Origin of the sequence: Streptomyces coerulescens (assembly GCF_042657965.1) — a bacterium.
In the GTDB taxonomy this organism is placed as follows: Bacteria; Actinomycetota; Actinomycetes; order Streptomycetales; family Streptomycetaceae; genus Streptomyces; species Streptomyces coerulescens.
Genome location: NZ_JBHSKM010000050.1, coordinates 1 through 57,671 on the forward strand (window position 1 = coordinate 1; position 57,671 = coordinate 57,671).

A 57,671-nucleotide genomic window follows, 5' to 3' on the forward strand; every position below is an offset into this window, starting at 1 on the left:
TCAACCCCCCACGCCACCCCAGCCGCAACCCCCTCTTCCAAGTCATGCTCGCCCAGCAGTACCACACCCAACTCACCCCCCATATCGGAACAACCCGGGCGTCCTATTTCCCCGTCGCCACCGAAGACGCGGTCTTCGACCTGGCTTTCGCCTTCAGCGAGGAGCTCGACGGGCAGGGCATGATCCTCAACACGCAGTTCACGGCCAGCCTGTTCGAGCGCGCCACGGTGGAGCGGCTGCTGGACCGCATGGAAGAACTCCTCGACCGCACGGCCGACGGCGACCCACCCGTCATCCACCCCACCGGCGGCCCCCGCACACCCACCGCTCAACCCACCACTCCCACCGCACCCGCCGCCTCCGACCGCACCCTCGCGACCGTCCGCGGCATCTTCGAGGAAGTACTCCACCGACGCGACATCACCGACGACGACAACTTCTTCGACCTCGGCGGCCACTCCCTCACCGCCATGCGACTGATCAACACCATCCGCGACCGACTCGACGTTCGTGTCCCCGTGCGGGTCCTGATGCGGCAGTCGACGGTGGCCGGCCTCGCGGGCGTGGTCGAGGAACGCATGCGGACGGCGGAGTCCGAGGACGCGTCGGCCTCCCCCGTCGGTTGACGGGCAAGGGGGGCGGCGGCAGGCCCGGGACCTATGGGACCAGGCTGTCGTCCGCCCCCGCCGGCACGTTGGCGGTGGCCCAGGAGGACCACAGGTCGGCGTAGAGCCCTCCCGCCGAGAGCAGTTCCTCGTGGGTGCCCTGCTCGACCACACGGCCGGCGTCGAGCACCACGATCCGGTCAGCGGCCCTGGCCTCGGTGAGGTGATGGGCGATGACGATGCCGGTACGGCCCCGCAGGGCGGCGTCGATCGCGGCGTTCATGGCGGACCGGTCGCCGCCGTAGCTCTCGGCGGCCGGTTCGTCGAGCACGGCCACCAGGGGGTCCGCGAGGACGAGGCGTGCCAGCGCGAGCTGCTGTGCCCGGCCGGTGGACAGGGCGTGTCCGCCGGCTCCCACCGGCGTCCGGAGCCCTGAGGGCAGCGCCGTGGCCCAGGTGAGGGCGCCGACCCGGGACAGGGCGTCGGTGAGTGCGGACTCGGAGGCGTCGGGACGGGCGAGCAGGAGGTTGTCCATGAGCGTCCCCGAGAAGACGTGGTTCTCCTGGGTGACGAGGCCGGTGCTCCGCCGGTCGAGCGAGGAGGCCGGCACTCCGCCGACGGTGATCGCCCCGCGGCCGGGGACACGGATGCCGGTGACGAGGCCGGCCACCGTCGACTTGCCCGCTCCGCTCGGGCCGACGACGGCGACCCGTGCTCCGGGCGGGACGGTGAACTCCACGTCGTGCAGGACGTCCTGTCCGGTGTACCCGAAGCCGACGCCCCGGAGGGTGATTCCGCCGTCGCGCGGTGGCTTCGGCACACCGCGGTCGGCGGGCTCCGCCAGGGCCACGACACCGGCCAGCCGCGACAGCGCGGCCATCGCGGCCTGGACCTCGTCCAGCAGGTACAGCAGGGTGCTGACGGGTTCGAAGAGCCGGAGGAGGAGCAGGACGGCGGCTGACGCGGCACCGAGCGACACGGCCTGCGTCCGCACCAGGTGGGAGGCCATGCCGAAGACGGCGAGCAGGCCCAGGAGTTCGGCGGCGTTCAGCCGGAGTGAGAAACGGACCCGTGTCACGCAGGCCGTCAGCGCCGCCGTCGCCCAGCCTCGGGACCGGCGGTCGATGTCGTCGCCGTGCGGGCCCTCGAGGCGCAGGGAACGGATGGTCCGGGCGCCGGAGACCCCGGCCAGGAGCGACTGGGTCAGCTCCTCCTCCGCCGTCCGTTCGTCCGCATACTGAGGTGCCGACCGGCGCAGGTAACTCCTCGTCGCCAGTAGCCAGACGGGCAGTGGGAGCATCCCCGCCAGGGCGAGCCGCCAGTCCAGTGCGAGCAGTCCCACCGCGGTCAGCAGGATGGTCAGGACCGAGGAGACGAAGGCGGGCAGGGCGCCCCGGGCCACGTGCGACGCGACAGCGACGTCTCCGACGGTGCGCTGCAGCAGCACACCGCGTCCGGCTCGCTCCACCTGTTCCAGGGAGAGTGCGGCGACCCGTTCGACCAGTCGCCCGCGCAGGGACCCGAGTACGGACTCGCACAGCACCGCGGTACGGCCGGCTCCCACGGCGGTCATGGCGGCGCCGAGCCCGGTGGCGGCGGCGGCCGCGAGGGCGGCGACGCCCAGCTGTCCCGGTGTGCCGCCGGCCGTGACGATGTCGACGATGCGTCCGACGAGCAGCGGCGTCACCGTGGCCGCCGTCGCACCGGCGACCAGACCGACGACAGCCCACGCGAGGGTCTTCCCCCTGCCGCGCAGTTGGGTCCGTACGGTCCGCCAGGTCTGTCCCGGTGTCGCCACCGGGAGGGTGGGCGTGCTCATGAGAACACCACGCGCGCATAGCGCGGGTCCTTCGCGAGCTGGGCGTGTGTTCCGGTGCCCGCCACGGTTCCCCCTTCGAGCAGAACGACCCGGTCGCACATGGAGAGCAGCGCCGGACTGCTGGTCAGCAGGAGCGTCGTGCGTCCCGCGCGGACCTGCCGGATGCCCCGTGCCACCCGGTGCTCGGTCACCGCGTCCGTGGCGCTGAGCGGATCCGCGAGCACCAGGACGGGTGCCCCGGTCGCCAGGGCACGCGCGAGGACGACCCGCTGGCGCTGGCCGCCGGACAGCGAACGCCCCCGCTCGGTCACGGCCGTGTCCAGACCGGAGGGCAGGGCGCTGACGACGTCGTCCACCGCGGCCGCGGTGACGACGGTGTCCACGGTCTCCGCCGCATCCGGGCCGGGCGCGATGTTGGCCCGTACGGTGCCGGGGAACAGTTCCGCGTCGTGCCGGCTGACCGCCACCGCGCGGCGCACGGAGGCGATGCTCGCGTCCATGAGGTCCATCCCGTCGACGGCGACGGTCCCGGTGTACGGGCCTTCTCGTGCCAGGAGGGACAGGAGGGCGCCGCTGTCCTGCTCGTCGGTGGCCACGATCCCGACGCAGGCGCCCGCCGGTATCCACAGGCTGACGTCCCGGAGCGAACCGGCGCGCACGTGGGTCAGGCGCAGGTCTCCGGCGGGCGCGGGCAGGGCACGGTCGGTCGTCTCGCGCACGGCCGGGGGTGCGTCGTGCAGTGCGGCGAGGCGCCGGTGGGAGGACGCGGCGCGGGTCGCCGTCGACGCCATCGTCGCCACCCGGTCCAGTGCGACGGCGATGCCCTGCGCCAGTCCGAAGGCGCCCACGAGCTGTCCCACGGTCATGTGGCCCGACAGCGCGGCGCTGCCGCTGATCCAGATGACCGCCACCAGCACCAGCCCGGATGCGGCCGAGTTGGCGGCGCGCAGCCGGCTCTCCCAGTGAACGGCCGCGACCCTGGACCGGACGGCCCGTTCGTTCAGCTTGCGGTAGCGCTCGACGGCAGCGGTCTCGGCATTGATGCCCTTGAGGGTACGGAGCCCGGAGAGCATGTCCTCGATGTGGGCTCCGGCGTCCAGCGCGCCGTCGCGTTCGTCGTCGACCCGGTCGCCGAGTCTGCGGGCCAGCTCCCGGGAGAGAGCGAGGGTGAGCAGGGCGCCGACGGCCATGACCGCGGCCAACGGCAGGGAGACCAGCGCCAGGGCGACGAAGCCGATGAGCATCGACAGCAGGGCGGGAACGACGATGCCGGCCACCGTCCATACCGCGGCCGCCTGCTGAGTGTCCATGAGGGCGAGTGCGGCGAGCTCTCCCGGGCGGGGCGCGGGTTCCGCGAACCCGTAGGGGGACAGCACGCGGCGGACCACATTGGTCCGGCCCGAGTGGGTGGTCGTCAGTTCGGCGGCATAGCTCATCCGGCTGCCCATCGCGCCGGAGACCGCCATGACGGCGAAGACGAGGCAGATGACGGCGGACCAGCGCGCGACCTCTTCCCAGGCGCCGCCCATGCCCGAGTCGAGGGCCTTGCCCACCGTCAGCGGGATGAGGATCCCGGATGCCTGGTGGAGCGTCATCAGCAGGGTACTGGCGAGGAGAGCACGTGAGCGGCCCTCGAAGCCGGCGCGCAGGACGCCACGGAAGCCGGACCCGGCGCGAGCCAACGCGGGGCTCCTAAACCTCGGCCGAGTGGAGCGCTTCGCTCTCCCGGTGCCGGGGTGTCGCGGTCCCGGTGCCGGTGTCACCGGGACGGTCGCCTATGTACAGGGCGGCTTTCTTGTGGGGCAGTTCGACGATCTTGAACTGCCGCAGGCCGACCCGTTCGAGCATCTTGCGGCAGGGGTGGTTGGTCACCTCCGGCTCGCCGGCCAGGTGGCGCATGCCCGGGTACTGGCGAAAGAGCGCCTCTCTCATGTGCTTCACGAACGTGACACCCAGCCCTCGGCCCGTGAGACCGGGGTTGAGGACGGCGATGTGGAATCCGAGGTCGTCAGGGGTCCACCGGTAGAAGGGGGCGATCGGTGAGTCGAGCAGCCGGTACACCTCGATGTAGGCGAATTCCCGCCGCTCGTGGCGGATGAGGAAGGGGTGGGTGTGTCCCTGCGCCCGGTGCCGGCGCAGCTCCGCCGTCCAGCGCTCGGGCGGCCACCCCTGGTCCCAGGTTTCTCTGAGATACGGCTGGTTCATCCAGTGGGACAGGGAGGCTCCTTCGTCCGGACTCCCCGTCAGACGGTGGGCGGACCACGGAGCGGGTAATTCGAGCGTGGGGGGTTTCATGGCCTGTCCGTCTCCTCGTCGAATCTGCCCGATCACATGCGTCGCGCGAAGGCTTCAGACGCCCTTCCTGAGAAACTGGATGATGCGTTCGTTCACCTGGTCCGGGGCCTCCAGGTATCCGTAGTGACCACAGTCCTCGATCACTTCGAACTCCGCTCGCGGAATGGATTTGGCGACCTCGCGGCCGAGATGGGGCGGGTTGATCCGGTCGTCCGCGAAAGCGATGACGAGGCAGGGCCGTTGAATGTCCCGGTAGGCGGGGAGCCTGTCCGGCATTTCGGCGAACTCCATATGCGTGCGGGCCCCGCGCCCCGGGGGCGCTCCCATGGCGAGAATGTCCAGCCAGTCGCTCGCCGGACCGGGCTGGGCGAGTGTGGCGGGAGACAGGTTCTGCAGTGCCCTGACCATGGCGGCGTATCGGGGCGGTGGCCGCATCCCGGAGTCGTGGAGTTCCTTCTCGGCGGCCGCCATGGCCAGGCCCATCACGTCGGCCCGGCCCCGGGTGGCCATCAGGACCGCGCCGCTCACCAGGTCGGGCCGGGTGAGCATCAGTTCCTGGCAGATCCGGGCACCCAGTGAGGTGCCCACGAGGCGCACGGGGCCCAGGCCCAGTTCTTCGACGAGCGACACGGTGTCCCGGACCAGGTCGTCGAAGGTGAAGCCCTCGACGCACTCATCGGTCGGCGGCAGTCCGCGGTGGTCGAAGGTGACGGCCCGGAATCCGTTCTCGGTCAGTGCGGGGATTTGGTACTCGTTCCACACGTGGCCTTTGGCCGCGCTTCCCATCACCATGACGACGGGATCCCCGGTGCCGTGCACGTCGTAGTGCAGACGTATTCCGTTCGCATGCATCCACGCCATGTGATCCACCCCGTATGCCGTGCCGAACCCCGCCGATATTCCGGGCGTCCTGTCGATCTGCGGCCACTTCTTCACTGACAAGATCGCCGGAATGCTAACAGCGTGACCGGTCCCGAAGATCGGATGACGGCACGCCCTTCGGTCATGTGGCCGAAAACCAAAGGCATTTGGCCGACCTGGTGCAGCCCGCGGGACGCACATGACGGTCGGCCGCTTGCAGGTCATCCGTCAGTGCGGGCGGCGTCCGCGGGCTCGTGCCGCCCGTCGGCGCCCCGCCCGATCGCGGCCCGTGTCCGGGGCCGCCGGGCCCGCCGGAGCACCGCCGTGTCCCGCCAGGCCGTCGAGGAACACGGCGAGCGAGGCCACGGTCGGATGGCGGAAGAGGTCGATCATGGAGAACTCCTGCCGCAACGCCTCCTCCAGCAGGCTGTGCACGCGGGCCATCTGCAGGGAGTGGCCCCCCAGTTCGAAGAAGTTCTCGTCGGGAGCGACCCGGTCCAGGGCCAGCACCTCCCGCCACACCCGGGTGACCAGACGCTGGGTCTCGCCGGCCGGCTGCTCGCCGCCGCGAGGACGGTCGGCCCGGCGGAGCACGGCTCGGTCCACCTCGCCGGCCTCCGTGCGCGGCAGGACGTCCAGCCGGACCTGCCGGCAGCCCGCCGGAGTGCCGTAGCGGTCGGGCAGTGTGGCCGGCGCGGATCCCGGTGAGGTGCCGGAGCCGGACTCCAGATAGGCCGTCAGCCGCTCCACCGGGCGGGCCGGGGCGTCGAGGAGACCACGGATCCACGGCTTGGCCGGGTCGAGGCCGATGAGGACGTGGGGCCGGTCGTGGCGCAGGGCGTGGAGGAAGGACCGCACTCCCTCCGAGCAGCCGGCCGGACGGTATCCGCGGGCCCTGCTGGACGCGTCGAGTCCCGGCCCGCGGCTCATGCCCGTGTCCTCCCACTGGCTCCAGGCGAGGCTGCGGACGTGTCCTCGCCGTTCCCGGTACCGGTCGCGCACCAGGGCGTCGAGCTGGGCGTTGGCCGCCGCGTAGGCGCCGGCCATCGCGCCGCTGAACGTGCCGTTGACGGAGGAGAAGCCGATGAAGGCCGTCTCCGGCGCGTCGTCGAGGCAGTCGAGCAGTATCCGGGTCCCGGTGGTCTTGGGCGCCATCACTTCGGCCAGTTCGGTCACCGTCTGGTCGAGGAACGCCGTCTGGCGGAACGCCCCGGCCAGGTGGAGTACGACCGCCGGGGCGAGGCCGAAGCGATCGCGGGCCTGCCCCAGCGCCGCCCGTACCTGCTTCTCGTCGCAGACGTCCGCGGCGGCGTACAGGACGTGCTCGCTGCGGCCGCGCAGCGAACGGTAGGTACGCAGACGGTCGGTGGCGGGGCCGCCGGCCGCGACGTGGGCGTCCCACTCCTCCTCGGGGGGCAGTTCGGTGCGTCCGAGGACGAGCAGGCGGGCGTCGAAGGCGTCCAGCAGGTGCGCGCAGATCTCCGCCCCGATGCCGCCGAGACCGCCGGTGACGACGTACAGGGCCTCCCGTGGGAGCGGCGCGGCCGCCCGGGGGGCGGCCGGCAGCAGGGCGAGCCGGGGCACCAGTCTCCGGCCCTCGCGTACGGCGGCCTCCGGTTCCCCCCGGCGGGCACCGAACTCGGCGAGGACGTGGGGCAGTTGCTCGTCGACCGGCGCGTCCGGGAGGTCCAGATGGGAGAAGTGCAGCCAGGGGACTTCCTGGGCCAGGCCGATCAGCAGTGCCAGTCGCGCGGCGCGCCCGCGGTCGACGGTTTCGTCGTCGGTGATCTGCTGGGTGTGCCGGCCGAACACCCGGAGTGTCAGCCGCTGTTCGGCTCCGCGCCGGGCGGCGACGGCCTGCATGAGGTGGACCAGGGCGGCGGTCTCGGCCGTGACCGGGTCGGGGTCCGGGCCGGCCGGGGGCGCGCAGGTGGTGAGGTCGACGATCTCTTCCACCGTGACGCCTTCGTCGGCCAGGGCGTCGAGGAGCCGCTCGTGATCCTCGCGGCGGTCCCCGCCCATCGTGTAGTGGCCGTCTGCCACGCGCGCGTACCGCTCACCCGGATCCACCCGAACGCAGCGCCGGCCCTGTGCGGTCAGCCGGGACAGCACGGCGTCGGCGAGTCCGAGCCCGTCGGACAGGACGAGGACGGGGCTGCCGGCCCGGACGGCGGGAGCAGGCATGGGCAGGGCGGGCCGCCAGACACGTTCGTGGAACCAGTTGGGCAGGGTCCGCTCGTTGCCCAGGAGCAGGTCCGTGCGCGCCACCAGGTCGTCGAAGTCGCCCGCGTGGAAACGCTCTCGGAGCCGAGCGCGCTGGATCTTGCCGATCTCGGTCTTGGGGATGTCGTCGCGCCGCACGGGCAGCACATGGCGGGGGTTGAGGCCGGTACGGCCGACGATCCGGGCCCTGATCTGCCGCAGGGTGCCCGCCAGGTCCGCCTCCGGCCGCAGGTGCACGAACAGGGCCAGGGCCTCGCCCGAGCCCCCGGGCTCCCGTACGGCACAGGCGGCGGTGAAGGAGTTCTCCACGGCGGGCAGTTCCTCGGCCACCGACTCGATCTCGTGGCAGTAGTGATTGACGCCGTTGACGATCAGCACGTCCTTGGCCCGGCCCGTGATGGTGAGCGAGCCGTCGTTCAGAACGCCGAGGTCCCCGGTCTCGAACCAGCCCTCGTCGGTGAACGAGGCGCGGTTCTCCGCGTCGTTCGCGTGGTAGCCGGAGATGACGGTGGGCCCCTTGACCTGCAGCCGGCCCACGACCCCTTCGGGCACGGTCCGGCCGGCGTCGTCCGCGATGCGCAGCGTGGTTCCCGGGAGCGGGCGCCCCACGTCGGTGAACGGGTCGGTGTCGCCGGTCGTCGCGAGGGTGAAGGCGTCCGAGTAGGTGACCGCCGAGGACGTCTCCGACATGCCCCAGGACGGGCGCATGGCGGTCTCCGGCAGGCCGAGCGGACGCAGGGACTGGAGGAAGCGGCGGGCCACCCGGGGCATGATCGCCTCCCCCGCGTTCTGGATGAACCGCAGGCAGGAGAGGTCCCAGCCGCGTTCCAGGGCCTCGGCGGCACGGTCGTTCACCAGTCCGAAGGCGAAGTTGGGCGCCCAGGTGAGGGTGACCCGGTGCCGGTGGACGGCCTCCAGCCAGCGCAGCGGGTCCTCCAGGATCCACTGGGTGGGAGCATGTATCTGATGGCACATCAGATACACGTCGCGCACATGGAACATGACGACACCACCGACGTGATCGAGCGGCATCCAGTTGAAGGTGACGTCCTGGGAGCCGAAGCCGTTGGCCCGGGCGGTGGCCGCGCATCGGGCCAGGATGTTGCGGTGGCGCAGCGGCACCATCTTGGGCGTTCCGGTGCTGCCGGAGGTGAGGAGCAGCAGCGCGGTGTCGTCGGGTTCGGCGGTGTGCGGGGCGAGGTCCGGTTCGCCTCGGCGCAGTTCGTCCAGGATCCCGAGCCGCAGCGACTCGTGCAGGCCGCGGCGTTCGCCGAGGGCGCGCAGGTGCCCGGCGGTGACCGCGTCGGTCAGCACCGGTGGCCGTCCGAGCAACTCGAAGGCGGTGACCACGCGGTCGACGGCGGCGTCGTCCTGGGTGTAGTCGGGGGCGGGTGCCAGCGGAACGGGCACGAAACCGCCGAGGAGCGCGGCCCAGAAGGCGACGAGGAAGTCGTGGTTGTCGGGGCACTGCAGGAGCAGCCGGTCCCCGGGCGCGAGGCCGAGGGCGCGCAGTCCGCGCAGGACTCTCGCGGCCTCGGTGGCGAGTTCGGCGTAGCCCGAGGAGCGCGGTTCGCCGTGGCGACCGACCAGGAGCACACCGCCGCCGGTGCTCGTGGCCGCGCGCCGCAGCGCCTCCGGCAGGGTGCGCACGGTCGGTTCCGGGGCGGGCGCGCCACCGGAGAGCGCCGGGACGCGGTCGGCTGGGCCGGCCGGTTCCGGGTGGGTGCCGGTGGTGGTGTCCCGTGCGGGGCGGTCCGCCGCCGCGGCGGTGTTCACATGGACGCGTTCCTCTTCCTGTTCCGGGCCGTCGTCCTCGACGATCACCGCGGCGCCGGGCAGTTCCCGCTCCCAGCGACGGGCCAGGTCCTCGTCCGGTACGGGCAGTGCGGCGAGGCCGGCGACGTGGAGCCGGCCGGTGCGGTCGTGCGGCAGGGTGGTCACCGCGCTGAAGGTGCGGGGCACCAGCGGCGCGGGCAGTGCCGCCGCCGCCCGTTCCCTGACCCGCCGCAGGTTGACGGCACCGGCGGGCACGACGTACGCGACGAGTTCCTCGACGCCGTCCGAGGTGGTGCGGGGCAGGACCGCGCAGGCGTGCACGGAGTCGTCCGTGAGGACGGCGCACTCGACGTCGGCCCTGCTGACGTCGTACCCGTCGAGACGGATCCGGTCGGGATCGTCGGCGATCACGAGCCGGCCGTCGGCGAGGCGCCGGCCGTGCCACCCGGTGGGCCGCCGGACCGGATCTCCCGGACCGCTCAGGCCGAGCCTGCCGGGAATGCCGTCGGGCCGGCGGCGGCCGTGGGCGTCGGTGACGGTGACGCGCCGGTTGCCGTCCTGGGCGGCGGTGAGGCCGCCGGGCGTTCCGGGGGCGCTGCGCAGGGCCGCGACGATGCCGCCGGCCTCGGGCAGCGACCACAGCCGGTGAAGTTCGGCGCCGCACACCTGGTGGAAGCGGTCGGCGAGGGTCGCGGTGAGGCGGCCGCCGTCCGTGAGCACCAGACGCAGGCGGTCCGGCCGTCGGCCGGTCGATGCGGTGTGCTCGACGAGCGCCGCCAGCTCGGTGGGGGTCACCGGCGCGACGGTGACCCCGTGGGCGTCGACGAACGCGCCCAGTGCCGCCCGGTCGGGAATCCGCGCCGGGCAGACCGCGGCACCGCTCAGCAGGGGCCACAGCAGTGCCTGGACGGACAGCATGTGCGGCGCCGTACCGCGCTGCAGGACCACGTCGTCCGGACCGAGCGGGGTGCGGTCCTGCAGCCAGTCCACGGTGTCGCACAGCTCGGCGTGGCGCAGGACCACCGGCCCGTCGGCACCCGGGACGACGAACGCCGCGTCCTCGCCGCGCGGGAGCGGCACGGGCGTCTCGGTCGGGTCTCCGGTGCCGGGGCCCCCGGCCTGGTCGGTGATGTCGCGGACGTCCAACAGTTCCACGGCCTGGGGTGGCGTGTCCGCCGGGACGGACCGGGGATCGGTGAGCGCGGCGTCGACACCGGCCTCCGCCATCCAGCTCCGCGCCGGCCCGGCCGGCAGCGCCGGGTCCACCGGCACACAGACCGCGCCCAGCGTGAGCAGGGCCAGCGTGGCCACCGTCGACTCCGTCCCGGGCGGCAGCGCGAGGGCGACTCGCCGGCCCGGTCCGACGCCCCGTTCGTGCAGCCTGCGGGCCGCCCGGGCGACATCCCGAGCGAGTCGGGTGTGGTCGAGCAAGGTGCCGTCGGGGCCGGCCACGGCCGTGGCCCCGGGCGTACGGCGCGCCTGTGCGGCGAGCGCGGTGGGGATCGTGGCGTGCGGATCGCGCACCTGCCGGCCCGGGGAGACGTCCGCGGCAGGGTCGTCCAACGCCAGCTCCGTCACCGGGCTTTCGGGGGTGCGGACCGCTTCGGTGAGCAGGCGGCGCAGATGGACGGTGAGGAGGCGGACGGTGGACTGATCGAAGAGGTCGGTGCTGTGCACGACCGCTCCGTGCAGCCGGTCACCGTCCTCCCACAGGTGGAACTCCAGGTCGAACCGGGTGGACTGGCGGGGCAGCGCCTCGGCCGTGAGTTCGGCGCCGGGCAGGGTGAACTCCAGGCGGGGCGGGTTCTGCAGCGCGAACAGCGTCTGGAAGAGGGGGTTGCGGCCCGGGTCCCGCTCCGGTTGGAGGTCCTCGACGAGTTTGTCCAGGGGCACGTCCTGGTGGGAGTAGGCCTCGGTGCACATCCGCCGGGTGCGTTCCAGCAGTTCGGTGAAGGAGGGGGCGCCCGACAGGTCGCAGCGCAGGGGCAGCGTGTTGACGAACAGACCGAGCAGGGCTTCCGTCTCGGCCTGGTCCCGGCCCGCGACGGGGGAGCCGATCAGGATGTCGTCCTGGCCGGAGTAGCGGTGCAGCAGCGCCGTCACGCCCGCCAGGAGCGTCATGAAGAGGGTCGCGCCGTGCCTCCGGGCGGTGTCGCGCAGGTCCGCGGCCAGGGTGTCCGGCAGGTCGAAGTCGACACGGGCGCCGCGAAATGTCTGGGCCGGGGGGTGAGGTCGGTCCGTGGGCAGCCGCAGCACGGGCAGGTCGCCGTGCAGGCGCTCGCGCCAGTACGACAGCAACCGGTCCAGCTCGCCGCCGTCGAGCCGGGCGCTCTGCCATTCGGCGAAGTCCGCGTACTGGATCTCCAGGGGCCCGAGCCCGGTCGGCTCGCCGGTCAGCCGCTCGCGGTAGAAGGCCGCCAGTTCGCGCGTGAGCACGTTCAACGACCAGCCGTCGGTGACGATGTGGTGCAGACAGAGCAGCAGCAGATGGCGGTCGGGTGCCGTGGTGAGCAGCATCGCCCGCAGCAGCGGCCCCCGTTCCAGGTCGAAGGGGCCGGCCACCCACTCCTGGGCCCTCTCCAGCTCCCGGTCGGCCGGGAGCGTGGCGGTCTCCAGGTCGACCGTGCCCTTCTCGGCCACGACCTGGACGGGATCGCCGTCCTGCGCGGTGAACGTGGTGCGCAGGATCTCGTGCCGTGCCACCACCTGGTTCAGGGCCGCGCGCAGAGCTTTGTGGTCGACGTCGCCGGTCAGGCGCAGACAGAGCGGGATGTTGTAGTACGGGTTGCCGCGCTCCAGGCGGTGGAAGAACCACATGCGCCGCTGGGCGTAGGAGGCGGGGAAGCGCAGTTCGCCGTCGGACGGCGGGGCGTCCTGGCCGGCTCCTGCGGGCCGGCCGTGCTCTGCTGTGGACACGTCTACTCCGTTCCGTCGTCGCGGGTGGGTCGGGCGGCACGGGCGCGGCGGGAACTGGGACGGATGCGGGGGGTGCCGGCCGGAGCACCCGCGTCGAGCAGGGGGATCAGCTCGGCCACGGTCGGGGCGTCGAAGATCCTGCGCATCGGCAGGTCGATGCCGACGGCGTCCCGCAGCCGTGCGACCAGCTGCATGGCGAGCAGGGATTCGCCGCCGAGGTCGAAGAAGTTGTCGTTGACCCCGATGCCGTCGATGCCGAGGACGTTCTCCCAGATCCCGGCGACCTCCTTCTCGCGGGCCGTACCGGGGGGTGCGTAGGGCACGGTGAGGTCCGGCCGGCGGTTGAAGGAACGTCCGGTGGGTGCGGCGGTGGGCCGGGCCGGGGTGCCGGCGGTGGGCGCCGCGGCGCGTCGGGCGACGACGAGCGTGTGGTCCGGCTCCTCCTCCCCCTGGGCACCGGTGAACGCGGTCACGTCGGCGAAGCCCTCGTCGGTCAGGACACGGCTCCACCGGGCGGTGTCGAGGAGCGGCGAGTGCTCTCGCAGATCGTCGTCGTAGTACCACCAGCCCTCGTAGAGGCCGGTCGTCATCAGTGACCAGCGCTGCTGGCGCGTCGCCTCCAGCAGGACGAGGATCCCGTCCGGCACCAGCAGGGACCCGGCGTTGTGCACGGCCCGGCGCACGTCCGGTGTGGCGTGCAGGACGTTGAAGGCGAGCACGAGGTCGAACTCGCCCGGCGGATAGCCCTGTTCGGAGGGGTCACGGGTGATGTCGAGGACTCCGAACTCCATGCCCTGAAGCGCCTTCTCGCGCGCCCGGCGCTGGCCGTCGAGCACGAAGGACCGGCCGAGGTCGGTGAAGTGGTACTCGACTCCGGGCAGGGGGCGCAGTTCCTCGGTGACGCTCCAGGTGAGGTAGCCGCGTCCGGCTCCGATCTCCAGGATCCGGACGGGGCGCGGGCGTGCCTCGGCCACGAGCCGGGCCACGGTCTCGGCGACGAGACGGCGGTGGAGCGGGATGTCGCTGTAGGCGAGGCGGCGGTCGATGAGGGCGCGCTGGCGGTCGTCGGTGCCGTCCGGGAGCAGTACCTCGGTCCCCGCCACGGTGCCGTCGAGGACCTGCCGGTAGTGGCGTACGCAGTGTTCGAGGAAGGCGATGTCGTCGGCCTCGTCCGGGAAGGCGTCCAGGATCTCGCGGGTGACGGCCGACGGTTCCGGCACCTCGTTCACCGCGTCGGTGAAGCGCAGCCGAGTGCCGTCGGCGGCCAGGATGCCGTCCTCGACGAGCAGCCCGAGCAGGGCGTCCAGGAACCGCCGGTAGGCGGGGACGGTCCTGAAGGCCCGGTGCACGGCGTCCGGCTCGACGACGGTGCCGGCGGCGGTGTCGACGCCCGCCTCGCGCAGTACGGCGCGGACATGGGCCACGGCCAGCCGGTCCAGGAGGTCACTGAGCCGCCGGGGAAGCCGGCGGGCCGCGTACTCGGCGTGCAGTCGCTCCCTGTCCTGTGCCATGCGGGGCAGTTCGGCCGACAGGGCCACCGGGAAGGGGCCGCGGGCCTGGCGCGGGGCGGCGGGCGCCGGCGTGCCGGACGGCCGGTGAGGTTCGATCCAGTGGCGGTGCCGTGCGAACGGGTAGCCGGGCAGGGGCACACGCCGGGCCGGGCCGCGTGTGGTCAGGGCGGGCAGTTCCACGTCGACGCCGTAGGTCCACAGCCTCCCCACCGTGTCGAGGAGGGCACGGCCGTCGGGTTCCTGGGCCCGGGGGTGGCGCATGGCGGGCAGGACGCGGGTGCCGGGTTCGGCCTGGGCGCGCACGAGTCCGGTCAGGGCGCGTCCGGGCCCCACTTCCAGGACGATCGGCCTGCCGTCGGCGAGGAGGGTCTTCAGACCGTCCCCGAAGCGGACGGTCTCTCTCGTGTGCCGCGCCCAGGAGGCGGGTGAGGTGGCCTGTTCGGGCGTGACCCAGGTGCCGGTCAGATTGGAGACGTAGGGAATCCGCGGCACCCGGAGCGGTACGGCGGACAGGGCCGCCTCGTAGCTGCCGAGGACCGGGTCCAGCAGGGAGGAGTGGGCCGCCGCCCCGAAGCGGATCCTGCGGTGCGGCACTCCGCTGCGCAGCAGCCGGCGCTCGACGTCGTCGAGTTCGTCCCGCCGCCCGGCGAGGACACAGGACCGCGGTCCGTTGACGGCGGCCAGCGACAGGCCGTCGGTGAGCAGGGCGCGGGTCTCCTCCTCGCCGAGGTCCACGCCCAGCATGCCGCCCTCCCCCGCGGCGCGGGCGAAGAGTTCCTCACGGCGGACCACCAGGGGGAGTACGTCCTCCAGCGAGATCACTCCGGCCAGGCACGCGGCCGTGTACTCACCGATGCTGTGGCCGAGCAGGGCGGCGGGGCGGATGCCCCAGGACATCACCAGCCGGGCCAGGGCGTACTCGGTGGCGAGCAGGGTGGGAAAGACGCCGGGGGCCGAGGACCGCCGGGCGGGGCCGTAGAGCAGGTCCCTGAGGTCGGGTTCGAGAACCTCCCGCAGGATGTCCGCGCACCGGTCGATCTCCTGCCGGAAGACGGGCTCGCTGTCGTAGAGGCCACGGCCCATGTCCGGGTGCTGGGATCCGGCGCCCGGCAGCAGGAAGACCACCGGCGGATCGGCTTCCGCCACGGCGGAGGGGGCTCCGTCGAGGCCGGACAGCAGACGACCGGCCTCGTCGGTGGTCCCGGCGACGAGGCCGCGGCGGTAGGGGTGGACGCGCCGGCCGGTGCGCAGGGTGTGGGCCACGTCCCCGAGCGGCAGCCCGGGATGCGCCCGCAGGCGGTCGGCCAGCTCGGCGGTCAGGGTGTCGAGGGCCTCGGGGGTGCGGGCCGAGAGGGTCAGCAACTCGGCCCGGGATGGCTGCGCTTCCGGCCGGGGCGCGCCCTGCGGCTCGATGTGCGCGGGCCGGGGCGCCTCCTCCAGCACGACGTGCGCGTTGGTGCCGCCGATGCCCAGCGAGCTGACGCCGGCCCGGCGCGGCCCTTGGCCGGCTTCCCAGGGCCGGCCGGTGTCGGGCACGTAGAACGGGGTGTCGGCCAGCCCGAGGAGCGGGTTGGGGTCGCGATAGTGCAGGCTCGCGGGAATGGTGCGGTGCTCCAGCGCCAGGACCGCCTTGATCAGTCCCGCGACGCCGGCGGCGGCATCGGTGTGGCCGATGTTGCTCTTCACCGAGCCCAGGGCGCAGAAGCCGGTGCGTCGGGTGGTCTGGCCGAAGGCCCGGGTGAGGGCGGAGACCTCGATCGGATCGCCGACGGGGGTGCCCGTGCCGTGGGCCTCGACGTACCCGATCGTGTCCGCGTCCACTCCGGCCACCGCCAGGGCGGTCACGATCGCCTCCGCCTGCCCGGCGGCGCTGGGGGCGGCGAATCCGACCTTGCGGTCACCGTCGTTGTTCACCGCGCTGCCCTTGATGACGGCGTGGATGTGGTCGCCGTCGGCGAGGGCGTCCTCCAGGCGTTTGAGCAGGACCGCGCCGAGCCCCTCGCCGGGGATCATCCCGGTGGCGGCGGCGTCGAAGGGACGGCAGTGGCCGTCCTCGGAGAACGGGCCGTCCTTGACGTACCGGTAGCCCTGGCGCAGTGCGGGGTTGAGGGCGACGCCGCCGGCCAGGGCCATGTCGCAGCGGTGGGCGAGCAGGTCCTGGCACGCCAGGTGCACGGCGACCAGGGAGGTGGAGCAGGCGGTCTGCACCGACACGCTGGGGCCGGTGAGCCCCAGTTCGTAGGAGACCCGGGTGGCCAGGGTGCTGTTGACGTTGCCCAGTTGGGCGTGGTGCAGGGCGACGGTGTCCTGGTCCCGCAGGCGCGGGTGGACGTGGTCCAGGAAGTAGCGGCTGAGCAGACCGCCCGCGTAGACGCCCACGGAACCCGTGCCGGTGCCCGGGCCGTAGCCGGCGTGTTCGAGTGTGTGATGGGCGCACTGCAGGAACAACCGCTGCTGCGGGTCGAGGAGTTCGGCCTCCGCGGGCGGGTAGCCGAAGTACTCGGCGTCGAACTCCTCGATGCCGTCGACCACCGAGGCGACCTTGACGAGGTAGGGGTCGTCCAGCCGGGCGGGATCCCCGCCGGCCGCCAGGTAGTCGGCGTCGTCGAGCGGGAGGACCGACTCCCGGCCGGCTGCGAGGTTGTCCCACAGCTCGTCGAGGTCGCGGGCTCCGGGGAAGCGGCCGGCCATGCCGATGATCGCCACGTCCGAGCCGTCCATGTCGCTCCACCCGACGTCGTCCGGCGATCCTGCCGCGGCGTGTTCGCCGCCGTGTATGGAGTCCGGCTCCGCTCCGTGTGCCATGTCGTCCGTCATGCCTCTCGCCGCCCTGTGTCGTCCGCCGTACGGTTTCGCCGGCGCGCGGTGTTGCCGGCGTCCGCCGCGCGTCGTGCCGCCGCCCTGCGCTGCCGCAGGGCCCGTTCGCGCGCGAGCCCGAGGTCCGCCGTTCCGCCGGGCGCGCCGCCGGGCGACAGCCGGGCGGCGAGGGAGGTGACGGTGGGATGGTCGTAGAGGTCGACCAGCGCGATGTCGTGTCCGAGGCGGCGGTAGAGGTTCTGCGCCCGGACGAGCAGGAGTGAGTTGCCGCCCAGGTCGAAGAAGTTCTGACGGACGCCGACTTCGGGCCGGCCGAGGAGGTCGGCCCAGATGCGGGCTATCTCCCGTTCGAGGTCGCTGCCGGGGGGATCGAGGGCCGGTGTGCCGGATCCCCGCGGCTCGTACGGCAGGGCGAGCAGGGCCCTGCGGTCGGTCTTGCCCGCGCTGGTGAGGGGCAGGGCCGGGGTCAGGTGCAGTTCGTCGGGCACGCTGTAGTGGGGCAACCGGGCCGCCAGCCAGTCGGACAGCTCCGCCGTGGTGGGGGCGGTGTCCTGCTCGGCGACGCACCAGGCGGCCAGGCGGTCGCCGCCCGGCGCTCCGCCGCGTACGAGGACGGCGGCCTGCCGTACGGCGGGGTGCGCGGTGAGAGCGGCCTCCACCTCGCCCAGTTCGATCCGGAAGCCGCGCAGCTTCACCTGGTCGTCCCTGCGTCCGGCGAACTCGATCTCGCCGTCCGTCCGATAGCGGCCGAGGTCCCCCGTCCGGTAGAGCCGGCCACCGGGCTCGTCGGCGTAGGGATCCGGTACGAAGGCCTCCGCGGTGCGCCGGGGGTCGTGGAGGTATCCGCGGGCCAGGGGCATGCCCCCGATGTACAGCTCGCCGGTGACGCCCACGGGGACGGGGCGCATCGCCTCGTCGAGGAGGTGGATCCGGGCGTTCGGGTTGGGCCGGCCGATGGTGACGACGGCGCCGTCCGCGCGCTCCGAGAAGACCCGGCAGCTGACCCCGATGGTGGTCTCGGCGGGGCCGTAGCCGTGGTACATCGTCGCATCCAGGCGGGCGCGGAAGCGGCGGTACAGCTCGGGGGTGAGGGCTTCGCCGCCGCACCACAGATGGCGGATGGACCGTGCCTCGACCGCGATGTCCTCACGTTCCAGCAGGACGTCCAGCATGGAGGCGACGATGTAGAGGAACGTGACGCCCTCCCGGTCGATCACCTCGGCGAGATGACCGACGTCGCCGTGGCCGCCGGGGTCGGCGAGCACCAGGCGGGCGCCGTTGACGAGCGGGAGGAAGATCTCGTTGACGGAGATGTCGAAGCCCATGGGGGCCTTGTGCAGGACACGGTCCTCGGCGGTCATGCCCAGCAGGGCGGACTGCCACACGAGGCGGTTGGCTATCGCCTGGTGCCGGATCATCACGCCCTTGGGGACGCCGGTGGAGCCGGAGGTGTGGATGACGTAGGCCGCGTTCTCCATGTCGACGCCCGCCGCGGCGGCGGCCGGGCGTTGGGTGGATCCGGCCGGTGCGGACAGGTCGAGGACAGGCGCTTCGAGGCCGGAGGGGACCGGTGATCCACGGCCGTCGGTCACCACGAGGACGGGGCGTGTGTCGCGGACCAGGGCCTGTATGCGCTGTGCCGGCAGGGCGGGTTCCAGCGGCATGAACGCGCCGCCGGCCTCGAGGATCGCCAGCAGGGTCACGACCAGCGTCGGGGTGCGCTCCAGATGGACACCGACGACGGTCTCCGGGCCGGTGCCCAGGGCGCGCAGTCGCCCGGCGAGTTCGGTCGCCCGGCGGTCCAACTCGGCGTAGGTCAGCGTCTCGTCACGGGCGACGACCGCGGTCCTGCCGGGGTGGCGCCGGGCCTGTTCCCGCACGAGCCGGTGCAGCGGCCGGGTCTCGGCGGGCTCGTCGTGGGAGCGGCTCCAGGAGGTCAGCGCTCGGCGTTCCTCCTGCTCCGTGAGCAGGGGCAGTGCGCTGAGCGGTGTGCCGGGACGCAGGGCCGCCGCGCGGACGAGGGTGACCAGGTGTCCCAGCATCCGCTCGGCGGCCTGTTCGGTGTACAGGTCGGCGCGTGCGGTCAGGCCGAGGGCGATGCCCTCGTCGGTCTCCCGGGCCTCCACGACGAGGGGGAAGCGGGCCGAGCCGTTGTGGTGGGGGTGTTCCTCGAAGAGCAGGGTGGGGGTGCTCACCCGGCGCGGCTTTTCGGTGACGAACGAGAACACGGCGTCGAACAGAGCGGCCTGCCCCACCGCGCCGGCCGGCCGTACGGCCTCGACCACCTGGTCGTAGGGCACGTCCTGGTGGGCGAAGGCGTCGGCGCAGGTGTCGCGGGTGCGCAGCAGCAGGTCCCGGAAGGCGGGGTCGCCGCCGAGGTCGGTGCGGAGCACCACGGTGTTGCCGAAGTTGCCGAGGACGTCCTCGAATTCGGCCCGGCTGCGGTTGACGACGGGTGAGCCCACGGCGATGTCGGCCTCGCCGGTCCAGCGGTGCAGCAGCGTCTGGTAGGCGGCCAGGAGCACGGTGTGGAGGGAGACGCCGCAGGTGCGGGCCAGGGTCCGCAGGGCGTGGCTGTCGTCACGGGTCAGGAGGGCGTCGCGTCGCACCCCGTCGGTGGGGGCGGGCCCCGGGTGCCGGTCCGGGTCGGCCGGCAGGGCGAGTGCCGCCGGGTGGGGCAGCAGCCGCTCTCGCCAGTGGGCGAGCTGGTCCGCACGGGCGTGGCCGGCGCCGTCCTGCTCCCAGCGGGCGAAGGCGGCGTACTGCACTCCGGTACGGCCGGCCTGCCGAGCGGGGTCGCGGTAGCGGGCCACCAGCTCGTCGAACACCCGCCCCCAGGAGGTGTCGTCGAAGGCGATGTGGTGGACGCTCATGCTGAGCAGGTGGTCGTCGGCCGCGAACCGGAACAGCCGGAAGCCGATCGGCGGTTCGGTGTCGAGGCTGAAGGGCCGGCGCCCGTGTTCCTCGATGACCCGGCCGGCCGCCGCTGCCCGGTCCGGCGGCGGTACCTCGCCGAGGTTGGTCATCGGCAGCGCGACGTCGGCGGGCGGGAGCACACGCCGGGTCGGCGTCCCGTCGTCGGCGGCCGGGTAGACGGTCCGCAGGATGTCGTGTGCGGCCACGAGCCCGGTGAGTGCCCGGGTCAGTGCGGTGTGGTCCAGTGCCCCGATGAGCCGCATTCCCCCGCACAGGTTGTACGTGATGTCGTCGGGCCGGAGCTGCCGCAGGAACCACATGCGCCGCTCGGCGAACGACAGGGGTCCCGGCCCTGAGTCGTCGTCACCTTCGTCGCCGGGCCGCACCGCAGGATCCGGTACGTTCAACCCGGCCTCGGCGAGCAACAGCCGGGCCAGTTCCCGCCGCTGTTCCTCGGCGGAGAGTTCCATCTCTTCGTCGGTACTCGTCACTGCGTCGGGTCCCCTGTTTCTCGGCTCGGGACAGTTTCCTTCGAACGCCCTTGAAAAACCCCGTCGCTTCCTGGGGAATGAACTCGGCGGACGCTGCGGCAAATCGCCTGCATCGGCCTCGAAAGAACGTAGCAGCACGTCATCGGGGCGTCGTCCAACTCCGGTATCCATTACCGCCTCCAACCATGGTTTCGGCTTTCCTGTGCGGCCTTGCCCGGGATCGACGGGTATAAGTAGGCTCACGTTTCCGCGTAGGGGCGGGAAGGGTATGGGAGGGCAATCGTGAGTGCCGAGGCGACGGGTTCTCGTGGCTGGCTGCGCCGGCATCGGGGGCCGGTGGGGGCGCCGCGTCTGGTGTGCTTTCCCCATGCCGGCGGGGGCGCCAGTTCGTACCAGGACTGGGTGCCGAGTCTGTCGGCGAGGGCCGAGGTGCTGGTGGTGCAGTACCCGGGCCGGGAGGACCGGTTCGGTGAGCCGCCCGCTGCGACCATGGAGGCCCTGGCGGACGACATCGCCGCGGCACTGCCGTTGTCGGCGGAGCGGCCGCTGGTGCTCTTCGGGCACAGCATGGGCTCGACCGTCGCGTTCGAGGTGGCACGCCGGATCGAGCACAGCTGCCCGGGAGGACTGGCACGGCTGTGCGTGTCGGCCCGCCCGGCTCCGCACGCCGCGCCGCGGTCGCGGGTTCACCTGCTGCCGGACGACGAACTGGTGGCGGACCTGCGCGCCTTGGCGGGCACGTCCGACACGTTGCTGGACAACGTGGACTTCCGTGCCCTGTTCCTGCCCGGGATCAGGAACGACTACCGACTCATCGAGACCTACCGCCCGGATCCGGGGGCCTCGATCACCGCGCCCGTCTCAGCCTTCTGCGGTGCGGACGACCCTCATGTCCGGCCCGAGGAGATGCGGCGCTGGAGCGAGGTGACGGCCGGGTCGTTCACCCTGCGGACCTATTCCGGAGGGCACTTCTACCTCAACGACCATCACTCGGAGGTCGTGGAAGCGGTGGCACACCACCTGGGCGCGCCGGTCTCCGGCTGACCTTCCGGCCGGGCGGGCGGGAACGCCGGGAGCAGGCCCTCATGCGCTCCAGCGGCCTTCTGCCACGGTGCCGGCGAGGCCGGTCTCGTAGGCGAGGATCACCGCGTCGACGCGGTTGCGCAGCACCAGCTTCCGGCAGATGCGGTTGAAGTGCGACTTCACGGTGGCTTCCGAGAGCACCAGCACATCCGCTATCTGCTGGTTGGTCAGCCCTTGGGCGATCATCTGGAAGACCTGTGTCTCACGCCGGGTGAGCTGGGAGAGTTCGCGGGACGGCCGCGCGGCGGTGGCACCGGGGGTCCGGCGCAGCGCCGTCAGCACCTGCCCGACGATGCCGGGGCTCATCGCCGCGCCGCCGGTGGCCACGTCCTTGACGCCGGAGACGATCTCCTCCGAGGAGTCCCGTTTGAAGAGGAATCCGCGCACCCCGATGCGTGCGGCACCGAGGACCCAGTTGCCGGCCGGGCTCTCCTCGGACGCCAGCAGCACCACGGCGGGGGGCTCCTGAGCGTCTTCGACGAGTGAGCGTACGACGTCGAGGATGTCCGGACCGGGCAGGCAGACGTCCATCACCACCACGTCGGGCTGGTGCGCGCGGGCCAGCTCCAGCAATGAGGTGCCGTTGCCCGCCTCCCCTTGTACCCGGAAGGCCGGCTCGCTCTCGAACAGCGCCCGCAGCCCGCGGCGGACCAGTGGTTGTTCGTCGGCGAGCAGCAGGCCGGTACCGAGTCTGCTGGCGGTCGGCCGGAGCTGCGCTGGTCGTATCGCCTCGTACCGGCCCGTGCCTCGCATGACAAATATGCCCCCGTCTTCAGGATTCCCAGCGGACAAGTGGTCTCGTGCCCGGCGGCGCGTCCACGCCGCAGAGAACCGTCTGCAAACTCCTACAGTTTATGTGGGCAACTGGTGAAACAGAGACCTGTTTTCAAGTTGGCGCGATCTTTGTTATCCGATGCGATTCCCCACCGGGCCGACGGGGATGGTTCGGCTGACAGGCCAGTTTTACCGATGTATTGTACAGTGAAAACCATTGTCAATTCCGAATGCAGGCCCTTGTTTTAGCCATTCTCCGGACGTCCGGTGCCTGACGCCCACTGGAGCGCACGCAGCGCCTCCCGGTCGGCCTTCCCGTCCGGGGTCAGGGGCAGGGATTCGAGCAGGACCAGCCGCCCCGGCATCGGCACCCCACCCCCGTGCGCGCGCACATGGGCACGGAGTTTGGCCGGGCTGAGGTTCTCCACCCTTCCGTACCACGGCCGGCTCACCGGGCTGCGCGGCGGAGCGGGCTCGTCGGGGAAGCGCACCGCCGGGGGTGCCGCGCCGGTGCCGTCCCGCCGGATCAGGGCGGCGTCGAAGGAACCGTCGGGCAGGGAACGGGCCCAGCTGAGCCGTACCTCGTAGGGGAGGTCGTCGCCGAGCGCCCAGACGTCCTCCGGATCGACGGCGTCTCCCACCGCGGCCGACACCGCCCGCCGCACCTCGGCGACCGGCTCGGGGCGGTCCGGGCGGGCGAGCAGCTCGGCGGCCAGGTGATGGGCGAGCACCCGCGCGTTGGGGACGCCGAGCAGCCCGACGGCCTCGGGGCGTTCGTTCTCCAGGTGCCGGCGCAGGGAGTCCGCGCTCCAGCGCCGCTGGTCCCACGGCTGCCACTCGGGGACGACCGCCGCGCCGCCGGGCAGCTTGTCGAGGCGTATCACCGCGTCGTAGCGGAACCGGTTCATCTCCGTCCCGTCGGCCCCCCGGCGCGGCAGGATCTCCACCTGGACCACCCGGGGCAGACGGTCCATGAGGCCGGTGAAGTAGCTCGGGTCGATGAGGAGTTCGGTGCCGGTGCAGCAGCGCCGCTCGGCCAGGGACTGCACCTTCTCGCTGGACGCCCGCTCCGGCGCCCTGGACAGTTCGAGGCCGGCGCTGAACGCCCGGTGCACCGCCGCCGAGCGCACGTCGCCGACGAAGAGGAACCCTCCCTCGTCCACGACGTCGACGGCCTGCCGAACGACCCAGTCGAGGTACTCCTCGTCCGGGAAGTACTGGGACACCGAGTTCGCCACGAAGCCGTCGACGGAGCCCGGCGTCACGTCCGAGAGGTCGTCGGCGGCCGCCTGGCGCAGCTCCAGGCCGGCGGGCGGACGGCCGCCGAAGGCGTCCCGGATCCGCTGCACGGCCCGCGCGGCGACATCGCTGGCGACATAGCGGTCGGTACCGCCGACCAGCCGGTGCAGCAGCAGCCCGGTGCCGCATCCGACCTCCAGGATGCGGCGGGCGCCCAGTGCCTCGATCCGGGCCACCGTGGCATCGACCCAGGCACGCATGTCCCCGTCGGTCAGCTCGGCCCCGGTGTAGCTGCTGAGCCAGCCGCGCGTGTCGAAGGTCGGGTCGTCCGGTTCCGGCTGCGCGTAGACGTGGTCGTACACGCCCTGCCATTCGGCGACGTACTGCCGCCCCAGCGCCGCACCGTCGTCCACGACCGCGTCGTTCCGGTGCGGCACGACGTACGCCGTGTGGGACGGGGACCCGTCGGAGTCGTGACCGACCAGCACCACCGCGCGGTCGACGCCGGGGTGGGCGGCGAGCACCGACTCCAACTCCGCGGCGCCCTCACCAACGGGTGCTCCGGCATCGAATGCAGACATGCTGGCCGCCTCTCGGGTATGCGTCAACGAGCGGAATTCGCAGACATGTTACGCAGCCATTTAACGCCCCGAAAAGGCACGCAGAGGCGGGTCCGGTCGTGCATCCGGCGTTGCAGAATCGACCGTCGGACTCAACTCCCGGTCGCATGAACGAATACCTACCCTGGTTGGACGACTCGGACCTGTAGACGTTGATACCGTCCTGGCCGAACGGTGCCCGGGTGAGGGCAGAAACACCGGAGCAGCTACCGTCGGGGTGATGACTGAGATGTCGGATATTTTCATGGGTGAAATCCCCGTGTGGGGCTCCGAGTGCGTGCAGGAATTACAGGAGGTCCTGCTGTCGGAAGAATCGCCCTTTCCCTGCACCTTCGCGGTGTCGGGAGTCAAGAGGAACAGCCTGCGTTTCGGCTTCGTGGAATCCCTCGACGACGAGAAGACCTGGGGGCGGCTCAACGACCTGCTCACGGCCTATCTCGACGAGTACCGTGAACTGGGGCGCGAGACCTCGCTGGTGGTCTTCTTCGGACAGGAGGAGGGCGCACCCCCTAAGACGCTCCCCGAGTACCGGGAGCGGTTCTGGTCGGTGCTGCAGCACCTGCACGACACGGACACCCGGCCGTGGCCCGCGGACGTCCCGCGGGACGCCGAGGACGCCTGGTGGGAGTTCAGTTTCGGCGGCACGCCCGTCTTCGTCGTCTGCAACACCCCGGCGCACACCCTGCGCCGCAGCCGGCACAGCCCCGTCTTCTTCATCACCTTCCAGCCGAGGTGGGTCTTCGAGGGGCTGGAGGCCGACACCCCCGCGGGAGCGGCGGCGCGGCGCACCATACGCAGGCGGCTGGGCCGCTACGACGCCGTCACGGCCTCACCGGTGCTGGGTTCGTACGGCGATCCCGGCAACCGGGAGTGGCGCCAGTACTTCCTCCCCGACGCCGAGGAGGCGTCGGGCGAGGAGCCGCGCTGCCCCTTCCGGCACCGCCCGGCGGACGATGTCCCCGCAGGTCAGGCGACGGGGCGGGACAGCACCAGTCGCCGGACGCCGAAGATGGTCGGCGAGTCGTAGTACACCGGCGCCTCGGCGAAGGTCAGTTCCTTGCACCGCTGAAGCAGCATCGTCAGAGCGATCCTCGACTCCATGCGGCCGAGCGGTGCGCCGATGCAGAAGTGGATGCCGTGCCCGAAGGACAGATGCGGGTTGGGTGACCGGCGGATGTCGAAGGTCTCCGGATCGTCGAACTGACGCTCGTCGTGGTTGGCCGACAGCACCCAGCTCGCCACCAGGGAGTCGGCCGGGATGTCCACGCCGCCCAGGGTGGTCTCACGGGTGGTCAGGCGATACACCAGGGGCGCCGGAGGACTGAACCGCAGGACCTCCTCCAGGGCGGCCGGGGCGGCATCCGGATCGCTGCGCAGCGCCGACAGCGCCCCGGGGTTGGCGTCGAGGCCGACCAGGGTGTTGCCGAGGAGCAGCGTGGTGCTGATGTGGCCGGCCAGCAGCATCATCAGGGTGATGGTGAACACCTCGCTCTCACTGAGGCGTTCGCCGTCGACCTCGGCAGCCACCAGCCGGCTCAGCACGTCGTCGGACGGAGTGCGGCGGCGCTGTGCGGCGTGGTCCAGGATGTAGGACTGCATCTCGAGGAGCAGGTGGGCCATCCTGTCGGGCACCTGCAGCCGGGCCGCGTCGGTGGCTCCGGCGTCGTGGTTCGCGGACACCAGGGCGTCGGCCCAGCCGCGGAACATGGCGTGGTCCGACGCCGGCACGCCGAGCAGTTCGGCGATCACGGTCACGGGCAGCGGGTTGAAGTAGGCCTCCACCATCTCGACCTCGTCGCGGCCCGCCATCGCGTCCAGGAGGCCGGTGGTGATCTCGGTGATCTTCCCCTCGAGTTCCTGCACCGCGCGTGGGGTCAGTGCCTGGCTGACGAGTTTGCGCAGCTGGTGATGGCGGGGCGGGTCCGTGACGCTGAGATGACCCTCCAGCAGGTTCGGCACCGGCCGCTCCCCCGGGGCGGTCTCCGGCGGCTGCGACGTGGCGGGGACCAGCCGGTTGAAGTCGGACGAGAAGGTCTCGGGGTCCCGCAGCATCCGCTGGGTCTCGGCGAAGCCGAAGACCTGGCAGGAGCGAGTGGTCTCGTCCCACAGCACGGTGTTCTTGCGACGGTTTTCGGCCAGCCATTTCCGTAATGCTCGTCCGCCGTCGATTCCACTCGACGGCGGGGCCGTCACGGCATCGTTCATATTCGCTCCCTTTAACTTGCCACCGGACCGCCCGGCGGCAGAGCAACCATAACCACAGGATGACGGACCGCCCAAGGTCATTGTCACTCAACTCCAGGTTGTGGTCGTTCTTTCCAACCCTGGTTTGACGACGTCCACCGGGCCGTCTTGCTAACTTGCCACCTGCTGGAAAGGGATACGGAAGCTCCCCGCAAACATCGAAGAAAGGGAAATCCATGGCCCCTGTTTCGCGGATAAAGAGCACTGAGGACGATCCCAACGGAATAGTGCGGCGTTACGCTGCGAACTCGCCCCTGCGCAGTGCCACCGCGGAGGAGCTGGTCAACGAGGACAACCCCTTTCGACGTCCCGTCCGCCCGCACGATCTGGGCTTCCTCGACTACGGCAAGCCGCTCACGGCCGATCTGGTCCTGCGGCTCAGCTCCCTGCTCGGCCACCGGATGCTGCGCACCGTCCACGACACCGACGTGTTGTTCGTGCCGGGCGGCGGCGAGGGCCACCCGAGCGTCGACGACGCCGCGGCGTTCCGCTCGACGGAGAACCGGATCCGGGGGCAGCAGGCGGCACGCGTGCTGGAGCACCACCTCTTCGACTGGTTGTCCGCCGAGCACACCCCGTTCGAGGGCGGGCTCCCCGAACTCGTCGGCCATGTGCAGGGCGTCGCCGAGGAGCGACGCGGCGCACCCGGCCGCGCCCTCGACGTGGCCCGCTCGTGCCGGCACCGCCGGGCGGCGGCGACGTTCGCGCTCGTCCAGCTGACCGCGGACCGGCCCGCCGTCCACAGCGCCGTCGGGCGGAACCTGGTGGGCGACTACGACACCGCCCACCCGACGCTGCGCGGTCTGCTGCTGGAGGACTTCCAGGGGCGCACCACCCGGGCAGGCTCCTACCGCCGCCTGCTGGCCGACGCGGAACTCTCCGCGGAGCCGTACGCCTACTGGCAGTTCTTCCTGTCCTCGGCCCTGGCCGGCGCCAACCATCTGCACCAGGTGGCCCGCGACCACGCGCGGCTGGCGGAGTTCCTCGGCGCCTGGGTGCACCACCGCATCGACGAGGCCGCCACGGCCGAGGGGTACGCCGGCATCGTCCAGGAGGCCTTCGGCACCGACGCTCCCGCCTACTTCACCGACGCCCCGCGGGAATCGGGCGACAGCCTGGCCGCGCTGACGGAGGAGTTGCTCGCCCCGCTGGTGCTCCGGTTCGGCAAGCAGGCACTGGGCTCGTTCCACCGGGGGTTCGAGGACGCCCGGCGACTGGCCGCGGTGGCGGACCGGGATCTGGCCGTCCAACTCGACTGGGCCGACCGGCTCGACGAGTACCGCGTCAAGGCCGAGAAGCTCGACGCGATCATCAAGGAGAACGACCTCCAGGTCGATCTGGAGACGTTCGTGGAGTCGCACGAGGAGACCTCCACGACCCATGTCCACGACGACCACCGGCTCGTCGTGGTCGAGATCGGGCAGATGCACTTCTGGAACAACGTGGACCAGATGATCCCGATGAACGAGGGCGACAAGCTGCTCATCCCCGCCGAGCGGCTGCACGGCTCGATGGTGCGCTCCGGCACCTGCACCTACCACCAGCCGGTCATCTCCGAGGACCTGCTGGCCCAGGTCTGACCCCGGCCCCTCCCCCGGCCACCCGGGGCGCCCCCTCCGGCACTTCGTGAAGGACTTCCGGTGACGAACGAGCAACACGACCGCCGCTTCCGGGTGGTGGTCAACCACGAGGAGCAGTACTCCCTGTGGCCGGCCGGCCGCGAGAACCCGGCCGGCTGGCACGACGAGGGCACGGCAGGCGACCGGGAGACCTGTCTGCGGCGCATCGAAGAGGTCTGGACGGACATGCGGCCGGCCTCCCTGCGTGCCCGTATGCGGGAGCAGGGCCCAGAAGGAGCGACGGGTCGATGAGCGGGTTCGAGACGCCTGCCGTCGTCGGCGACCGGATCGCGGTCGTGGGCTTCTCCGGCCGGTTCCCGGGCGCCCCCTCGGAGCGTGAGTTCTGGGAACTGCTGCGCTCCGGGCGGGAGGCGCACACCTCCCTGACCCCGCGGCAGCTGCGGGACGCCGGTGTGTCCGACGAACTCCTCGACGATCCCCGGCTGGTGCGCCGCCGCCCCCTGCTGGACGGTGCGGACCTGTTCGACGCCGCCTTCTTCGGCTGCACCCCCCGTGAGGCCGAACTGATGGACCCACAGCAGCGGCTGTTCCTGGAGTGCTGCTGGGAGGCGCTGGAGTCGGCGGGCCAGGACACCACCCGCTTCGACGGTTCCGTCGGTGTCTTCGGCGGGGGCGGCCCCACCTCGTACTGGCAGCGGCATCTGTCGGCCGACCCGCGGTACCTGCGCGAAGTGGGCGAGTTCCAGGCCCTGCTGGGCAACGAGAAGGACTTCATGGCCCCGCGGGTGTCCTACCGGCTGGACCTGACGGGCCCGAGCGTCACGGTGCAGAGCGGCTGCTCCTCGTCGCTGGTGGCGGTGCACCTGGCCGTTCAGAGCCTGCTCTCCCACGAGTCGGACATCGCCCTGGCCGGCGGCTCGACGGTCTACTTTCCCCAGCACGCCGGGTATCTGCACCACGAGGGCGGGGTCAATTCGCCCGACGGGCACTGCAGGGCCTTCGCCGCCGACGCCAACGGCACCGTGCCGGGGGACGGGGTCGGCGTGGTCGTACTCAAGCGGCTGGAGGACGCACTCGCCGACGGCGACCATGTGCACGGTGTGCTGCTGGGCACCGCCGTCAACAACGACGGCGCGCACAAGGCGGGTTTCACCGCCCCGAGCGTGACCGGCCAGGCAGCCGTGATCGCCGAGGCGCTGGCCGTCGCCGGCGCCGAACCGGAGTCGATCTCCTACGTGGAGGCGCACGGCACCGGCACCCCGCTCGGCGACGGCATCGAGATCGCGGCCCTGACGGAGGCGTTCGGCACCGAGAAGCGGGGCTACTGCACCATCGGTTCCCTCAAGCCGAACATCGGGCACACGGACACCGCTGCGGGCGTGCTCGGGCTCATCAAGATCCTTCTGGCGCTGCGCCACGAGGAGATCCCGCCGGCCGTGAACTGCTCCGTCCCGGATCCGAAGATCGACTTCCCCGGCACGCCGTTCCGTATCGGTTCCAGCCCCACACCGTGGCCCCGCTGCGACCGGCCGCGCCGGGCGGGGCTGAGCTCCTTCAGCGTCGGCGGCACCAACGCGCACGTCGTCGTGGAAGAGGCTCCGCCGCGCGCCGCCCCCGTCCGCCCGAGCGCCACCCCGCAGTTGCTGGTCCTGTCCGCACGCACGGACACGGCCCTGCAGCGGTCCGGCACGGCACTGGCCGCGGCGCTGGGCGACGAGTCGGCGCCGGACCTGGCGGACGCCGCCCACACGCTGCGCGTCGGACGCCGGGTCTTTCCCCGGCGGATGGCCCTGGTGTGCCGGGACCGCGCCGAGGCGGTGGCGGCTCTGGAGGGAAGGGGCGTCACGCCCGTCAGCGTCGGACACGTCGAGCCGGACGGCTCCCCGCCCTCCGTGGCGTTCCTCTTCCCGGGCCAGGGCAGCCAGCGCGTCGGGATGGGCCGCGGTCTGTATCTGACGGAGCCCTCCTACCGAGCAGTGGTCGACGAGTGCGCCGAACTGCTCGTCCCCGCCCTCGGGGAGGACCTGCGGGCCGTGCTGTTCCCGGCCCCGGAGGACGCCGAGGACGCCGCCGGCCGGCTGACCCGGACCCGGCTGGCCCAACCCGCGCTGTTCGTCACCCAGTACGCGCTCGCCCGGCTGCTGGAGAACTGCGGCGTGCGCCCCGCCGCGCTCCTGGGGCACAGCATCGGGGAGTACACGGCGGCCTGTCTCTCCGGTGTCCTGTCGCTGCCGGACGCGCTGCGCGTGGTGGCGCTGCGCGGCGAGCTGGTGCAGCGTTGCGCCCCCGGTGCCATGGTCAGCGTTCCGCTGCCGGCCGACCGCGTCGCGGAACTGCTCGCACAGGCACCCGGCTTGGCGGTGGCCGCGGTCAACGGACCGGAGAGCACCGTGGTCTCGGGGCGGCCGGAGGCCGTCGCGGACCTGACCGGGCAGCTCACCGGGCAGGGAGTCCGCACCACCGCGCTGCACACCTCCCACGCCTTCCACTCGCCGATGATGGAAGACGTGGTTCCGGAACTGGTCGCGGCCCTGGCCTCCGTTCCGCTGCACACACCCGACATCCCCTTCCTGTCCAACCCCACCGGCACCTGGATCACCGCGGACCAGGCCACCGACCCCGCGTACTGGGGGCGGCAGCTGCGCGAGGCCGTGCTGTTCGGCGAGGCCCTCGGTGAGCTGCGGCGCACCCCGGGCCGGCTGCTGCTCGAAGTCGGCGCGGGCACCACTTTGCGCTCCCTTGCCGCGCCAGGTACGGGGCCCGGGACACCGGCCGTGATCCCGACACTCGGCGCCCGGCACGACGCTCCGGACGCCGGTCCCCTGCTGGAGTCCCTGGGCCAGTTGTGGACACGGGGCGTCGACATCGACCTGACGGCCCTGCCCGGTGCGGAAACGGGCCGGCGGGTCCCCCTGCCGACCTACCCCTTCGAGCGGCAGCGGTTCTTCGTCGACCTTCCGGTGAACGACGGCGCCGGACGGGACGGGAAGGCGGGACCGGACGCCCGTGCGACCGCCCCGGCCGAGGACACGGAGCCGGGCCGGAGCGCGGAGGGCGAGGCGCCTCGGCTGACCCACTACGCACGCCCGGAGCTGCCGACCGTCCACACCTCCCCGCGGAACCCGCTGGAGGAACTGCTGGCCGGGGTGTGGGAGGACGCCCTGGGCGTCTCACCGGTCGGAGTGCACGACAACTTCTTCGACCTGGGCGGGCATTCGCTGCTCGCGGCCCAGGTCGTGGCCCGGGTGCAGAACGTGCTCCCGGTCGCCCTGACCGTGACCGACCTGCTCTCCGACGCCCAGACCGTCGCCGGACTCGCCGAGTCCGTCGAGCGCCGGCTGCACGAGAAGCTGGCGGGCATGTCGGACGAGGACGCCGCCCGGCTGCTGGAGGAGTAGCCGGCCGGCTGTTCCAGAAACGGACAAGCGGTCATCCCGGACTAGCGGAGGTTGACTCCCCCATGGCCCCACCCGGCCCCCTCGCCGACGACGCGAAACTGTCCGCGGCAAAGCGCCAGTTGATGGAGAAATGGCTGACCGGCGGCGCGAAGCCGCACGGGCCCGTCATCCACCGTGCCGAGGATCCCGGCCCGGTGGAGCTCTCCTTCGCGCAGGAGCGGCTCTGGTTCCTGGCCCAACTGCATCCGGGCAATCCGTACCACAACATGGTGGAGGCGATCCGGCTTCGCGGCCCGCTCGACCGAGACGCCCTGCGCCATGCGCTGGAGCAGGTCGTGCGCCGCCATGACGCTCTGCGCACGGTCTTCGAGGTCCATCGGGGCGAGCCACGGCAGAGGGTCCTCGACGCACCACCGCTGGACCTCACCACGGACGCGGACACCCTGACCGAGGACTCGGCGGTGGAGCTGCTGCGGCACGACACCCAGCGGCCGTTCGACCTCGCCCGGGGCCCGCTGATCCGCTTCCGTCTCACGCCGCTGGGCCCGCTGCAGCATGTGCTGACGGTGACGATGCATCACCTGGTCGGCGACGGCATGTCGATGGGCATCCTCTTCGCTGAGCTGTTCGCGTGCTACGAGGCTCGTCTCGCCGGACGGCCCGGCCCCGACCTACCCGAACTGCCCGTCCGCTACACGGACTTCTCCCGGTGGCAGCGGCAACTGATGCGCGGTGAGGAACTGAGCCGGCGGCTCGACCACTGGCGATCGGTCCTGCGCGAGCCGCTGCCCGACCTGGACCGGCTCACCGACCGGCCGCGCCGCGGCGCCACCAGCCTGCGGGCGATCAGCCGTCCCTTCGCGCTCTCCCCGTCCGTGTCGGAGGGACTGCGCACCCTGGCCCGCGACCACCAGGCGACCCTCTTCATGGCCCTGCTGGCCGGCTTCAACGCCCTGGTGCACCGTCGCACGGGCGACGAGGACATCGTGACCGGTTCGGTGGTGCACGGACGTGACCAGCCGGAACTGGAGCATCTCGTCGGCTTCTTCGCCAACACCCTGGCGCTGCGCACCGACCTGTCCGGCGGACCGACCTTCAGCGAACTGCTGGGCCGGGTCCGGCGGACCTGTCTCGAGGCGTACGCCCACCGGGACATGCCCATCGAGGTCCTGGCGGCCGAACTGCGCCCCGGGATCAACGGCGGGGACAACCCGCTGTTCCAGGCGGCCGTGGTGGGCGAGAACCCCGCGGGCGCCGCACGCATGGGCGACCTGGAGGTGGGCGCGTTCGACTTCGGCCTGGACACCGCCGAGTTCGACCTGGTGCTGCACTACTGGGAGACCGACGGATGCGTCAAGGGCGGGGTGCGCGGCAGCGCGGATCTCTTCGACGCCGAGTCCGTGAGCCGCTTCACCACACAGCTGGAGCAGCTCTTCGCCGCGGTGGTGCGGGACCCGGGGCAGCCCCTGGCGGCTCTTCCCCTCGCCACGGACCCGCCGCCGGCCCCGGAGGCCCCCACGGCTCCGGCCGGCACCGGCGGAGCGGCGGATCCGTCCACGCCGGCACCGGCGGGACACGGCGAGCCGGGCGCCGGCACCGTGGCCACCCCCACCGAACAGGCCGTGGCGGCGGTCTGGCGCGAGGTGCTCGGGGTCCGGGACATCGACCCGGACGAGGACTTCTTCGAGGTCGGCGGGCACTCCCTGCGCGCGGTCCGGGTCCTGCTGCGGCTGCGCGAACGCCTCGGCGTGGACCTGCCCGTGCAGGTCTTCTTCGCGGCACCGACGATCAGGACACTGGCCGCCGAGTTCGACCGGGCGGCCGGTGGTGCCGAGGCCGGGGACTCCGGGACTGCGGCGGGCGACGAGGACGACACCGTGCTGCTCGCGGACGCCGTCCTGCCGGCGGACGTCTCCGGCGAGCACCGCGCCCCTCGTACGGCTCCTTCCGTGCCGGCGCCCGCGCATGTCCTGCTCACCGGGGCCGACGGCTTCCTCGGGGCGCATCTGCTCGCCCGGCTGCTGGAGACGACCGGAGCGCGGGTGCACTGTCTGATCGAGGCGTCCGGCCCCGACGAGGCCGAGCGGACCCTCGCCCGGGCCTTCGCCCGGTACGGGATCAGGGTGCCCGAGGACCGCGTCACCGTGCTGCCCGGCAGTCTGCGCGAGCCGCTGCTCGGTCTGTCCCCCATCGCCTTCGCCCGGCTCGCCGGGATGGTCGACGTGATCCACCACGTGGGCTGCGAGGCCAGTCTCGCCCTGCCCTACGCCCAGTTGAAGGCGGCCAACGTGGGCGGCACCACGGAGGTGCTGCGGCTCGCCTTCCGCGGCGGCGGCACACCGCTGCACTACGTGTCCTCACCCGGAGTGCTCCTCGATCGGGATGCCCCGCCCGGCCTCCTGCGCACGGACGGACGGGTCGCGGCTCGCTCGGTTCTGGCCTCCGGCTATGTGCGCAGCCGGTGGGTCGCCGAGGAACGGGTGGACGCCGCCAGGGAGCGGGGCCTGCCCGTCTCCGTCTACCGGCCGGGCCGGCTCGGCGGCCACTCCGCGACCGGCGCCGGGGACCCGGACTCGGCCTTCTGGCAGTTCGTGCGGGCCTGCACCGCCCTGGGCACGGTGCCCGACTTCGGTCCGGACGCCGACTTCGACCTGGTGCCCGTGGACTATGTGGCCGACGCGGTCGCCGCGCTCTCGCTGCGTGCCGAGGCGCTGGGCGGCACCTATCACCTGGCCCATCCCGTCCGCACACCGTTCGCCGCGGTCGTCGAGCGGCTGCGGGCGGCGGGCTACGGACTCACCGGGACGACCGTCGAGGAGTGGTCGCGCCGGGTGGCCGCGGACGCCCTGGACACCGGAACGGCCGGGGACGAGACGACGGTCTCCATGGCCGCGCTGACGAGCTCCTCGCGGGACATGCCCGACTTCGGCAGCCTCCGCCTAGACGTCGGCGGCACCCTCGCCGCGCTCGCCGGAACCCCGGTGCGATGCCCCTCGGTCGACGCGGTGCTGCTGGACCGCTACCTGGACCACCTCATCGGCGCGGGCCTGCTGCCGCGTCCGCCCGCCCACCGCACTTCACGATCGGAGAACGCCCTATGAGCGCCGACCTCGTCCCGGCCACGGTGGCGTGGGGCCCGCGGCTGCCCCTGGAGCCGGTGACGCCCGAGGCCCCCGCGCAGCATGTACGGACGACGCTGGACGCGGACCGGTGGCGGGAGATCTCACGGCGCGCGCTCGCCTCGGGGCTCGAACCGGTGACGGTTCTGCAGGCCGCCGTCACCGAGGTGCTGGGGCTGTGGGCGCGGGACCCCGAGTTCGGCCTGCGTCTGCGGTCCGCGGGCGGCTGTGTGACGGCGGACGTCGCCGTCCTCGCCGACGGCGGCTTCGCGGGCCGGGCGGCGCGCCTGCGGGACACCACCGCCCCGGCATCCGGCACGGTGCCGCCCACGTGGCCGACGCCTCTCGTGGAGTGCGTGGACGCCGTGGCGGGCCCGGCCGCCGACGCACCGCCCGGCCCCGCCCCCGTCCTGACGGTCCGCCTGGAGCCCTGCGGGGACGGCGTCGCCGCCGAGTGGGAGAGCCCCGCGGCCGCACTGCCCGCCGGGCTGGTGGCGGACATGGCGGAGTCCTGGTGCGGCCTGCTCGTCACGCTCGCCGGGGACCCGCAGGCGTGGACGGCCCCGCGCTCCCCTCTCCGGCTGCCGGCGGCCCAGGAACGGCAGCGCGCGGAGGTGAACGCCACTGCCGCGCCCGTCCCGAAGGGGCTGCTGCACGAGGCCGTCGCCCGTGCCGCCGCGCTCCACCCGGAACGGACCGCGGTCGTCGCGGCCGACAGGAGGCTGCGCTACACCGAACTCGTCGCCCGCTCCCGCCGTATCGGCAGACGCCTTCGTGAACTGGGCGCCAGGCCCGGGGCCCTGGTCGCGGTGTGCATGGAGAAGGGCTGGGAGCAGCCGGTCGGCATCCTGGGTGTGCTGGAGTCAGGGGCCGCCTGGGTGCCCGTCGACCCCGAACTCCCCGCCGAGCGCCGGGCGTACCTGCTGGAGACGACCGGCGCGCAGGTGGTGCTCACCCAGCGCTCGGTGGCGCGTCGGCTGCGGTGGCCCGCCGGTGTGACGGTGCTGGCGGTGGACGACGACGAGGAGTGGGCCGGCACCGACGACGGACCCCTTCCCGCCGCGCAGGGACAGGACGACGTCGCCTACGTCCTGTTCACCTCCGGCTCCACGGGTCGCCCGAAGGGCGTCATGGTGCCGCACCGCGGCGCTCTGAACACCGTGCTGGACGTGAATGACCGGTACGGCGTGACGTGCGAGGACAGGTTCCTCGGCCTGTCCGCGATGAGCTTCGACCTGTCGCTGTGGGACATGTTCGGCGCGCTGTGCGCCGGCGCGGCACTCGTGCTGCCCGCCCCGGGCTCCGAGCGGGACCCCGCCCACTGGCTTCAACTGGTCCGCCGGGAGGGCGTCACCACCTGGATGGGCGCGCCGGCGCTCTTCGAGCTCTTCTGCGAGCAGGTGGAGCGGGACCCGGAGCCCTGGGCCGACTCGCTGCGGCTGCTGATCCTCGGCGGTGACTGGATCCCCTTGTCACTGCCCGCACGCGCCCAGGACATCGCCCCGGACGTACGGTTCGTCAGCCTCGGCGGGAACACGGAGGCGTCGATCCTCTCCTGCACGTACGACGTCGAGCGCCTGGACCCCGAGTGGCGCAGCATCCCGTACGGCAAGCCGCTGGCCAACCAGACGCTGCACGTGCTCGACTCGGCGCTGCGGGACCGGCCGGTGGGGGTGCCCGGCGACCTGTACATCGGGGGTACCGGAGTAGCCCTGGGCTACTGGCAGGACCCCGAACGGACCGCGGCCGCCTTCCTCACTCACCCTCAGACGGGTGAACGGCTGTACCGCACAGGCGATCTGGGCAGGGTCCTGCCGGACGGGAACGTGGAGTTCCTCGGCCGGGCGGACTTCCAGGTGAAGGTGGACGGCCACCGGATCGAGCCGGGCGAGGTCGAGGCCGTGCTGACCTCCCACGCCACGGTCGACACCGCCGTGGTGACAGCGCTGCCGCGTACGGACGGCGAGCTGGGCAACCAGGCGCTCGCCGGCTATGTCACGCCGGCCGCCGGTTCGCGGCCGGACGCGGAGGTGCTGCGGGCGTATCTCGCCGACCGGCTGCCGGCGTACCTGGTGCCCGCGCATCTGGTGGTCCTGGCCGAACTCCCGCTGACCGCGCACGGAAAGGTCGACCGGCGGGCTCTGCCCCGGCCGGGAGCGGCGGCGGGGCCGGGCGGTACGGCCGACGCGCCGCGCACACCGACGCAGGCGCTGGTCGCCGGGCTGTGGTCGGAGATCCTGGGCGTCGACAACGTGGGCCCGGACGACTCGTTCTTCGAACTGGGCGGCAACTCACTGCTGGGCATCAGGGTCATGAACCGGCTCGGTGAGCGGCTGGGCCGGGACCTGGACGCCCATGGTCTGTTCCGGCACCGGACCGTGGCCGAACTCAGCCTGGCCATCGACCGGGTGCGCGCGGACGAGGGCTCCGGCGGCGCTCTGCCCGTCGTACGGCACGATCCGGACCAGGCCCACGAACCGTTCCCGCTCACCGACCAGCAGCAGGCGTACTGTGTCGGCCGGACCGGCTCGCTCGCCTCCGGCAACGTCTCGGCCCACATGTACCTGGAGTTCGAGGGCCACGGGCTGGACGTGGACCGGTTCCGACGCGCCTGGCAGCGGGTGGTGGACCGGCATCCGATGCTGCGGGCGGTGGTGCGGCCCGGCACGATGTCGCAGCAGGTGCTGGCGTCCGTCCCCCCGTACGAGATGCCGGTGATCGACCTGCGCGGGGCGGAGGGGGACGCGGTGCGCGCGGGACTCGCCGAGATCCGCGAGCGGTACTCGCACGAGGTGCGGCCGGTCGACACCTGGCCGCTGTTCGACGTGGTGGTGGCCCGGCTGGACGGCGAGCGGTTCCGGGTGCACTTCAGCATCGACGCTCTGTGCGCCGACTTCGCCAGTGCCCGCGTCCTGTTCGACGACCTGACCCGCTTCTACGCCGACCCGGAGGCCCGGCCCGCCCCTCCGGCACCGGACTACCGGGACTATGTACTGGCCGCCGCCGAACTGGCGGGCACGGAACGGTACCGGCGCTCCCTGGCGTACTGGGAGCAGCGCCTGCGGTCCCTGCCGCCCGCTCCCGATCTGCCGCTGGCGCGGACTCCGGAGTCGGTGGACGCCCCTCGGTTCGTGCGGCGTTCGGTGCGGCTGGACGCCGAGCGGTGGAAGCGGCTGGTCGCCCGGGCCGGCGTCGCAGGGCTCACTCCGGCGGGAGTGCTGCTGGCCGTGTACGCGCAGGCGCTGGCCGGCTGGGCCCGCAGCCCGCGCTTCACGCTCAACGTGACCAACCTGAACCGGCTGCCGCTGCATCCCGAAGTGGACGGCACGGTCGGCGAGTTCGCGTCGTTCGCCCTGGTCGAGGTGGACGGCTCGGGGGAAGGTGACTTCACGACGAGGGCCCGCCGGGTGCAGGAGCAGCTGTGGAGCGACCTGAGCCACTCCCACGTGAGCGGTGTCCAGCTGCTGCGGGAGCTGATGCGGCTGCGCAAGGGATTCGACGGGGCCCTGATGCCGGTGGTGTTCACCAGCGCCGTGCCCTTGGCCGGCGGTACGAGCGCCCTGCTGGACGGGGTGCTGCGGCAGACGTACGGCATCACGCAGACCCCGCAGGTGTGGATGGATCTGCTGACCGAGGTCCAGGACGACGAGCTGGTGGTCAACTGGGACGTCGCGCAGTCGCTGTTCGCCCCGGAGGTGCTGGACGGCATCTTCGGCACGCTCCGTACGCTGCTGACCCGCCTCGCCGACGACGAGGCCGCCTGGTCGGCCGACGAGGCGCTCGGACCCGTTCCGGAGCCGGTCACGGACGGCACCGGGCCGGGCCGGGGAGTGTGCCGCGAGGTGCCCGACCTGCTGGTGCAGGACCTGTTCCTGGAGCGGGTCACGGACGCCCCGGACCGGGTGGCCGTCGTCGCCTCCGACCGCACCCTCACCTACGCCCAACTGCACCGGGAGGCGTGCCGCGTCGCGCACTGGCTGCGTGCCCGCGGCGCGCGCGCCGGCAGTCCGGTGGCGATCGTGATGGACAAGGGCTGGGAGCAGATCGCCGCCGCCTACGGGGTCCTCTATGCCGGCGCGCCGTATCTGCCCGTCGACGCGGAGGCCGGCGCCCCTCGCGTCCGGGAACTGCTCGAACGCTGCGGGGTGGAACTGGTGCTCACCCAGCGGGCGCTGCGCGACACGGCCGATGGCCGGCACACGCTGTGCGTCGACGACCTTCCCCCGGACGATGTCGCCGAGGAGATCCCGCCACCCGAGTGCCCGGCGACTCCGGCCGATCTGGCCTATGTGCTGTTCACGTCCGGCTCGTCCGGCCGGCCCAAGGGGGTGATGCTGGAGCACCGCGGGGTGGTCAACGCCCTGCGCGAGACCGTCGACACCTTCGGCATCGGCCCCGACGACCGGGCGCTGGCGCTGACCGCGCTCCATCACGACATGTCGGTGTTCGACGTCTTCGGAGTCCTCGGCGCGGGCGGCACCCTGGTGGTCCCGGACGCTTCCTCCCGCCGTGAGGCCGCGCACTGGGCGGACCTGATGGCACGGCACACGGTGACGGTGTGGAATTCCGTGCCGGCCATGATGGAAATGCTCCTGGAGCACCTCGGAGAGGCCGACGGCCCGCTGTCCGACCTGCGTCTTGCGTACCTCGGCGGGGACTGGCTCCCCCTCCCCGCCGTCCGCCGGCTCCACGAGCGGGCGGGCGTCGAGGTGGTGAGCGTGGGCGGCCCCACCGAGACGACCCTGTGGAACGTCTGGCACCGGGTGCGGGATCTCGCCCCCGACCTGCGCAGCGTCCCCTACGGCACACCGATCGCCAACACGGGCTACCACATCCTGGACGAGCGGATGCGTGACCGTCCGGTCTGGGCGACCGGCGAGATGTACTGCTCCGGAGTCGGGCTGGCCCGTGGCTACTGGGGGGACGACGAGCGGACCGCCGCCGCGTTCGTCACCCATCCGCGCACCGGGGAGCGGCTGTACCGCACCGGTGACCTCGGCCGGTTCCTGCCGGACGGCACGATCGAGTTCATGGGGCGCGCGGACTTCCAGATCAAGGTCAACGGGCATCGGATCGAGCCGGGCGAGGTGGAGGCCGCGCTGCTGTCGCACCCCTCGGTGACCGCCGCCGTGGTGACCGGGCTGCCCCGACCGGACGGGGCCGGGCACCGGGGATTGACCGCCCATGTGGTCCCGGCCCCGACCGGCCCGCACCGGGAGGCCGCTGCCCTCGGCCCGGTGCTCCGTGCCCATCTGCGCGACACGCTCCCGCCGTACATGGTGCCGTCGGCCTTCGTCGTCCTCGACGCGCTGCCGCTCAACGCCAACGGCAAGGTCGACCGGGGCGCGCTGCCGGCGCCCCGGGTGGAGCCGGCCACCGGCTCCGGCGGGCCGAGTTCGGCGGTCGCCGAGGTCTGCGCCGCCGTCTGGGCGGACGTGCTCGGCGTGGCCGCGGTGCACGAACACGCCAACTTCTTCGAGCTGGGCGGGGATTCCGTGCTCGCGACCCGCATCGTGGCGCGGCTGCGTCAGATCTTCGCGTCGGAGGGCGTCTCCTTGCGCATGGTGTTCCTGACCCCGACGGTCGCCGAACTGGCCCGGGCCGTGGTGGAGCAGGAGGACTTCCCGGGCCGGTCGGAAAGGGCCGCGGCCATACACCTGCGGATCGCGCGCATGTCCCCGGACGAGGTCGCGCGGGAGTTGTCGGCCCGTCGGGCCTCGGCGAAGGGCGGCGTGTGATGGACGTCCGGACGGACGGCGCAGCCTACGAGGGACTGCTGGTGCATGAGCGGGTGGCCCGGCAGGCGGCGCTCACACCGGGGGCCGAAGCGGTCGTGAGCGGCCGCGAGCGGTTGACGTACGAGGAACTGGATGAGGCCGCACAGACGCTGGCCCGACATCTGCGCCGGCTCGGAGCGGGACCGGAGACCCTGGTCGGTATATGTCTGGGGCGCTCCCCCTGGCTGGTCGTGGCGATCCTCGCGGTGCTCAGGACGGGTGCGGCCTATCTGCCGCTGGATCCCGCGTTCCCCGCCGAGCGCATCGGGTTCATGCTGCGGGACAGCGGAACGGAACTGGTCGTCAGCGACGAGGCGTGCCGGGGCCGGTTCACGGGCGGACCGGGGACGGTGGTGTCGCTGGACCGCGACTGGGGCGAGATCGCCGCCGCGGACGGTCCCGCACCGGACGCGTGGCCGGCCGGCGTCCCGGGGGACGCCGCCTCCCGGCTCGCGTATGTGCTCTACACCTCGGGTTCGACGGGCCGCCCCAAAGCGGTGGCCGTGGAGCACCGCAATGTGGCGGCGTTCGTCGACTGGGCGGTGGCCCACTTCGGCCGTGACGAGCTGCGGTACACGCTCGCCGCCACGTCGGTGTGTTTCGACCTGTCCGTCTTCGAGCTGTTCTGCCCGCTCGCGGCGGGCGGCACGGTGGTCATGGCCGAGACCGTCTTCCATCTGCCGGCCGTCGCCGCCGACCGGCCGGTCACGCTGGTCAACACCGTGCCGAGCCTGATCATCGACCTGCTGGCGTCGGAACGGCTGCCGTCCTCGGTCGTCGCGGTCAACCTGGCCGGAGAGGCACTTCCGGCCCACCTCGCCCGGGACCTGTACGCCACCGGCACGGTCCAGCGGGTCCGCAATCTCTACGGGCCGTCCGAGGACACCACCTATTCCACGTGGAGCCTGGTGGCTCCGACCGGCAAACCTCTGATCGGCAGGCCCATCACCGGCACCAGCGCCCATGTCCTGGATCCGGACGGCCTGCCGGTGCCCGAGGGGGCGACCGGTGAGCTGTACCTCGGCGGCGAGGGGGTGGCCCGGGGATATCTGCGCCGGCCCGCCCTGACCGCGGAGCGTTTCGTGCCGGACCCGTTCTCCGGTCGGCCGGGGGCCCGGCTGTACCGCACGGGCGACCTGGCGCGGGTGCTGCCGGGCGGCGAACTGGACTACCTCGGGCGGGCCGACCAGCAGATCAAGGTCCGGGGGCTGCGCATCGAACCCGGGGAGATCGAGGCGGTGCTGACGGAGCATCCGACCGTGCGCCGGGCCGCGGTGGTCGCCCGCGGCGACACGGCCGACTCGGCCGGGCTCGTCGCCTATGTGGTGGGCGAGGGGGCCCAGGATCCGTCCGCGCTCCGTCGCTATCTGGCGGAACGTCTCCCGCTGTACATGGTTCCGGAGGCGTTCGTGCCGGTGGCGGCCATTCCCCTCACCGTCACCGGAAAGGTCGATGTCAAGGCACTGTCCTCGCCGATGGCGTGATGCGCACCCCACCTCTTTCGCGACCGCCGTCGGAGGAGCCGTAATTGCAGTGCTAAACTCGCGGCGCTATTCACGGTAAGGTAAGCCTTACCAGGCATGCGCGACAGTAAGCGCAAACGGCTTCGGGAACGGTTTTCAATGCAGTTCGCATGAGGCGGTCCCGGTCGCCACACATCCACCGGAAGAGGTTTTCGTGAGTGCTACGGACGCCAAAGCGGGCCGCGAAGCCCGAACCGTATTGATAATCACCGTGATTGCCTCGGCGTTATTGGTAATCGATATCACCATCGTCTCCGTGGCCTTACCCGCGATTCAATCGGATCTGGGCGGATCCCTGGCGGCCCTGCAATGGGTGATCATCGGATACACGATCACGTTCGGTGCCTTCCAGCAGACGGCCGGATCGCTGTCGGACCGGCTGGGACGCAAGTCGATGTTCATGAGCGGCATCACGCTGTTCACCCTGTCCTCGCTGGCCTGCGGCGTGGCGCCGAACGCCGTGTCCCTGGACGTCGCCCGGTGCGTGCAGGGTGTGGGCGCGGCCTTCGTCCTGGCCAACGCGATGCCGCTGATCGCCCAGGTGTACGACGGCCAGCAGCGCAACATGGCCATCGCCGTCTGGGGAACCACACTTGGGGCCTGCGGTGCCGTGGCCCCGGTCATCGGAGGCCTGCTGGTCGACCTGACCCAGTGGCGTTATCTGTTCCTGATCAATGTGCCCATCGGTGTGGTGGCGCTCGTGCTCTGCCGCAAGCGGCTCCCGGCCACCCCCGCGACAGCGGGCACCGCCGGCATCGACTGGACCGGGGCCGGGCTGCTGGTGATCGTCCTGGGCCTGGTCAACTTCGCCCTCACCCGAGGTGAGGACCAGGGCTGGGCGAGCACCGCCACCGTCGTCCAACTGGTGCTGTCGGCCGTTCTGTTCCTCGCCTTCCTGCTGCTGGAACGGCGGGTCACGGCGCCCACGCTGGACCTCTCCCTGTTCCGGGTTCCGACCTTCGTCGCGGCCGCCCTGATCGCCTTCTTCTCCCGCTTCGCCACGGTCGGCGGCTCGGTGTACTACATCCTGTACTTCCAGAGCTCCCGAGGGCTGAGCCCGTTGCAGACCGGTCTGATCATGATGGCCGTGTTCGCCCCGCAGCTCGGGATGGGGCTGGTCGCCGGAAAGCTGCAGGCCAAGTACTCGCCGTCCCACATCATCGGAGCCGGCTTCGGCATTCTGGCCCTCGGCGGGCTCGCGATGTTCTGGGCGTTCGACCGGGACAACAGCGTCTGGACGGCGCTGCCGGGTCTGTTGCTGTGGGGCGTGGGCGGCGGTCTCGCCGGCAGCCCGTCGATGTCCCTGGCCGTGAACGTGGTGCCCAAGGAGCGGGCCGGTATGGCCTCGGGCGCGATCAACAGCCTCTTCATGTTCGGGGCCGGCATCGGAGCGGCCATCTTCGGCGTGCTGTTCCGGACCCGGATCTCCGATCAGGCGGACACCGAACTGGAGTTGAGTTCCGGCACCCACGACGCCGTGGTGACCTCGGCCGCCCAGGGCGACATCACCAGGGCCCTGGAGAACGTGCCCGGCGCGATCGCCGGGCAGGTGCGCCGCACCTTGGAGTCCGCCATCGCCGACGGTGCCGCGGAGGTCATGCTGTGGGCCGCGCTGATCTGTGTGGGCACGGCCGGCATCGCGCTGACGCTGGTCCGCAAGCAGGACCTGCTGACCGGCGCCCCGGAGAAGGACACCAGCGACGACCCGGCGGCGGAACCGGCCTGACGGGCAGTCGAAGGGTGCGGCGGCTCTCCCCACCGGAGGCCGCCGTGCCCGGCGTCACCGGCCTCCGGCCGCCCGGCCCGTACACCCCCCATTGCCGCATCCCGTGCCCCGACAGGAGACAGAAATGCCCTCGTCCGGCCGTCGGCCGCCATTACGCGTGCTCGTTCTGGGAGGAACCGGCTTCGTCTCGGGCGCCGTGGCCCGCGAGGCCGTGGCCCGGGGCCATGACGTCACCTGCGTGGCGCGCGGCACCGGGACGTCCTTGCCCGAAGGCGCACGGCTGCTGCGCACCGACCGCAACGCGCCCGAGGCCCTGGCCGCTCTGCGGGAGGCCAGGTTCGACGCGGCGGTCGAGACCGCGACACTCGCCCTGCCCTGGGTCCGCGAGGCCCTGCGTGCCGTGACCGCGGCCCACTGGACGTTCATCTCCTCCATCAGCGTCTACGCGGACACCCTCACGCCCGGTCAGACGGCCCGCTCCGGCCGACTGCGTCCGGCGCTCCCGGACGACACCACCTGCTACGACCCGACCAGGGACGCGGAGCCGTCCCAGGCACGGTACGGGGGTGTGAAACTCGCCTGCGAGCAGCTGTTCCGGGAGGCGACCGAGGACCGGGCGCTCCTGGTACGCCCGGGACTGGTGGTGGGTCCGGGCGACGACGTGAGCCCTTTCGGCTACTGGCCGTTGCGGATGGCCCGGGGCGGGCCCGCGGTGACTCCGCCCGCCGCGACCGGCGACGGAATCCCCCTGCCCGCGCAGTGCATCGACGTACGCGACCTCGCCGCGTGGATCGTCGACCGGGCGGAGGCGGGCACGAGCGGGACGTTCGACGCGGCCGGGCCGCCGGTCCATCTGTCCTCGCTGCTCCAGGAGATCGCGGACGCCGTCGGCCACCCGACGCTCGAACTGGTGCCGGTGCCCGAGGAAACGCTGCTCCGAGCCGGTGCCGTGCCGTGGACGGGGCCGGGGTCGGTGCCCCTGTGGCCGCCCCGCATCCTGCACGGCGCCCTGTCCCGGGACGTCTCCGCGTCCTTCGACGCCGGCCTGCGGGTCCGGTCGGTGGCCGAGACCGCCGAGGCGGTGCTGCGCGACCGGCTGGAACGGGCCCCCGCAAAGCCGCCCGTGGCGGGGATGTCACCGGTCGCGGAGGCGGCGCTGCTGCGGGAAATCGGCTACTGAGCAGGCCGAACAGCCTTTTCTGCCACCTGAGTTGGAAGGCGTGTTGCCATCCACGGGTGGTCTACGACCGGCCATTCGCGTTGGTACGTTCGGCGTGTTCCCGCCCCCGGCCTCACCCGGAGACGCCATGCCCACCGACAGATCGCCGTTACCCGCCACGGCCCGGCTGCCCTCGCTGACCGGTCTGCGATTCGCCGCCGCTTTCGCCGTCTTCGCCTCACACACCTATTTCGCCATCTGGTTCGACGGCACCTGGGAGAACAACACTCCTGCCACCGTCGCCCTGATCACCGCCCGCTCGGGTGTCGGCTTCTTCTTCGTGTTGAGCGGCTTCGTGCTGGCCTGGTCCGCCCTGCCGGACGACACCGCTGTCTCCTTCTGGCGTCGCCGGGCCGTGAAGATATACCCCACACACGTGATCACCTGGCTGGCCGCACTCGTGCTGATCGACTGGGCCGGCGGACAGGTGACCGCTCGTCAGGCGGTGCCCAACCTTCTGCTCGTCCAGTCCTGGGTGCCGGTCTTCGACGTGTACGACAGCGTCAACGGCGTCTCGTGGTCGCTGGCCTGCGAGGCCTTCTTCTATCTGTGCTTCCCGCTGTTGTTCCGTCTGGTGCGGCGCATCCCCGCCCGGCGGCTGTGGGGCGCGGCTGCCGGAACGGCGGCCGCGGTGATCCTGCTGCCCCTGGCGGCCACGACGCTTCTCCCGTCGGAGCCGAAGTTCTACGGCTTCCCCGTGACGCTCCACCAGTACTGGTCCATCTACACCTTCCCGCCCACGCGGCTGCTGGAGTTCGTCCTCGGCATGCTGCTGGCCAGAGCCCTGCTGGAGAGCACACGCCCGGCGATCCGGTTCCGCCACGCGGCAGCCGCGCTCGCGGTCGGCTATCCCCTGGCCGTCCAGGTGCCGTTCCTGTACGCGATCACGGCCGTGCTGGTCGTTCCCATGGCGCTGCTGGTCCTCGCCGGTGCCGGCGCCGATATCCGGCAGTCCCGGTCCTGGATGCGGTCCCGGCCGATGGTGTGGCTCGGCAACGCCTCGTTCGCCTTCTACATGGTGCACATGCTGGTGCTGACGAACGGCTACCGCCTGATCGACGAGGACCACACCGCGTCCCAGCCCGTTCGGGTCGCGTCCGCCGTGCTCCTCTTCGCCGCCTCACTCCTTGCCGCATGGGGGGTGTATGCCCTGGTCGAGAGGCCGCTGACCCGTCGCTGGGGCGGGAGCCGCCGACCCGGGCACCAGGCCCTGGCACCGCCGGATCCGAGGTCCGACGGGGATCTCAGCGAGCGCGGGTCGCGCTGACGCGGGCCCTGCCGTGCGGGTTCTCGCAGTGGTCCTCCGCGGCCGGTACCGGCCCGGGACCGGGGCTCCACGCGGAGGCGTGATCCACCTCGAGAGTGGCGTGCTTGATCCCGTAGGCGTCGCGTAACTCCGCCTGCAGTCCCTTGCGAAGGGCATGACAGTCGCCACCCGGCTCGACCAGGACATGAGCGGAGAGCAGGACATCGCCCGAGGTGAGTTCCCAGATGTGCAGGTCGTGCACTTCCGCCACACCGTCGTGTCGCGCCATCAGTTCGCCCACGTGGTCCGGCTCCACGCCGGGCGGTGCACCTTCCAGGAAGATCCGCCCCGAGGCCCGGACCAGCGATACCCCGGACCTGACCATCAGCAGCACCACGAAGAGCGAGGCGATGGCGTCGGCCCGGGCGAAGCCGGTCAGCATGACGACCGCGCCGGACACGGCGGTGGCGATGAACCCGTACAGGTCGGTGAGGATGTGCTGAAAGGCGCCCTCGACGTTCAGCGAGGACCGGTTGGCCTTCGACATGCACCACGCGGCCGCGATGTTCACCACCACCCCCGCCAGGGCGGTCACCAGCACCATGGTTCCGCCGACCTCCGGCGGGTCCACCAGCCGCTCCACGCTCTCGTAGGTCAGCCAGACGGAGAGGAGCAACAGCGTCAGCCCGTTGGCCTGCGCCGAGAGGATCTCCGCCCGCTTCAACCCGTAGGTGTACCTGCCTCGGACCGGCATCTTCGCCAGCCGCATCGCCCCGAGGGCCAGTGCGATGGCGGCGGCATCGGAAAGCATGTGGGCCGCGTCGGAAAGCAGCGCCATCGAATCGGCGGCGAAAGCGACCACGACTTCCACCGCCATGAAGGCCACGATCAATCCGAGTGCCAACGACAACCAAGTCCGGTCGGCGTCTTCCGCCACACCGTGATGATGGTGCCCGGCGTGCCCGTGATCGTGGTCCTTATGGTGCCCGTGTTCATGTGCATGGGCGTCATGCCGGCGCCGCTTCATGAAATTCCCATCGCTCCGGGGATTCGACAGGAAGAGTGAAGCGCACACCTCAGGTTATTCGCAAATACTGCAACGAAGACGATTATCAATAACCCGTCAGGAGGGCGAGAATCACCAGCAATTCGGCCTCGAATACCCGCACTGCACCCATGGGAAATGAACTGAATCAAGCCAGAAATGCGTCGCCGGCCCCGATCGCTCCGTGCCGGGGGCCGCCTCCGGGACGCCTCAGGGTCGAGTCGGCCCGCCGCTTTGCGCCATTCCGCCGTGGAGGCGCGCCGCCCCGGCCCGCTCCACGGATCACGTACTCACACGAAGCCTCGCCCCCGAAGGGAATCCACCATGTCCGACAGCGCGTTACGCACGACCCGGTCTCTGCTCGGCCGCGCGGCAGCGGTGCTCACCGCGGTCGCCACTCTCACGGTCCTCACGGGCACGGCCGCCGCCGCGGACCCCGCCTCAGCGCACAGCACCGCCACCCAGCGGGCCATCGACGCCCTGCACACCAAGGGAGGTATGCCAGGAGTCGCGGCCGAGACCCGGACCCCACAGGGGACCTGGTTCGGCTCCGCCGGATTCGCGGACACCGAAACCCGCCGTGAACGCACCCCGGACGACCGCATACGCGTCGGCAGCATCACGAAGTCCTTCATCTCGGTGGTCCTGCTGCAGCTGGAGGCCGAGGGCCGGCTGAGCCTGGACGACACCGTGGAGCAGCGGCTCCCGGGTGTGCTGCGGGGCAACGGCAACGACGGCCGCAAGGTGACCATTCGTCAGTTGCTGAACCACACCAGCGGGGTCCACGACATGGTCTCGACCCCGGAGTGGCAGGAGTACATGAACGGGCCGGGCTTCCTCGCGCACCGGTACGAGACCCGCACTCCGCAGCAGATCGTGGACATGGCGCTCAAGTACGCTCCCGACTTCGAGCCGGGCACCGGCTGGAACTACTCCAACACCAATTTCGTGATCGCCGGCATGATCATCGAGAAGGTCACCGGCAATTCGTACGCGGAGGAGGCCGAGCGACGCATCATCGGGCGGCTGGGTCTGACCCGGACCTCGTTCCCGGGCACCGACGCCACCATGCCGTCCCCGCACCCGGTCGGCTACTCCAAGCTGTACGCCCCGAACCCGGGGCCCGAGGTCTACGACGCCACCGAGTACAACCCGGCCTGGTCGGGTGCGACGGGTGAGGTCATCAGCACGACCGGCGAACTCAACCGGTTCTCCAGCGCTCTTCTGAAGGGCGAGTTGCTGCCGGCCGCCCAGCAACGCGAACTGCTCACGACGGTCAAGACCGGCACGTTCTACGACTACGGTCTCGGTCTGATCGTGCGCACCCTCTCCTGCGGCGAGAAGGTGTTCGGCCACGACGGCATCGTCTGGGGCTCCCTGACCAGCACCGCGACGACCGCCGACGGGCAGCACAGTCTGACGTTCCACATCAACGGCGACTGGCTGGAGGACGGCCAGTTGTACCAGGACGTCTTCGAAGCGGAGTTCTGCGGCCGCTGACGGCGCGCACGCCGCCCGGCCGGCCACTCACCGAATTCACTTCCGCCCGCCGATCCACAAGGATGGCTGCCGACTCTGCGGCTCCTGGCGGATTGTGAGGGTGGCTTGAAGCTACTGTCGGTGAACGTGGGGCGGGCCACACCCGTGCCCTACACGGACGCGCCGGGCGGCGTGACCGGCATGGACAAGCGGCCGGTCCCGGGGCCGGTACGGATTTTCGCCCCCGGCCCCAAGGGCGCCACGGGGAGCGGGGTCGAGGGGGACGACGTCTGCGACCTCCGCTTCCACGGCGGCGACGACCGGGCGGTCTACGCCTTCGCCCGCGAGGATCTCGACGTCTGGGAGCGGGAGTTGGGGCGGGCGCTCGGCAACGGCGCCTTCGGCGAGAATCTGACCACGTCGGGGCTGGACGTGAACGGCGCACTGATCGGCGAGCGTTGGCGCATCGGTTCCGGCGCGGTGGTCGAGGTGACCGGCGGCCGTCTGCCGTGCCGCACCTTCGCGGGTTGGCTGGGCGAGAAGCGCTGGGTGAAGCGGTTCACGGCGGTCGGGAGGACCGGCGCCATGCTCCGTGTCATCACGCCGGGTGAGGTGCGGCCGGGGGATCCGATCGAGGTCGTGTCCCGCCCGCGGCACGACATCACCGCGTCCCTGCTCTTCCGGGCCTGCACCCTGGAACGGGACTTGCTGCCGCGCACGCTGACCGCCGCCCGGTGGATGGAGGCCGAGATGCTGCAGATCGCGCTCTCGTACACCCGTAGGTACGGCGGCGACGGCCCACCGACAGAGGACGGAAATTTAGGCTAGGCTAAGCTAACAAGATCTTGTGTGTGCGGCGTGCCGTCGGGGGAGGGAGTCGCCCATGGACCAGGTCCGCCCGCCGGAGGAACTCCGGGGCAGCACCGTCGTCGTCAAGTACGGCGGCAACGCCATGGTGGACAGCGGCCTCCAACGGGCGTTCGCCCAGGATGTCGTAGGGCTGTGGCACGCGGGGCTGCGCACGGTCGTCGTACACGGCGGCGGGCCGCAGATCAGCGAGATGCTCGGCCGCCTCGGCCTGGAGAGCCGCTTCGAGGCGGGCCTCAGGGTCACCACCCCGGAGACCATGGACGTGGTCCGCATGGTGCTGACGGGCCGGGTCCAGCGGGAGCTCGTCGGGCACATCAACGCCCATGGGCCCCTTGCCGTGGGGATGACGGGAGAGGACGCGCACACCATGACGGCCGTGCGACGGCCCGCCTGGGTCGACGGCCGGCCCGTGGACATCGGCTTGGTCGGGGACATCGTCGAGGTGAACCCGCGCGCCGTACGCACCCTCCTGGAGCAGGGCCACATCCCGGTGGTCTCCCCCGTGGCACGCGGGGAGGACGGGCAGATCTACAACGTGAACGCCGATCTCGCGGCGTCTTCTCTGGCCGTGGCCCTCGGCGCGGCACGCCTGGTGGTGCTCACCGACGTGGAGGGGTTGTACGCCGACTGGCCGCGGAGCACCGAGGTGATCGAGCGGCTGACGGCCGATGAACTCGGTGAACTGCTGCCGGGGTTGGCGACCGGGATGCTGCCGAAGATGGAGGGCTGCCTGCAGGCCGTGCGTGCCGGAGTGCGCAGGGCGCAGGTGATCGACGGCCGAGTGCCGCACGCGCTGCTGCGGAGTGTCCTCGGCGAACAGGGCACCGGAACCACGGTGGTTCCGGACGACGATCACTGCGACGCGCCGCCGGAACCCGTCCGCATGTGACTACCGCAGTGTGCGCAGACTCCGGGCGAGTACCCGCGCGTTGCGCCGCGGATCCAGGGAACTCACCCACTCGGGAGGCGCCTGACGCGTGCTCGTGGGCGCGAACCCGTGCCGGAGGAAGAGGCCCCCGCCGCCGGTCGTCGCCGTGAAGAGGGCGCCCAGCGACTGGGTGCGCGCCTTTGCCAGGGCCGCGCGCAGGAGGCGGGCCCCGGTTCCGCATCCCTGCCGGTGCCGGGCCACGCAGAAGTTGTACAGAACGCCCGCGGGGCCGTGGTCGCGCTCCGGGCCGGCGGGGTGAACCCGCAGACCCAGACATCCCTCAAGGGTGCCGTCGAGGGCTTCCACCACGAGGAAATCGGCCGCATGGGCGGCGTACAGCGAAAGGGGCCGCTCGCGGACCGCCCCCGTCCGCACGAACGGCCTTGACAGCGCGGCGAGTTCGGCAGCGTCCCCTCGGCGGGCGTGACGTAAGTGCGGTGCGGCCAAGGGTGCAACATGCGGCAGGACGGTGCGCGGCGCGGTACGCAGTCGATCGGTGTACGGCCGGCGGACGCCCTGTTCGCCGTGGAGGATCACGCGTCCATGGACGCCGCGAGGGACCGCGGGCGCAGATCGGTCCAGTTGGCCTCGATGTACTCCAGGCACGCCTCCCGGGTGTTCTCGTCGAAGGCGATCGTCCACCCTCCGGGCACCTCGGCGAAGGACGGCCAGAGCGAGTGCTGGCCCTCGTCGTTCACCAGAACCAGGAATCGGCCGTCGGCGTCGTCGAAGGGGTTGGTGCTCATGCGGAGTGCCTCCCGGGAGTGCCAAGATTAGGTTAGCCTGGCCTAATTGACTTGAGCCTAGCTTTTCCCCTTCCCTCTCACAAGGAGATGTTCATGCGGGGCCTCGCGGCCGGCAGGGAGAACGACTTCGGCGAGTTCGGCCTGTTCGGGCGGCCCGGCACCGACGAGTTCTGGGCGACGGCCGGGGCACCCGCGTCGGTGCCTGCCGACGCCGGCGGCTGGGTGACCCTGTTCCTGTGGCGCGGCTCCGAGGCGAGCATCGCCTTCGAGAGCTGGTCGGAGCCCGTGCCCCTGCGCCGGTGGGGCGACACGGACTGCTGGTACGCCGAGGTGCCCATGCCCGAACGGCTGCGGGTGACCTACCAGTTCATGGTGGGAGACGCGGCGTACGGCGACCCGTTCAACCCTGTCGCCGCGGGCGGTGACCGGTCCGTCGCCGCGACCCCGGACGCCCCGGCCCAGCCGCACTGGCCCGTCCTGGGCCCCGGCACCGACGTCGTACTGCCCCTGCCTCGCACCCGGATCCGCTGGGCCGGTGAACGGCTCGGTGGGCGGCGTACGGTCCGGGTCCATCCGGTGGGCGGCGGCGGACCGGTCGTCCTGCTGCTCGACGGGGACGACTGGCTGTACCTGCACCCGGCCATGACCGCGTTCGAATCGGCCGTCGCCGCCGGCGAGATGCCCGCCGTCACCCTCGTCTTCGTTCCGGCCGGGGACCGGGAGGCCGAGTTCGCGTGCCGGCCCGAGCTGTGGCAGGGGATCCGGGACGAACTGCTGCCGCTGGTGGCGGAATCCGGCGTACACGCCGACCTGGACCGGCTGGTGGTCGCCGGACAGAGCCTCGGCGGGCTGAGCGCGCTGTACGCGGCGCTGGAGTTCCCGGAGCTGGTCTCCCGCGTCGCCTGCCAGTCGGGGTCGTTCTGGTGGGGACCCGGCGTCCTGGAGTCGGCGGACCCGCTCGGGGGCCCGGTCGGCGGTGCGATCGCCGAGCGCCTGCGGGCGGCCGTGGACCTGTCCGGCCTGCGGGTCGCCTTCGACGTGGGGGAACACGAGACGCGGATGCTGCCGCACTGCGAGCTGGCCGAGACCCTGGCCGAGCGGGCCGGTGCGACCGTGCGGGTCTCGCGTTCGGCGTCCGGCCACGACCGGGCGGGCTGGCGACACGCCCTGCTCAGGGATGTCGCCTGGGTCCTCGGCTAGCGGGTCGCGTCACCGTGCCACGGCGAGGCGGTAGTCCTCGTCGGTGGCAAGGAGGTTGCGGTGGGTGTCCTCGGCGGTGATGACTCCGTCGTCCAGTACGAGGACCCGGTCGGCGGCGTCCAGCAGGGCCGGGCTGCTGGTGATCACGACGGTGGTGCGGCCCCGGCGCAGCTTCGCGATGTTGCGCGCGATGAGCTGTTCGGTGACCGCGTCGACGGCTGTCGTCGGGTCGTGCAGGACCAGGACGTCGGTGTCGGCGGCCAGGGCGCGGGCCAGGGACAGCCGTTGGCGCTGGCCCCCGGACAGGTTCGCGCCGCGGTCGCGGACGCCGTAGTCGAGTCCTTCGCGGTGCAGGGCGACGACATCGGTCAGCATGGACGCCTCGACGGCCTCGGGAACCATCCGGCCGGCACCCGGCGGGTCGATGTTCGAGCGCAGGGTGCCCGCGAAGATCTCCCCGTCGTACGGATTCACCAGCATGTGCTCGCGGACCGCCTCGATGGAGAGGTCCGCGAGGTCCTGCCCGCCGAGGCGCACGACGCCTTCGTACGCGTCGGGCGGAACGTTCACGGCCAGGATCGACGCGAGGTCGGCCGCGGCACGCGGCTGGTAGGCGGCGATGGCGAGGAACTCACCGGCGGACACCTGGAACTTCAGCTTGCGCAGGGTGCCGTACCGGACGCAGTCGATCTCGATGCCGCCGCCCGCCGCAGGGCGCTCCGGCCCTGGGCTCATCACCGGCGGCGCGGCCAGGACCAGCGCCATCCGCGCGGCCGACGCGCGCGCGATCATGACGTACTTCGGCATCTCCGAGAACAGCTTGAGCGGTTCCATGATGAACTGCGCCAGCCCCACGGCCATGACGAGTTCCCCGATGTTGATCCGTCCGTCGAAGGCCAGCCAGCCCGCCATCAGGGTCACGGCGCCGGCGAGGACCGCGTTCAGGGCCAGCGCGGTGCCCGCGTACGCGCCGTTCACCTTGGCGACGGTGATCGCCTGGAGCTTCGCCTCCGTGCTGACCCTCCGATAGGACCGGAACGCCGCGTGGTTGCCGCCGAAGCCGTGCAGCGGGCGCAGACCGGTGATCAGGTCGGCGACCTTCGCGCCCGCCCGCGCCACCCGGGCCTGCTGTTCCTGGGTGCTGCTGCCGATCCGCTGGGACAGCACGCTCAGGATCGACAGGATCGCGACGGTTCCCACGATCACCAGCAGGCCGAGGCGGACATCGGCCAGGCCCAGGGCCACCGCGGCGACCACCACCGCGACCAGCGAGCTGATCAGCAGCGGCACCACCTCGATGATGTCGGCGGTCTGGTCGGCGTCCTCGGTGGCGATGGTCAGCACTTCGCCGGACTTCAGGTCGACGTCCCGGGCCACCGGCTGGAGTCCGCAGGCCGCGACCCGCACCCGCCAGCGGTGCGCCTCGGTCGTGTTGGCCTTCTGCAGGATGCGCATCCCGAACCGCCACGACAGCGACACGGTCGTGATGATCACGGCCAGCGCGGCGATCGACAGACCGAGCGCGCCGAGGCTCCGGTCGCGCATCGTGTGCTCGACGATCAAGCCGAGCGCGATGGGGAAGGCGGTCTCCCCGGCCTGGTAGAGGCCCATGAGGACGGTGCCCTGGACCATGGCGCCGATGTTGCGGCGCAGTGCGGTGCGGAGGATGTCGGACCCCCGACGGGGCCGCGAGGTGTCAGGAGTTGTCATCGATGTGGCGGGCAATCGCTTCCGGGGTTCGCAGGGTGAACAGGTCACGGATCGTGACCACGGGGCCGTATTCACGGCGGAGCAGACCGATCAGCCGGACCGCCAGCATGGAGTGTCCGCCGAGGGACACGAAGTCGCTCACCGCGCTCACCTCGTCGTCGTCCAGGTCCAGTGCCTCGGCGTAGAACTCGCACACCACGGTCTCGGTCCCGGTCCGGGGACCGCGCTCCCCCGCGGTGGTCAGCGCGCCCAGCGGCTTGGCCTCCGGCAACGCCTTCGTGTCAGCCTTCCCGTTCACCGTCAGCGGGATGCTGTCGACCTCGGCGTAGTGCGTGGGGCGCAGGAAGTCGGGGAGTCCGGCACCCACTTCGGCGGCGACGGTGGCCAACTCCGCCCCGTCCAGCACCAGATAGGCGGCCAGCCGGTGGGCGCCGTCGACCTGCGGGTCCGGTTGGGCGACCGCGGCGGCGAACCGCACCGCCGGGTGCGCCGCGAACACCGCCTCGACCTCGCCCAGCTCCACCCGGTGTCCCCTGATCTTGACCTGCTGGTCGGTGCGGCCCAGATACGCCAGGTTCCCGTCGGGACGGCGGACCACCAGATCCCCGGTGCGGTACATGCGCTCGCCCGGTTCGCCGAACGGACACGCCACGAACCGGTGCGCGGTCTGGGCGGGCTGCCCGAGATAGCCGCGGGCGATGCCGGTGCCCGACACATACAGCTCACCGGGAACTCCGTCCGGCAGCGGTCGCAGCCACGGGTCCAGCACGTACACGTCGGTGTTGTCGATCGCCACGCCCACCACCGGGTCCTGGCACTCGAAGGTGCCGACGCCGAGGGTGTTGATGGTGTACTCGGTGGGCCCGTACAGGTTGTAGCCCACCGTCCCCTCGGTCTCGGCGAGCCGCTTCCACAGCGTCGGGGTGACGGCCTCGCCGCCCAGCAGCACCAGCGCCGGCCGCCGTGCCGGGTTGTCGAGCAGACCCTCGGCCACCAGCTGCTGTGCGTAGGTCGGGGTCACGTTGATGACGTCGATGCCGTGTTCCAGGCAGTACGCGACCAACCGGGGCGCGTCACGGCGCAACTCCTCGTCGCAGATGTGCACCTCATGGCCGTCGGCGAGCCACAGCAGCTCCTCCCACGACATGTCGAAGGCGAACGACACGGTGTGCGCGATCCGGAACACCCGGTGGCCGTGCTCCGCCAGCACCGGCTCGAAGATCCGTCGCTGATGGTTGATCAGCATGTTGGTGAGCCCGGCGTACTCGGTCACCACGCCCTTGGGCTTCCCCGTCGATCCGGAGGTGTAGATCGTGTACGCGGGATGCCGCAGCCGGTCGGGGTCGTCCGGCGCGAACGTCGGATACGGCTCGGCGTCGGGCAGCGGGCGGTCGACCTCGATCAGGTCGCCGGTCATCGCGGCCAACCGCGGCGACACGGCACTGACGGTGAGGATCACGTCCGGGCGGGCGTCCTCGACGATCGAGGCGATCCGTGCGTCCGGGTGGTCCAACTCCAGCGGTACGTACGCGGCACCGACGCGCAGCACGGCGAACAGCGTCACGATCGAGTCGAGGGAGCGCGGGATCGCCAGACCCACGGTCCTCTCGGGGCCTATGCCGCGTCCGGCCAGCACTCCCGCCACCGCACGGCTGCGGTCCCGCAGTTGGGCGAAGGTCATGGTCGAGCCATCGGCGACGAGCGCCACCCGCTGCGGGTCCCGGTCGGCGGCCCGGTCGAACCGGTCGACCACGGTGTCCGTGCCGACGTCCGTCCGCTCGGTGGCCTCGGGCCTCGGCCCCATGCCCCGCAGCGCGCCCACCGGCCCCGTCGACCGGGCCAGGTCTTCGAGCACACGCAGGTAGTCGTCGAGGAGGCGGCGGGCGTTCCGGGTGTCGCCGTCGCGGTACTCCAGCTTGACCGTGAACCGGTCGCCGGGCGTGACGACCCAGGTGAACGGATAGTGCGTGGAGTCGTCGGCCTTCACCGAGGTGATGCCGTGCCGGGCGTTCATCTCGGCGAACGCGTCCAGGTCCAGGAAGTTCTGGAGCACGAACAGGTTGTCGAACAGGGTGTCGTGTCCGCTGGCCCGCTGGATCTCGCCGAGCCCGAGGTGCTCGTGCTCCATCGCCGCGACCCTGGCCGCCTGCACGGCCGACAGGTACGCACGGATCGTGTCGTCCGGCCGTGCCCGGGTCCACAGGGGCACGGTGTTGAGCAGCACGCCGACGATGTCGGACAGGCCCTCGCCCTCCCGGCCGGACACGGTCACGCCGAACACGGCGTCGCTGCGGCCGGTGTGGGCGGCAAGGAGCAGGCCGAACGCGCCGGTCAGCACGGAGTTCAGCGTGACGCCGTGCGCCTTGGCCGCTTCCCGCAGCAGGTCCGACTGTTCGGCGGTCAGCGTGTGGACGAGGGCACGCGGCAGGTCGTCCGAGAGGGCCGGTGCCGGTCCGGCGAGCAGGGTCGGTCCGGGGACACCGGCGAGGTGTTCCGCCCAGAAGCGTTCCGACGGGGCGGGGTCCTTGGCGTCGAGCGCCCGTGCGTAGTCCTCGAAACCGGGCGTGGCGGGGCTGGCTTCCAGCCCCTCGCCCGCGACGACCGCCCGGTAGGCGTCGAACAGGTCCCTCAGCACGATCTCACGCGACCAGCCGTCCCACAGCAGCAGGTGGTAGCTGAGCAGCAGGCCGTCGCGGTCCCCGGGCAGACGCACCACGGTCAGCCGGAGCAGCGGCGGCTCACCCGGGTCGAACCCCGTGTCGCGGTCACGGGCGCGCAGGGCCTCGACCTCCGCGTCCGTCGACAGCACGACCGTACGGACATCGACCCGCCGGCCCGCCTTGAGGACCTGGACCGGGTTTCCGTCGTCGTCCGTGGTGAAGCCGGCGCCCACCACCGGGTGGCGCGCGATCACGTACGCCATCGCCTCGCCCAGCGCGTCGGTGTCCAGCCGCCGGTCGAAGGTGAACCAGCTCTGCGCGACGTAGTGTCCGGCGGTGCCCGCCATCTGGGCCTGGAAGAACAGGCCCCGCTGGAGCGGGGTGACCGGCGCCGTGCGCTCGGCCGTCGCGGAGGCTCGCGCGATGTGTTCCAGTGCGCTGTGCCAGTGCCCGGTGATCTCGTCGGGTATGCCCTCGGCGAGGGTGAAGGCCGTGCGCAGGCTTCCGGTGGTCTCGTCGAGCCACGCGTTGACCTCGACGGCGTACGGACTGCCCTGATCGCCGCCGGTGAGGTGCAGGGCCTGGGACTCGCTGCCCCGGCCGAGGTAGTTGAACAGCACCTGAGGGCGGGCGGTCAGCAGCGGCGCGGTCTGCGGGTTGAGGTAGCGGAGCCGGCCGTAGGCGACGTGCGCGCGCTCGTCCGGGCGACGTTCGGCGACCTCGCGCGCCGCCGCGACAGGGTCGGTGTGCGCAGTGAGCCGCACGGGTGCGATGGCGGTGAACCAGCCGACCGTACGGCTGTAGTCGTGGTGCTCCAGCGCGGGGACCCGGCCGTGCCGCTCCACCTCGATCGCGAGATCGGTGGGCGACGCCTGGATGTGCGTGAGCGCGGTGCGCAGCGCGCCGCACAGCAACTCGGTGAGTCCGACGCCGAGTGCGGCGGGCGCGGTACGGATCACGAGGTCGGTCACCTCGGGTGCGAGCACGACCGTGGTCTCGCGCAGCCCTTGGACCGCGGGCAGCAGCGGGGGCGCCTGGAGGGTGGTGATCCAGTCTCCGAGGCCGTCGATCACCTGAGTGGACCGGTGGGCCAGTGCTTCGGCGTACTCGGCGTACGACGTGGTCGGCGGCGCCAGGGTCTGTCCGCTCATGACGGTGGTCAGGTCGTCCAGCAGGACCAGCCAGGACACCGAGTCGACGGCGAGGTGGTGCACGGTGACCACCAGGGTCCGGCTCGCCTCCAGCCACGAGAACG

The 57,671-nt window shown here is 71.9% G+C and carries 31 protein-coding genes (1 of these 31 running past the window's edge); 16 read left to right on the forward strand and 15 right to left on the reverse strand.

The window, feature by feature from the left end; translation table 11 throughout:
- A partial coding sequence (locus ACFPQ9_RS42435; RefSeq protein ID WP_380865303.1) for a phosphopantetheine-binding protein occupies window positions 1-626 on the forward strand: 626 nt, incomplete at its 5' end.
- A 31-nt stretch (window positions 627-657) separates the two neighbouring features.
- On the opposite strand, the gene ACFPQ9_RS42440 is transcribed toward ACFPQ9_RS42435, so the two are convergent.
- From ACFPQ9_RS42440 to ACFPQ9_RS42470, 7 genes are all read right to left on the reverse strand, one after another.
- Window positions 658-2,424 carry an ABC transporter ATP-binding protein gene (locus ACFPQ9_RS42440; RefSeq protein ID WP_380865306.1) on the reverse strand — a complete coding sequence of 589 codons (1,767 nt, stop codon included), beginning with the start codon at window positions 2,422-2,424 and terminating at the stop codon, window positions 658-660.
- Window positions 2,421-4,106, reverse strand: coding sequence for an ABC transporter ATP-binding protein (locus ACFPQ9_RS42445; RefSeq protein ID WP_380865309.1), 1,686 nt, complete (start codon window positions 4,104-4,106; stop codon window positions 2,421-2,423). Before ACFPQ9_RS42445 ends, ACFPQ9_RS42440 begins: the two co-directional genes overlap by 4 nt.
- A 10-nt stretch (window positions 4,107-4,116) precedes the next feature.
- A complete protein-coding gene (locus ACFPQ9_RS42450; RefSeq protein WP_465269623.1) occupies window positions 4,117-4,629 on the reverse strand; it encodes a GNAT family N-acetyltransferase in 513 nt (170 codons plus the stop codon).
- 144 nt (window positions 4,630-4,773) lie between these two features.
- Window positions 4,774-5,580 (reverse strand): alpha/beta fold hydrolase, encoded by an 807-nt coding sequence (locus ACFPQ9_RS42455; protein WP_380865314.1) that lies wholly within the window; start codon window positions 5,578-5,580, stop codon window positions 4,774-4,776.
- Between the two features lie 228 nt (window positions 5,581-5,808).
- Window positions 5,809-12,495 (reverse strand): SDR family NAD(P)-dependent oxidoreductase, encoded by a 6,687-nt coding sequence (locus ACFPQ9_RS42460; RefSeq protein ID WP_380865317.1) that lies wholly within the window; start codon window positions 12,493-12,495, stop codon window positions 5,809-5,811.
- 2 nt (window positions 12,496-12,497) lie between these two features.
- The gene (locus tag ACFPQ9_RS42465) at window positions 12,498-16,823 is read right to left on the reverse strand and encodes a type I polyketide synthase (protein WP_380865319.1); all 4,326 of its coding nucleotides are present in this window, start codon (window positions 16,821-16,823) and stop codon (window positions 12,498-12,500) included.
- A complete protein-coding gene (locus ACFPQ9_RS42470) occupies window positions 16,820-20,230 on the reverse strand; it encodes a non-ribosomal peptide synthetase (protein ID WP_380865321.1) in 3,411 nt (1,136 codons plus the stop codon). The genes ACFPQ9_RS42465 and ACFPQ9_RS42470 overlap by 4 nt, the downstream gene beginning before the upstream one ends.
- A 282-nt stretch (window positions 20,231-20,512) precedes the next feature.
- Between ACFPQ9_RS42470 and ACFPQ9_RS42475 the strand changes: the two genes are divergently transcribed.
- Window positions 20,513-21,274 carry a thioesterase II family protein gene (locus ACFPQ9_RS42475; protein ID WP_380865324.1) on the forward strand — a complete coding sequence of 254 codons (762 nt, stop codon included), beginning with the start codon at window positions 20,513-20,515 and terminating at the stop codon, window positions 21,272-21,274.
- 39 nt (window positions 21,275-21,313) lie between these two features.
- Here ACFPQ9_RS42475 and ACFPQ9_RS42480 read toward each other — a convergent pair whose 3' ends face one another.
- Together ACFPQ9_RS42480 and ACFPQ9_RS42485 are read right to left on the reverse strand one after the other, a co-directional pair.
- Entirely contained in the window at window positions 21,314-22,066 is a 753-nt protein-coding gene (locus tag ACFPQ9_RS42480) for a LuxR C-terminal-related transcriptional regulator (protein ID WP_380865326.1), read from the reverse strand.
- A 266-nt stretch (window positions 22,067-22,332) separates the two neighbouring features.
- Window positions 22,333-23,907 carry a methyltransferase gene (locus tag ACFPQ9_RS42485; RefSeq protein WP_380865329.1) on the reverse strand — a complete coding sequence of 525 codons (1,575 nt, stop codon included), beginning with the start codon at window positions 23,905-23,907 and terminating at the stop codon, window positions 22,333-22,335.
- Between the two features lie 259 nt (window positions 23,908-24,166).
- Between ACFPQ9_RS42485 and ACFPQ9_RS42490 the strand changes: the two genes are divergently transcribed.
- Window positions 24,167-24,973 carry a YqcI/YcgG family protein gene (locus ACFPQ9_RS42490; protein ID WP_380865331.1) on the forward strand — a complete coding sequence of 269 codons (807 nt, stop codon included), beginning with the start codon at window positions 24,167-24,169 and terminating at the stop codon, window positions 24,971-24,973.
- Here the strand turns inward: ACFPQ9_RS42490 and ACFPQ9_RS42495 are convergent.
- On the reverse strand, window positions 24,913-26,151 hold the full coding sequence (locus ACFPQ9_RS42495; RefSeq protein ID WP_380865333.1) for a cytochrome P450: 1,239 nt from the start codon (window positions 26,149-26,151) through the stop codon (window positions 24,913-24,915). The two genes, ACFPQ9_RS42490 and ACFPQ9_RS42495, sit on opposite strands and share 61 nt — an antisense overlap.
- A 215-nt stretch (window positions 26,152-26,366) precedes the next feature.
- Between ACFPQ9_RS42495 and ACFPQ9_RS42500 the strand changes: the two genes are divergently transcribed.
- The 9 genes from ACFPQ9_RS42500 (at window position 26,367) to ACFPQ9_RS42540 (ending at window position 45,799) form a co-directional block, all read left to right on the forward strand.
- The gene (locus tag ACFPQ9_RS42500) at window positions 26,367-27,770 is read left to right on the forward strand and encodes a cupin domain-containing protein (protein ID WP_380865335.1); all 1,404 of its coding nucleotides are present in this window, start codon (window positions 26,367-26,369) and stop codon (window positions 27,768-27,770) included.
- Window positions 27,771-27,830: 60 nt separating this feature from the next.
- A complete protein-coding gene (locus tag ACFPQ9_RS42505; RefSeq protein WP_380865337.1) occupies window positions 27,831-28,061 on the forward strand; it encodes an MbtH family protein in 231 nt (76 codons plus the stop codon).
- Entirely contained in the window at window positions 28,058-31,168 is a 3,111-nt protein-coding gene (locus ACFPQ9_RS42510; RefSeq protein ID WP_380865339.1) for a type I polyketide synthase, read from the forward strand. Before ACFPQ9_RS42505 ends, ACFPQ9_RS42510 begins: the two co-directional genes overlap by 4 nt.
- A gap of 62 nt (window positions 31,169-31,230) precedes the next feature.
- Window positions 31,231-34,269, forward strand: a complete 3,039-nt coding sequence (locus ACFPQ9_RS42515; RefSeq protein ID WP_380865342.1) for a thioester reductase domain-containing protein — start codon at window positions 31,231-31,233, stop codon at window positions 34,267-34,269.
- Window positions 34,266-40,025 carry an amino acid adenylation domain-containing protein gene (locus ACFPQ9_RS42520; protein ID WP_380865344.1) on the forward strand — a complete coding sequence of 1,920 codons (5,760 nt, stop codon included), beginning with the start codon at window positions 34,266-34,268 and terminating at the stop codon, window positions 40,023-40,025. The genes ACFPQ9_RS42515 and ACFPQ9_RS42520 overlap by 4 nt, the downstream gene beginning before the upstream one ends.
- Window positions 40,025-41,548, forward strand: a complete 1,524-nt coding sequence (locus ACFPQ9_RS42525; RefSeq protein ID WP_380865346.1) for an amino acid adenylation domain-containing protein — start codon at window positions 40,025-40,027, stop codon at window positions 41,546-41,548. The genes ACFPQ9_RS42520 and ACFPQ9_RS42525 overlap by 1 nt, the downstream gene beginning before the upstream one ends.
- 250 nt (window positions 41,549-41,798) lie before the next feature.
- Window positions 41,799-43,313 carry an MFS transporter gene (locus tag ACFPQ9_RS42530; RefSeq protein WP_380865349.1) on the forward strand — a complete coding sequence of 505 codons (1,515 nt, stop codon included), beginning with the start codon at window positions 41,799-41,801 and terminating at the stop codon, window positions 43,311-43,313.
- A 124-nt stretch (window positions 43,314-43,437) separates the two neighbouring features.
- Window positions 43,438-44,493, forward strand: coding sequence for an NAD-dependent epimerase/dehydratase family protein (locus ACFPQ9_RS42535; RefSeq protein ID WP_380865350.1), 1,056 nt, complete (start codon window positions 43,438-43,440; stop codon window positions 44,491-44,493).
- Between the two features lie 127 nt (window positions 44,494-44,620).
- On the forward strand, window positions 44,621-45,799 hold the full coding sequence (locus ACFPQ9_RS42540; protein ID WP_380865352.1) for an acyltransferase family protein: 1,179 nt from the start codon (window positions 44,621-44,623) through the stop codon (window positions 45,797-45,799).
- On the opposite strand, the gene ACFPQ9_RS42545 is transcribed toward ACFPQ9_RS42540, so the two are convergent.
- Window positions 45,777-46,805, reverse strand: a complete 1,029-nt coding sequence (locus tag ACFPQ9_RS42545; RefSeq protein WP_380865354.1) for a cation diffusion facilitator family transporter — start codon at window positions 46,803-46,805, stop codon at window positions 45,777-45,779. The two genes, ACFPQ9_RS42540 and ACFPQ9_RS42545, sit on opposite strands and share 23 nt — an antisense overlap.
- Before the next feature lie 342 nt (window positions 46,806-47,147).
- Between ACFPQ9_RS42545 and ACFPQ9_RS42550 the strand changes: the two genes are divergently transcribed.
- The 3 genes from ACFPQ9_RS42550 (at window position 47,148) to argB (ending at window position 50,061) form a co-directional block, all read left to right on the forward strand.
- Window positions 47,148-48,323 carry a serine hydrolase domain-containing protein gene (locus tag ACFPQ9_RS42550; protein ID WP_380865357.1) on the forward strand — a complete coding sequence of 392 codons (1,176 nt, stop codon included), beginning with the start codon at window positions 47,148-47,150 and terminating at the stop codon, window positions 48,321-48,323.
- A gap of 105 nt (window positions 48,324-48,428) precedes the next feature.
- A complete protein-coding gene (locus ACFPQ9_RS42555) occupies window positions 48,429-49,130 on the forward strand; it encodes an MOSC domain-containing protein (protein WP_380865359.1) in 702 nt (233 codons plus the stop codon).
- A 55-nt stretch (window positions 49,131-49,185) separates the two neighbouring features.
- On the forward strand, window positions 49,186-50,061 hold the full coding sequence (gene argB, locus ACFPQ9_RS42560; RefSeq protein WP_380865362.1) for an acetylglutamate kinase: 876 nt from the start codon (window positions 49,186-49,188) through the stop codon (window positions 50,059-50,061).
- Here the strand turns inward: argB and ACFPQ9_RS42565 are convergent, their stop codons facing one another.
- Together ACFPQ9_RS42565 and ACFPQ9_RS42570 are read right to left on the reverse strand one after the other, a co-directional pair.
- Window positions 50,062-50,547 (reverse strand): GNAT family N-acetyltransferase, encoded by a 486-nt coding sequence (locus ACFPQ9_RS42565; protein ID WP_380865364.1) that lies wholly within the window; start codon window positions 50,545-50,547, stop codon window positions 50,062-50,064.
- Window positions 50,548-50,633: 86 nt separating this feature from the next.
- Window positions 50,634-50,846: an MbtH family protein gene (locus ACFPQ9_RS42570; protein WP_380865366.1), complete on the reverse strand. Its 213-nt coding sequence runs from the start codon at window positions 50,844-50,846 to the stop codon at window positions 50,634-50,636.
- A gap of 93 nt (window positions 50,847-50,939) precedes the next feature.
- On the opposite strand from ACFPQ9_RS42570, the gene ACFPQ9_RS42575 reads away from it, so the two are divergent.
- Window positions 50,940-52,046 (forward strand): alpha/beta hydrolase-fold protein, encoded by a 1,107-nt coding sequence (locus ACFPQ9_RS42575; RefSeq protein ID WP_380865369.1) that lies wholly within the window; start codon window positions 50,940-50,942, stop codon window positions 52,044-52,046.
- 9 nt (window positions 52,047-52,055) lie between these two features.
- Here the strand turns inward: ACFPQ9_RS42575 and ACFPQ9_RS42580 are convergent, their stop codons facing one another.
- On the reverse strand, window positions 52,056-53,756 hold the full coding sequence (locus ACFPQ9_RS42580; protein ID WP_380865372.1) for an ABC transporter ATP-binding protein: 1,701 nt from the start codon (window positions 53,754-53,756) through the stop codon (window positions 52,056-52,058).
- Window positions 53,743-57,671, reverse strand: partial view of a non-ribosomal peptide synthetase gene (locus tag ACFPQ9_RS42585; RefSeq protein ID WP_380865375.1) — the final stretch only. 6,982 nt of this gene lie beyond the right edge of the window; the window shows 3,929 of its 10,911 coding nt (coding positions 6,983-10,911); its start codon lies off the right edge, out of view; it ends in the stop codon at window positions 53,743-53,745. The genes ACFPQ9_RS42580 and ACFPQ9_RS42585 overlap by 14 nt, the downstream gene beginning before the upstream one ends.

Bases quoted from the DNA above. Each gene is read 5' to 3' on its own strand.
- ACFPQ9_RS42440 (WP_380865306.1), bottom strand. From the start codon at position 2,424: ATGAGCACGCCCACCCTCCCGGTGGCGACACCGGGACAGACCTGGCGG.
- ACFPQ9_RS42450 (WP_465269623.1), bottom strand. From the start codon at position 4,629: ATGAACCAGCCGTATCTCAGAGAAACCTGGGACCAGGGGTGGCCGCCC.
- ACFPQ9_RS42455 (WP_380865314.1), bottom strand. From the start codon at position 5,580: ATGGCGTGGATGCATGCGAACGGAATACGTCTGCACTACGACGTGCAC.
- ACFPQ9_RS42465 (WP_380865319.1), bottom strand. From the start codon at position 16,823: ATGACGGACGACATGGCACACGGAGCGGAGCCGGACTCCATACACGGC.
- ACFPQ9_RS42480 (WP_380865326.1), bottom strand. From the start codon at position 22,066: ATGCGAGGCACGGGCCGGTACGAGGCGATACGACCAGCGCAGCTCCGG.
- ACFPQ9_RS42485 (WP_380865329.1), bottom strand. From the start codon at position 23,907: ATGTCTGCATTCGATGCCGGAGCACCCGTTGGTGAGGGCGCCGCGGAG.
- ACFPQ9_RS42490 (WP_380865331.1), top strand. From the start codon at position 24,167: ATGACTGAGATGTCGGATATTTTCATGGGTGAAATCCCCGTGTGGGGC.
- ACFPQ9_RS42495 (WP_380865333.1), bottom strand. From the start codon at position 26,151: ATGAACGATGCCGTGACGGCCCCGCCGTCGAGTGGAATCGACGGCGGA.
- ACFPQ9_RS42500 (WP_380865335.1), top strand. From the start codon at position 26,367: ATGGCCCCTGTTTCGCGGATAAAGAGCACTGAGGACGATCCCAACGGA.
- ACFPQ9_RS42510 (WP_380865339.1), top strand. From the start codon at position 28,058: ATGAGCGGGTTCGAGACGCCTGCCGTCGTCGGCGACCGGATCGCGGTC.
- ACFPQ9_RS42515 (WP_380865342.1), top strand. From the start codon at position 31,231: ATGGCCCCACCCGGCCCCCTCGCCGACGACGCGAAACTGTCCGCGGCA.
- ACFPQ9_RS42520 (WP_380865344.1), top strand. From the start codon at position 34,266: ATGAGCGCCGACCTCGTCCCGGCCACGGTGGCGTGGGGCCCGCGGCTG.
- ACFPQ9_RS42525 (WP_380865346.1), top strand. From the start codon at position 40,025: ATGGACGTCCGGACGGACGGCGCAGCCTACGAGGGACTGCTGGTGCAT.
- ACFPQ9_RS42535 (WP_380865350.1), top strand. From the start codon at position 43,438: ATGCCCTCGTCCGGCCGTCGGCCGCCATTACGCGTGCTCGTTCTGGGA.
- ACFPQ9_RS42540 (WP_380865352.1), top strand. From the start codon at position 44,621: ATGCCCACCGACAGATCGCCGTTACCCGCCACGGCCCGGCTGCCCTCG.
- ACFPQ9_RS42545 (WP_380865354.1), bottom strand. From the start codon at position 46,805: ATGAAGCGGCGCCGGCATGACGCCCATGCACATGAACACGGGCACCAT.
- ACFPQ9_RS42550 (WP_380865357.1), top strand. From the start codon at position 47,148: ATGTCCGACAGCGCGTTACGCACGACCCGGTCTCTGCTCGGCCGCGCG.
- argB (WP_380865362.1), top strand. From the start codon at position 49,186: ATGGACCAGGTCCGCCCGCCGGAGGAACTCCGGGGCAGCACCGTCGTC.
- ACFPQ9_RS42570 (WP_380865366.1), bottom strand. From the start codon at position 50,846: ATGAGCACCAACCCCTTCGACGACGCCGACGGCCGATTCCTGGTTCTG.
- ACFPQ9_RS42575 (WP_380865369.1), top strand. From the start codon at position 50,940: ATGCGGGGCCTCGCGGCCGGCAGGGAGAACGACTTCGGCGAGTTCGGC.
- ACFPQ9_RS42580 (WP_380865372.1), bottom strand. From the start codon at position 53,756: ATGACAACTCCTGACACCTCGCGGCCCCGTCGGGGGTCCGACATCCTC.